Source organism: Brevibacterium ammoniilyticum, assembly GCF_038429965.1.
GTDB lineage: Bacteria > Actinomycetota > Actinomycetes > Actinomycetales > Brevibacteriaceae > Brevibacterium > Brevibacterium ammoniilyticum.
In genome coordinates this window covers 1-57,671 of record NZ_BAABNP010000006.1, presented here as the reverse complement: position 1 = coordinate 57,671, position 57,671 = coordinate 1, and the positions used below count along the sequence as shown (strand labels likewise).

Below are 57,671 nucleotides of genomic sequence, written 5' to 3'. Positions count from 1 at the left end.
CCCCCAGGATTTCGTCTTCCCCACCTACCGTGAGCACGGCCTCGCCTACACCCGCGGAGTCGAACCCGAAACCCTGCTCGGCATCTTCCGCGGCCAGAACCACGGCGGCTGGGATCCTCAGGACCACCGCTTCCACACGTACACGATCGTCATCGGCTCGCAGACGCTCCACGCCGCCGGCTACGCGATGGGTGTGGCGATGGACGGCGACGTCGGCACCGGCGACCTCGAGCGCGACACCGTGGCCATCGCGTGCTTCGGCGACGGCGCGACCTCGCAGGGCGACGTCTCCGAGGCGCTCACCTTCGCCGGCGCCTTCCACGCACCCGTCCTCTTCTTCTGCCAGAACAACCAGTGGGCGATCTCCGAGCCGACGAACGTCCAGACCCCGGCGCCGCTCTACCGTCGCGGTGAGGGCTTCGGTGTGCCCGGCATCCGCGTCGACGGCAACGACATCATCGCGATGTACGCCGTCGCCCGGGCCAGCCTCGACTCGGTGCGTGCGGGCAACGGCCCGATGCTCATCGAGGCCTACACGTACCGTCGCGGCGCGCACACCACAGCCGATGATCCGACGAAGTACCGTGACCGCGCCGAAGAGGAGATCTGGGCCGACCGCGATCCGATCACGCGTCTGCGCGCCTACCTCGAGAAGCACTCGGACACCGACGAGTCGTTCTTCGCGGAGGTCGACGCCGAAGCCGACACCCTGGCCGCGCGCATCCGCCACAACTGCATGACCATGGAAGATCCCGACGGCGTCGAGATGTTCGCCCATGTCACCTCCGAACCTCACCCTCTCGTCGATGAGGAACGTGCGGAATACCTCGCGTACCAGGCCTCATTCGCCGATGCAGGTGAGGCCTGATGGAGAAACTTCCGCTTTCCAAGGCGATCACAGCCGGTCTGCGCAAGGCCATGGAGGACGACCCGAAGGTCGTCCTCATTGGTGAGGACATCGGCAAGCTCGGCGGCGTCTTCCGCGTCACCGAGGGACTGCAGAAGGACTTCGGCCCGCAGCGTGTCATCGATGCGCCGCTGGCCGAGTCCGGCATCGTCGGCACCTCGATCGGCATGGCGATCCGCGGCTACCGGCCCGTCGTCGAGATCCAGTTCGACGCGTTCATCTTCCCCGCCTACGACCAGATCGTCACCCAGGTCGCGAAGCTCTACAACCGCACCCTGGGCAACGAGCGCATCCCGATGGTCATCCGCGTGCCCTACGGCGGCGGCATCGGCTCACCCGAGCATCACTCGGAGAGCCCGGAGACCGTCTTCGCCCATCATGCCGGTCTGCGGCTCATCAGTCCGTCGAACGCCAACGACGCGTACTGGATGATCCAGGACGCGATCAAGAGCGACGACCCGGTGATGTTCTTCGAACCCAAGCGCCGCTACTGGCAGCGCGGGGACGTCGACACCAGCCGCAGGGACCTGCCGATGCATGATGCGCGCGTCGTCTCCGAGGGCACCGACGTCACTCTCGTCGCCTACGGTCCGCTCATCCCGACCGCGCAGGACGTCGTCGCAGCGGCCGCCGAGGAGGGCAAGAGCGTCGAGCTCATCGACCTCCGCAGCCTCAACCCGATCGACTTCACGACGATCGAGAAGTCGGTGGCGAAGACGGGACGCCTCGTCGTCACGCATGAGGCCCCGACGTTCCTCGGACTCGGTTCGGAGATCGCCGCCCGCATCTCCGAACGCTGCTTCTTCAGCCTCGAGGCCCCGGTCATCCGCGTCGGCGGGTACCACACCCCGTACCCGGGTTCGCGGATGGAAGAGCACTACCTGCCCGACCTCGATCGCATCTTCGACGGTGTCGATCGGGCCCTGGCCTACTGACGTAAGGAGAGCAAGCATGGCAAACGAATTCCCTCTTCCCGACGTCGGCGAAGGCCTCACCGAGGCGGACATCGTGTCCTGGAAGGTCGCCCCCGGCGACGAGGTGACCGTCAACCAGATCCTCGTCGAGATCGAGACCGCGAAGTCCCTCGTCGAACTGCCCAGCCCGCAGGCCGGGACCGTCGGCGCCCTCCTCGTCGAGGAGGGTCAGACCGTCGAGGTCGGCACCCCGATCATCCGCTTCGGTGGTGCCGGTGACTCCGGCGCCGAGGCGGCCGAGACGATGCCTGCCCCCCATGCCGAAACGCAGGCGCCGGCTTCGGAGGGCGCCGATGCCGAAGGCGGAGCCACACTCGTCGGGTACGGCGCGAAGGCCGCCTCGTCGAAGCGCCGCCCCCGCAAGGGCGCGGCCGCGACTCCCGCTGCGGCGCCGGCTGCTGAGCCCGCTGCTGCTCAGGCTGCGGCACCGGCTGCACCGGCTCCGGCTCCGGCGGAGGCCACCTCGGCGAGTGCCGGCGGTACGGGTGCGAAGCCCCTGGCCAAGCCCCCGGTCCGCAAGCTCGCGAAGGACCTCGGCATCGACCTGGCCACGGTCACGGCGACCGGGTCGCGGGGCGAGGTCACTCGCGCCGACGTCCAGGCGGCAGCCGAGGGCACCGCGACGGCTGCGGTTCCTGCTGCCTCCGGGGCGACCGCCTCGGCGGGGGAGTCCGGGGAGCTCGAGGAGCGGATCCCGTTCAAGGGCGTGGTGAAGATGATGGCCAAGGCCATGGTCGACTCCGCGTTCACGATGCCCCACGTCACCGAGTTCCTCGACGTCGACGTCACCGAGACGATGGCGTTCGTCCGGCGGCTCAAGGCATCGAAGGTCCTCGGCGAGGACGTTCGCGTCTCCCCGCTGCTCATCGTCGCGAAGGCCGTCGCGTGGGCCGTGGCCCGCAACCCGCGGATCAACTCCTCGCTCGAGGGCGATGAGATCGTCGTGAAGAAGTACGTCAACCTCGGCATCGCCGCGGCGACCCCGCGTGGGCTCATCGTGCCCAACATCAAGAATGCGCACACGATGGGGCTGACGCAGCTCGCGCAGGGCATCCAGGACCTCACGGCCCTGGCCCGCTCGGGCAAGACCCCGCCGGCCGATCAGGCGGGTGGGACGATCACCGTCACGAACGTCGGCGTGTTCGGCGTCGATGCCGGTACGCCGATCATCAACCCTGGTGAGGCCGCCATCCTCGCGTTCGGGCAGGTGCGGAAGAAGCCGTGGGTCGTCGACGACGAGATCGTCCCGCGCGAGATCACGACCTTGTCGGTGAGCGCCGACCATCGGGTCGTCGACGGTGAGATCATCTCGAAGTTCCTCGCCGACGTCGGCCGTGGCCTCGAGGACCCGAGCGTCCTCCTCGCATGAGCCTGCGCTGAGCACGATCGACTGCTGAGGCCTGACCGCTTCGGCCCGACTGCGCGCCGGATGGGAGACCGTCCGGCGCGCAGTCGCGTTCGGGGCATCCCCATGCAGAACGGCTCGGCCGCCGCTCGCCGCACGACGGCCGCGCCGCGCCGTGCGCCGGCCGCGCCGCGCCGCGCGCCGGAACGGGCGCTCGAGCACAACGTCGCCTCAGCGGCTTGTCCTACACGTGCACGGGTAGGACGAGCGGCTTCGGGGGCGTTGTGTGAAGCCAGAGGTGGTGTGTGCGCTCAGAGGTGGTTTGTGCGGCTTGCGGGTAGCGTGTGCGCTCAGAGGTGGTTTGTGCGCCCGACGTGGTTCATACGCCTGAGGGGCGTTCGCGTGGTCTGCATTCGGACCGGCCGCCCCGCGCCCTACTTGTCGAGATAGGCGCTGTTCTTCTCGGAGTACTCGCCGTCCTTGACCAGCCGCTTGGCAAGGCAGTGGTCGCGATCGAGTCCCCACGCTCGGCACTGTTCGAGCGCAGGCTTGGAGTCCTTGTAGGGCGTATCGACGACGGTCACCCAGTAGTCGCCGGACTTGTACGCCTTCCAGTCACCGCTGTAGATGAGGATCGAGCCCGGGTACTTGACCTGGTTCGCCTTGAACTCGTCGAGGATGTCCTGCGCCGACCACGTCTTCCCATCGGCCTCGATGCCGACCTTCTTCGCACTCACCTGCGTCACCCACTGGCCTTCGAGAGCCGAGGCCTTCGACGCATCCGACTCGACGAAGCCGTCGAGTTCGTCTTCGGGAGAGGATGAGGGGCGGACGAGTTCGTCGCTCGGCGACGGTGCCTGGGAGGTCGCCTCGCCACCGACGTCGACGGGCACGGTGCCCGAATCGGGAGCCAGCCACCGGGCTCCGAAGAACGCGAGCAGCGCGAGGACCGTGAGGATCGCGAGGACGACGACCGTGACCTTGAGACCCGTGCGCTTCGGCCCGACCGCCGGTGCCTGACCCGACTCGGGCCCGCCCGGCCCGACACCGCTGGGACCCGTCCCGTAGCCCCCGCCGTATCCATAGCCCGAGGACCCATAGCCCGAGGCTGAGCTCGACCCGCCGACCGTACCGAAACCACCGGAATCGGTCGACCCAGACGGTCCGCCGCCTCGGCGAGGACCTGAACGACCACCCGAACGGGACCTGGAATCACGCGAGCCTTCGGCCTCGCGCGCGCCCGCGTGGAGGTGATCCTGGAACGGGGAGCTGCCGGCCGGGGCGAAGACGTTGGCCCGGCGGGTCTGCGAGACGGGGAAGTCGCCCGTGTGGCGTTCGATGTACTCGTAGTACGTCGAACGATCGAACTCGGCATCGGCCGGGTTCGCGTCACGATCCGATCCCTGCGGCCGAGCCTGAGCGCCCCGGCCGGATCGATCGGTCGGTTCCCAGTCGTCACTGGTCGCGGGACGGATGCGCGGCCTCGGTGGAACGTCGCTCATCTGCCCTCCAGAGTGCCGGATATGGTGGCAGTCATCTTCTTACCTTGGCACGAGTTCGGTGGGTCTTCAACACGGTTCGCACGCGCTGGCGAGCCTTACACCTGCAGTGATCGCCGGGGCGGCCCTTCCCTGAGAACGCCGCCGTCGACCCAGCGGGCTCGGCAGCAGCGGTCGGCCGATCCGCAGGGATCCCGCGCGATCCGCGCCGATCCGGGCGACACGCCTACCGGCAGGTAGTTGAAAGGCGGATCTCCCGCCGAGGCGGACCTGGTGCGGCCGTCTCCCCACCTGGGCCGGGGGCCGCGGAGGGTGTGAATTTGCCCAGAAGGCCCGACTCTCTCTAGACTGGATGTCTGTTGTGTCGTGACAGATCGGTCCTCGATCGATCGGCCGCGACCGACATGGTGCTCACCCACCGCTGCACTCCAGCTTCGGCCATCTCTCACAGGCTACGGCTTCAGCGCTGGTGAGACATCTCGCCCGAACGGGCATACCTGTTTCGGCGTACACAATTTCCATTGCGAACGCCGCGTGCACGGGTGCACAGCCGTCTCCGACCGGACCGCAGTCTGCGACCGAGAAGGCGCCTGCCCTGCACAGCAGCATCGCATGAATTTGTTGATGTCTTCCGACATCGGCGCAAGCGAACGAGCTTGTTTCGAGAGTCGGTAACTTGTGAACTGGAGGAGAGTCATGGCAGCAACCTGCCAAGTCACCGGGGCCGTTCCCGGTTTCGGACACAATGTGTCCCACTCGAAGCGCCGCACCAAGCGCCGCTTCAACCCGAACATTCAGACGAAGCGCTACTACGTGCCGTCGCTGCGCCGCAACGTCACCCTCAATGTGTCCGCCAAGGGCATCAAGGTCATCGACGTCCGCGGGATCGACGCCGTCGTCACCGAACTCATTGCCAAGGGAGTGAAGCTCTGATGGCGAAGACCCAAGACGTTCGTCCGATCATCAAGCTCAAGTCGACTGCCGGCACCGGGTACACCTACGTGACCCGCAAGAACCGCCGCAACAACCCGGACCGCATCGTGCTCAAGAAGTACGATCCCGTCATCCGCAAGCACGTCGATTTCCGAGAGGAGCGCTGAGCCCACATGGCTAAGAAGTCCAAGATCGCCCGCGACAAGCAGCGTCGCGTCATTGTCGAACGCTACGCCGAGCGCCGTGCGGCCCTCAAGCGTCAGCTCACCCACCCCGACAGCACGGACGAGCAGCGTGAAGAAGCACGCCTCGGCCTGCAGAAGCTTCCCCGCGATGCCTCGCCTGTGCGCGTGCGCAATCGTGACCAGGTCGACGGTCGCCCCCGCGGCTACCTGCGCAAGTTCGGACTCTCGCGTGTCCGCTTCCGCGAAATGGCGCATGACGGCGAGTTGCCCGGCATCACCAAGTCGAGCTGGTAATCTCTAGGGAGTTCGTTATCGGAAAACGGACCGGTAACTGACCGACTTGTCCTAAGGAGGACACTTTTATGGCTAAGAACCGCAGTGAGCTCGTTGCAGAAGTTGCCGAGAAGTCCGGCCTGACCCAGAAGCAGGTCTCGGATGTTCTCGACGGTGTCTTCGACGTCTTCTCCGATGTCGTCGGCAAGGGCGAGAAGCTCACCATCCCCGGCTGGCTCTCCGTCGAGCGCACCGAGCGTGCCGCTCGCAAGGGTCGCAACCCGCAGACCGGTGAAGAGATCGAGATCAAGGCCGGCTACTCCGTGAAGCTGTCCGCTGGTTCGAAGCTCAAGGCTGCCGCTGGCACCCCGAAGTGACCTTCGCGCTCAAGCGCGAGATGACCCGGACCGAATGGTCCGGGTCATCTGCTTTTCCGGGGTAATCTGCACCACCTCGGCGGGCACGAGTTCGCGCCCGGCGACCCCGGGACGATATTCTGAACCCATGCATGAATCGGCAGGCGGACATCTGTGACCTCTCACGACAACGAGCCGATCATCCGATTCACCGCTCGCGCAGCCATCCCGATCCTCGCCCTCCTCGGCTTCGGCGCCGGACTCGTCGCGATGCTCTACACGGGAGCCGCGGAACCGACGGTCATCAATGACCCCGGCGCGATCGTCCGCTTCGGACTGCCCGCCGCGAAGATGGTGTTCAACCTCGCGATGAGCCTCACCATCGGCGCTCTCCTCTTCGCCCTCCTCATCCTTCCTCGCACGCAGGGACGCGTGCGCACGAAGAAGGGCCAGAAGGCCCCGAAGGACGACGAGACGCCCTTCGACGCCCTGTGGGAGAAGTCGCTCAAGATCGCCGAGGCCGCCTCGGTGGCGTGGACCGTCTCGGCCGTGGCCGTGCTCCTCTTCACCTTCGTCTCCACGGTCGGCGCGCAGGCCTACCTCAACTTCTCCAACCAGCTCGGCGTCTTCCTCACCCAGATCGCCTTCGGCCAGTACTGGGCACTCATCGTCGTCCTCATCGCCGTCGCCTCGACCCTGTGCTTCGGGTCCCGCTCCTATCTCGGACTCGCCTTCGCCGCCCTGCTCTCGATCGGCGTGATGATCCCGCTCGCCCTCATGGGCCACTCCGCCTCGGCGACCGGTCACACGCAGGCCGTCAACAGCATCGGCCTCCACCTCTTCGGTGTCTGCCTGTGGCTCGGCGGGCTCACGGTCATCGCGCTGCTCGGTGCGAAGCTCGCGAAGTCCCCGGAGCTGTCGACGTTCATCTCCCGCTACTCCGCGATCGCCCTCTTCTCCTTCGTCGTCGTCGCCTACTCCGGTGTCGTCAACTCGATGCTGCGGGTGGAGAACCTCGACGACCTCATGACCCCCTACGGGCAGGTCATCATCGCGAAGTCGTTCGCGACGATCCTGCTCGGACTCATCGGCTTCTGGCATCGTCGGTTCGTCATCGCCCGCCTCGGTCGGGCCGCCTCGGCGACGGTCGAGTTCTGGCGCCTCATCCTCGTCGAATTCGTCATCTTCGGCGCGACCATGGGCCTGGCCGTGGCTCTGTCGCGCTCGCAGCCGCCCGTGTCCCAGGAACCCGTGGGCAATCCGACGCCCTCGGAGATCCTCACCGGCGAGCAGCTGCCGCCACCGCCGAACTTCTCCCGCTTCTTCTCCGAATGGTCCGTCGACCCCCTCTGGGTCGTCGTCTCCGTGGGCCTGACGATCGCCTACGTCGCAGGCTTCATCCACCTGCGCCGCCGCGGCGACACGTGGTCGGTCTTCCGCCTCGTCAGCTGGATCATCGGCATGATCGGGCTCCTCTACGTCACCTCCGGCGGCGTGCAGGTCTACGGCGAGGTCTCGTTCTCCGCGCACATGATCCAGCACATGATGCTCGTCATGGTCGTGCCGATCCCCATGGTCCTCGGCGCCCCCATCACCCTGCTCATGCGCGCGACCACGGCCCGCACCGACGGCTCCCGGGGCATCCGCGAATGGGTGCTGTGGCTCGTCCACACCCCGTACATGCGGTTCCTCGCCAACCCGATCGTCGCGAGCGTCAACTTCGCCGGTTCCCTCGTCGTCTTCTACTACGCGGGCCTGATGAAGTACGCCCTCGAATGGCACATCGGGCACGAGCTCATGCTCGTCCACTTCCTCGGCGCCGGCTACCTCTTCGCCCAGGCCCTCATCGGCATCGACCCCGGCGTCAAACGGTTCCCGTACCCGCTGCGCCTGCTCATGCTGCTCATCACGATGGCCTTCCACGCGTTCTTCGGCATCTCTCTGCTCAGCTCCGAGGTCCTCATCGAAGGCGACTGGTTCGGCAATATGGGCACCGACTGGGGCTACACGGCGATCGAGGACCAGCAGCGCGGTGGTGCGATCGCGTGGGGCATCGGCGAGATCCCGACCCTGTTCCTTGCGATCATGGTCGCCTTCCAGTGGTCGAAGTCCTCGGACCGCGAGGCGAAGCGCGTCGACCGTCGTGAGGCCCGCACCGGCGATGCTGAGCTGCGCGCGTACAACGACATGCTCTCGCAGATGGCCGAACGCGACGCCAACGCCGGCCCCCGCCGAGGCTGACGCCAGGATCCAGCCGCACCGCGGTCGACTCAAGCCCGCCACCGTCGGCCCCCGCCGAGGCTGAACTCCGGTCCCAGCGGCAGCGACCTGCCCGCGTCGGGGACACCGGATCCGGGCGACCGCCTCGGCGACCCACTCATCACGCACACATGATGTGCGCGAATGTGCACGCCGAATTCCCGAATTCTCACCCTGTTGCGCCCCAATCGCCGATGTGATGGCGCACACTGTTTCTTGAGCATCATTCACCGCAGCGGTGGATGTCGGCGCGGCTGGCCGCGGCAGAGACCTCATCGTCGAGGTCGCCGCCGCTGCCGGATCGCCGCCTTTGCCGCCACAGCAGAACGGTCTGCCCGCTCAATGGGGACGCGGATCGTGGAAACCAAGGAGAGTCATGAGTGCACAGAGCAATGCGGAGAGGAAGTCGATCCGAGCGCAGCTGCGCAAGGTCGTCGCCGCCTCGATGGCGGGCACCGTCGTCGAATGGTACGAGTTCTTCCTCTACGGGTCGGCGGCGACCCTGGTGTTCAACTTCATCCTGTTCCCGCCGTCGGACAACCCGCTGACGCCGATCCTGCTCGGCTTCGCCACCTACGCCGTCGGCTTCATCGCCCGCCCCATCGGCGGCATCGTCTTCGGCCACTACGGTGACAAGTTCGGGCGCAAGAAGCTCCTTCAGCTCTCGATCATCCTCGTCGGCGCGGCGACCTTCCTCATGGGCTGCCTGCCGACCTTCGACCAGATCGGCTACCTCGCCCCGATCCTCCTCGTCCTCCTGCGCATCGTCCAGGGCTTCGCGGTCGGCGGCGAATGGGGCGGCGCGGTCCTGCTGGTCGCCGAGCACTCACCGGACAAGGAACGCGGCTTCTGGTCCTCGTGGCCGCAGTCGGGTGTGCCGCTGGGCAACCTGCTCGCCACCGGTGTCCTCTTCGTCCTCACCTCGACCCTGTCCGAAGAGGCCTTCCTCTCGTGGGGCTGGAGGGTCGCGTTCTGGCTCTCGGCGGTCATCGTCCTCATCGGCTACTACATCCGCACCCGCGTCTCCGATGCCCCGATCTTCGAGAAGATCCAGGCCGAGGAGATCGAAGAGGGTGTCGACTACGGCGTCAAGGCCGTATTCAAGCGCTACCCGCGCGAGGTCTTCACCGCCATGGGCCTGCGGCTCGTGGAGAACATCCACTACTACCTCGTGGTGACGTTCTCGATCACCTACCTCGCGGTCGCCGTCGGCATCGAAGCCAGCGAGATCCTCGGCCTCCTGCTCGGGGCGCATGCGATCCACGCCCTGCTCGTGCCGATGATCGGCGCCCTCGGCGACCGGATCGGACGGAAGCCGCCGTACGCGATCGGCATCATCCTCACCGCCTCCTGGGGCTTCTTCGCCTTCCCGATGTACGACACCGGCAAGCCCGGGCTCATCTTCCTCGCCCTGCTGCTGGGCCTCGTCTTCCACGGGTTCATGTACGCCGGCCAACCGGCGATCATGGCCGAGATGTTCCCGACCCGCATGCGCAACTCGGGCGTCTCGACCGGCTACCAGGTCACCGCGATCGTCGCCGGCTCCTTCGCCCCGATCATCGCCACGGCCCTGCTCGACCAGTTCGGCTCCTCGGTGCCGATCGCGATCTACCTCGCCGTGGCCGCGCTCATCTCCCTCGTCGCGCTCATCTACACCCGCGAGACGAAGGGCATCGACCTCCACTCGCTCGACGCGAAGGACAAGGAGCGCCGCCTGGCCGGCAAGCGCTGAGATTCCTCGGACCGCTGCCTCGCCGAGGTGGGGCAGCGGTCCGCGTGCCACCTCGCCGAGGCGGGGCGGAGTCGGTCGCGACTGCCGCACCTCGGCGGGGAGCAGCACACCACACTCACACAAGGAGGACGGACCATGGTCGATCTCTCAGGCAAGCGCGCGCTCGTCACCGGTGGGGCCTCAGGGCTCGGCAAGGCGATGTGCGAGACCTTCGCCGCGGCGGGGGCGAGCGTCACCGTCGCCGACGTCGATGCGCAGGCGGCCGACGCCGTCGCGACGGCCGTCGGCGGTGAGGCGTGGGCCGTCAACCTCGCCGACACCTCGGCGCTCGACGGGATCGACCTCGACGTCGACATCCTCGTCAACAATGCCGGCATCCAGCGGATCTACCCGATCCCGGAGTTCCCGCTCGCCGACTGGCGGCTCATCATGACCCTCATGCTCGAGGCGCCGTTCGTGCTCACGAAGGCCGCGCTGCCGGGCATGTACGCGAAGGGCTGGGGGAGGATCATCAACCTCTCCTCGGTGCACGGTCTGCGCGCTTCCCCGAACAAATCGGCGTACGTCGCGGCCAAGCACGGGCTCATGGGGCTGACGAAGACGACGGCGCTCGAGGCGGGACCGTACGGGGTGACGTGCAATGCGATCAACCCCGGCTACGTGCTCACGCCCCTGGTCAAGGGGCAGATCGCGGATCAGGCGCGGACGAACGGGATCAGCGAGGACGAGGTGCTCGAGAAGGTCTTCCTCGGCCACTCGGCGGTGCCGAAGCTCGCCGAACCCGAGGACATCGCCCAGCTCGCACTCTTCCTCGCCAGTGATGCCGCCGCCGTCGTCACGGGGGCCGCGCACAGCGTCGACGGAGGCTGGACCGCAGCCTGAGCCGCTCAACAATGCTCCGCACGAGCAACCCTCCGGGCGCAGCGCAACCCTCCGGGCGTCGCTGCCTCCAGTCGAGCAACCTTCCGGGCGCTCAGCAACTCTGCGCCGGGTTGCCCAGCGACCGGAAGGTGGCTGAGAGTGAGCGCCCGCGCGGCCTAGAGCACTTCGAGGACGCTGCGGACGCCCGCATTGCGCAGCGCCTCGTGACGGACGGCAGCCCAGTAGGAGACGCGCTTGGAGAAGAGGTCCGGCAGCACCTGGACGAGACTCGGGTCGTCACGGGCGAGGAAGTCGGGCAGGATGCCGATGCCCACCCCGTTCGCCGTGGCCCGGGCATGTGCGTGCACCGAGTTCGAACGGAAGAACCCCTTGCCTGTGGGGATCTCCGATGAGGCCTCGTCGAGGTCGTCGACCTGGAGTGAGTTCTCGATGTAGTAGACGATGCGGTGTTCGGCGAGGTCGTCGAGGGTGACCGGCACCGGATGCGTGCGCAGATAGTCCTGCGAGGCGTAGAGCTGGAGCCGGTAGTCGCGGATGCGCTTGGCGACGCTGCGCGGGGAGTCCGGACGGCCGACGACGACCTCGATGTCGACACCCGACCGGTACTGGCGGGCTCGCTGTGTGGCCGTGATGAGTTCGATCTGCAGACCCGGGTGGCTCTTCTGCAGGTCCGTGAGCGCCGGGACCGCGTATTCGAGGGCGAAGGCCTGCGGGCAGGCGATGCGGATCGTGCCCGAGAGCGCCGAGGTCTCCGGGGCGTCGATGCGCCCGAGCGCCGACTCGATGTCCTCGGCGATCGGCAGCAGCTGTCGACCGGCCGTGCTCAGCTCCCAGCCGTCGGGGGAGGCGACGAGGACCCGCTGACCGTAGGCCTTCTCCAGGGCGGCGATGCGCCGTGACACCGTCGTGTGGTTGAGTCCGAGACTGTGCGCGGCCGCCGTGAACTTCCCCAGGCGCGCGACGGCGAGCAGCGTGAGCAGATCCTCGGGTGAGATCTGCCTGCCGGAACCGAGCGGTGCATGTGCGGCCATAGTCTGCTCATTCTATCTGCGTGCATGCACACTGCGGGTGCGGAAGAGGTGCCCGACCCGGCGGATCCCCGAGTGCCCGGCTGGCGTAATGTGAAGGGGAACACACGAGAACTCGATGCGAGGAGGCATACGATGGCGACGATCGGATGGATCGGCCTGGGCAATATGGGACGGCCGATGACAGCGAACCTGGTCAAGGCCGGACACACCGTCAAGGGATTCGATGTGGTCCCCGAGGCCGTGACCGCGGCAGCGGAGGCAGGTGTGACCCCGGTGGGTTCGATCGCCGAGGCGGTCACCGACGTCGACATCGTCTTCACGATGCTGCCCAAGGGCGAACACGCCCGCACCGTCTACCTCGCCCCCGACGGGGTGCTCGCGAGCGCCGATCCCTCGACCCTCCTCGTCGACTCCTCGACGATCGACTTCGACTCGGCTCGCGCCCTGCACGAAGAGGCGAAGGCCGCCGGGTTCCGCTTCGTCGACGGACCCGTCTCCGGCGGAGTCACCGGCGCCCAGGCCGGGACCCTGACGTTCATGCTCGGCGGCTCCGATGCCGATGTCGCCGAGGCGAAGGCCTTCATCGAGCCGATGGCCGGCAACATCTTCCACGCCGGCGGTGACGCCGCAGGTCAGGCCGCGAAGATCGTCAACAACATGATGCTCGCGATCAGCCTCGAAGGCGTCGTCGAAGGCGCCGTGCTCGCGCAGCGCTTCGGCCTCGACCCGAAGGCGTTCTACGACATCGCGAAGGTCTCCTCCGGCGATTCGTGGCCGCTGCGCACGTGGTACCCGGTGCCGGGCGTCACGGAGACCGCGGCCTCGAACAACGACTTCCGGCCCGGATTCGCCACGGCGCTCATGCACAAGGACGTCGGACTCGCGCTCGCCGGAGCCGAATCGCAGGGCGTCGACCTGCCCGCGGCCTCGCTCGTCTACGCGCAGCTGCAGAAGCTCGTCGACGAAGGGCTCGAGGGACTCGACACGACCGCGATCATCCGGAACATCGACCCCGAGGCCGCAGGCCTGCCCAAGGACGCCTGAGTCCCCAGCCGGCAGGCCAGGCGCCGCAGCCGGCAGCCCTGAGGATTCTGCGCCCCTTCGCGGGTGATCTCGACGCCGAGATCACCCGCGAAGGGGCGCACAGTCGTCTCATGATGGGCGCAGACCGGCACGCAGGCGTCGACCGACCTCATGCGAGACTGGAGACATGAGTTCGCCCGACGTTCTGACACCTGAAGAAGCCGCCGACATCCGCTCCCGCCTCGACGAGGTGGCAGGCCGCACCGCTGCCGCCGCCGAGGCGAGCGGCCGGTCCGCGGACGAGGTGAGCATCCTGCTCGCGACGAAGACGCAACCGGCGGAGAAGATCCGCGTGGCCATCGAGCACGGCTTCGACCTCATCGGGGAGAACAAGGTCCAGGAGCTCGTCGCGAAGGCCGAGGACCTCGCCGACCTGCCCCACGAGGCGCACCTCATCGGCCCCCTGCAGAAGAACAAGGTCAACCACACGCTCCGGCATGCCCAGTGCATCCAGTCCGTCGACAACCTCGAGCTTGCCGAGAAGATCGCCAACCGCCTCGACGTCCTCGACTCCACGATCGACGTCTTCGTCCAGGTCAACACGTCCCGCGAGGACTCGAAGTCCGGGGTCGCCCCGGAGGACGCCGAGGCGCTCGTCGAGTCCGTGCGCCGTCTTGATCGCCTGCGCCTGCGGGGTCTGATGACGATCGGCCTGCCCGGCAGCACGCCCGAGGAGATCCGCCCGAGCTACGCCGACCTCCGCGAACTCAGCGCCCGCCTCCGCGAATCCGGGGTGCTTCCGGAGGAGGCCACCGAGCTGTCGATGGGCATGAGCAGCGACTTCGAACTCGCGATCGCCGAAGGCGCGACGATGGTGCGCATCGGCTCGAGCGTCTTCGGCGCCCGCGATTACACGTGAGCCTGGTGCCCGCGACTGCACATAGACCGGCGACGGCGATGCGGCACCCGCTCCGCTCCGCCTGCGACCTCACCCCGTGCCCACTGCGTCCCAGGATGACAGCCGCCCTGCCGCCTCGGCGGGGGATCTGAGACGATGGGGAGATGAACGTCAGCCCGCAGAGCTCCCCGGCCACCGCTGAGGACACCGCACCCACCGCCGAGGACCCCACGGCGAAGAACACCCCTGACACGCCTCGCACACGGGAACCCAAGGTGCGCGCCCCCGAACTCCTCGGGCGCCGGTGGATGAACTCCGGCGGCAAGGAACTCAGCCTCGCCGACCTGCGCGGCAAGGTCGTCCTGCTCGACTTCTGGACGTTCTGCTGCATCAACTGCCTCCACGTCCTCGACGAACTGCGCCCGCTCGAGGAGAAGTACTCCGGCGAGCTTGTCATCATCGGCGTCCACTCGCCGAAGTTCGAGTTCGAACGCACCGTCGAGGCCGTCGACCAGGCCGTCGAACGCTACCAGGTCGAACACCTCGTCCTCGACGACCCCGACCTCATCACGTGGCAGGCCTACACGGCCCGCGCATGGCCGACCCTGGCCGTCATCGACCCCGAAGGCTACCTCGTCGCCACCCTCTCCGGTGAGGGCCACGGTGCCGGTCTCGGGGAGATCATCGAAGGCCTCATCGCCGAACACTCCGCGAAGGGCACTCTCCATTCCGGCGACGGCCCCTACGTGCCCCCGCCGGCCCCGGAGACCGAACTCTTCTACCCCGGCAAGGTCACGGTCCTGCCCTCGGGCAACCTCCTCGTCGCCGACTCCGGCCACCACAGCCTCGTCGAATACGATCCCGACGCCCAGACCGTGCTCCGCCGCATCGGCACCGGGGAGCGGGGCCTCACCGACGGCGACTTCGACACCGCCGAGTTCAGCGAGCCCGGCGGCATCACCGTCCTGCCCGACGACCTCGCCGCCCAGGTCGGCTACCACCTCGTCGTCGCCGACACCGTCAACCACGTCCTCCGCGGGATCAACCTGACGACGGAGACGGTGACGACGATCGCCGGCACCGGTGAGCAGCACATGGTCGGGGCGATCGACAACGTCCGCGGCACGCACGGCGCGCTCGGCCGCTATGACGGCCCCACCCTCGACGTCAAGCTCTCCTCCCCGTGGGACGTCCTCTTCGTCCCCTCCACCGCCGAGGTGGTCGTCGCGATGGCCGGCAACCACACCGTCTGGTCGTTCGACCCCGTCACCGGCAGCATCCGCCTGCTCTCGGGGACGATGAACGAAGGACTCGTCGACGGCGACGGAGAGACCGCGTGGTTCGCGCAGTCCTCGGGCCTCGACCTCCAGCCCGACGGCACGGTCATCGTCGCCGATTCGGAGACCTCGGCGATCCGCCGACTCGACCCGGCCACGGGTGAGGCGAGCACGCTCGTCGGCGTCGGCCTCTTCGACTTCGGGTTCCGGGACGGTCCGGCCGCCGAGGCGAGGCTCCAGCATCCGCTGGGCGTGCGCACCCTGCCCGACGGCACGCTCGCGATCGCCGATACGTACAACGGGGCGATCCGCCGCTTCGACCCGGTGACGAACGAGGTCTCGACCCTGGCTCGCGGTCTGCGCGAGCCCTCCGACATCCTCGTCGTCGGGGACGAGGGCGACGCCGCACTCCTCGTCGTCGAATCCGCTGCGCACTCGCTCACCCGGGTGACCCTGCCCAAGGATGCCCAGCGTGTCGACGAAGGCGCGCAGACCAGCCACCGTCCCTCGACCGAACTCGCCGCAGGGCCGGTGTCCATCAGCGTGAGCTTCACCGTCCCCGCCGGTCAGAAGCTCGATGACCGGTGGGGTGATCCGACGTACCTCCAGGTGTCGTCGACGCCGCCCGAGCTCATCGTCTCCGGGTCCGGCGGGGCAGAGGGGCTGAGTCGGGACATCGTCATCGACCCTGCATTCACCTCGGGCGTTCTCCACGTCACGGCCCGCGCGGCCGCGTGCGACGGCGAACCGGGCGGAGAGATCCCGCTCCACGCCGCGTGCCATCTCTACCAGCAGGACTGGGGGATCCCGCTCGACCTCACCGCGGCGGGCCCGTCGGCCCTCGACCTCGACCTCCGCGGCGCCTGAGCGAACAAATCGCACCAGACCCGACGGCCTCGTCACATAATCGAGACTTCGCCGAGGCGGCGCGGTTCGACGCGCACCTTCGAGGCCTTGACGACGACCGACCCGCCGAGGACGAACGAGAGCGTCTCGTCGAGGTTCTGCTCGTCGGCGGTGACGATGTCGCGGTAGCGGCCCTTGATCCGCACCTCGGCGGTCGCCGGAGTGAGCTCGAGGTCGCCGCCGGAGGCCGTGAGGCTGATCTTCGGTTCGCGCACGATCGACCATTCGACGTCGCCGAGGATCTCGTTGTCCGTCTCGTAGCCGAACACGCAGCCGGAGGGCATGAGCGTCTTCGACTTCACGCAGTTCTTCAGATGCTCGTCGACCTGCTTCGCGACGGCCTCCTGCAGCTTCGCGGTGGGCTCCGGCGAGAGCGTGACGGTGGGGGAGTCGCCGGGACCGGTCACCTCGGCGCGCTCCGACTTCGACTTGAGGAACGACGCGTCGAACCCGACGAGGTAGGTCGCGGGGAAGAGCACGGGGACCTCACCGGCGGCCACGCTGAAGCCGTTGACGGTGGCCGTCGAGGACCCCGAGACGTCGAGGTCGAGGGTGGGCCACGCCTTCTGCTCGATCGCCCACCGGTCGAAGAGGCCGGCGGCGGCAGGGAGCCTCACGAGGGTGAGGTCGATGCTGCGGGTCTGCGAGGACAGCACATAGGACAGCCGGACCGTTGCGCGGTCGCCCTCGGTCGACAGCGTCTCGGCGGAGGCCTCGCGGGGCAGGTCCGGGGACGCGGAGAGCACGTCCTGGTTGAGTGCGAGCGTCGATCCCGGGGTGGGGGAGGAGAGGTAGGAGAAGGCGCGTTCGGCGTTGCCCGCCTCGATCGCGGACATGTACGCCTCGACCGTGCGCGCCGGCGTGTAGACCGTGACGTTGAGCAGGGGCACCGAGGCGACGGTGAGGACGATGACGACGAGAGCCGAGATGAGGAGTGCGCGGGGCGGTCGCATGGCCTCTCCTGTTCGGCTCGGGGATGACTCGGCCGGGGGTCAGGGCGGCCGAGTGCCGAAACGGCGCACGCCGGTTCGGTTGGGATGACGAATCCAGTTTAGTGGACAGCGGGCCTGTCGGACTCACGCGTGCGCGCCGAGGCGGTCACAGTGTCGCGGTGTGCCGACCGCATTGTCCCGCCGAGGTGGTCGCAGTCGCGGCGTGGCGGCCGCAGTCGCGCAGTCGCGGCCGCGGTCACTCGACCGAGTACGCCCGCAGCGCAGAGGTGTCGACGTCGACGAAGACATGCGTGCCCACCTTGACGTTGCGTCGCAGCGCGGGCAGATCTTCGCCGAGGCCGGGGTGGAGGATGCCGTATCCCGTGCCGACCCCCGCACCGTCCGCCTCCGTATCCGCGGTGCTGTCGCCCCCGCCCCCGCCGAGATGCGCGAGATCGGCGAGGTCGACGTCGAGTGCCAGCCCCATCTCCGTGTCGACGGGGGAGAGCTTCGCCTGGATGGCCGATCCGCGGTCGCGCAGGCCCACGACGATCGCCTCGAACACCGCCGCCGAGGTGAAGGCGGGGTCGTGTTCGTCGAGTGAGACCACGGCGCTGCGCCAGGGCAGCGTGACGAAGACCTTGCCGTCGAATTCGGTGCGTGCCCGCACCGCGGAATGTCCGATCGACAGCCAGCCCTTGCGGGCGAGACCGGACCAGATGTTGACCCCGGTGAGTTCGGCGGGCAGCGACCCGCGGGGCTCGGTGACCACGGAGGCGAGAGAGCCGAAGGCGACGAGTTCGCCCTTCTCGACGTCGGCGACACCCGCCTCGGCGATGATGAAGTCCGTCAGGGTCGTCGAACTGAGGACGATGCCGCGGTCGTCGGCGGCGGCGAGGTCGGCGAGGCGGGCGCGCAGACCGGTGCGGACGTGACCGGGAACCCCGGCGAATGGGTCGATGAACGTCAGCCACTCCGACCCGGTCGCCCAGGCCGCGGCGAGGACGAGCTTGGCCCGCGTCGCCGCATCGAGGTCGCCGATGCGCTCACGCAGCACGGTGGGTTCGAGACCGAATCTGCTCAGCGCCGCCGCTGATGCCGCCTCCCCGGGATCGGCATCGGCGGCGCGCAGGTACGACCGCATCCATCTGCGCACACGCAGACGACCCGACCGGAAGCCGGTCGGGAACTGTGGGGGTGGAGCGACGCCGGGCTGGGCTGCCGCGGACAGCACCACCTCAGTGGTGCTGTCCGCGCTGCCCATGAGACCGAGAACCGTCCCAGCTCGAAGACGACCGAGGTCGATCGGGCGTCCGCCGAGGTGCAGCCCCGCCAGGGACAGTTCTCTGCTCAACGGATCGTCAGAACTCCGCGGGATCGTCGGCGGCCGCGTTGGCCCGGCGACGGGTGATGACCACGGCTGCCGCGCCGACGACGAGGAGGCCCGCGCCGAGCGCGAGTCCGGTCATCTCGGCACCGGTGCGCGGCAGGTCTCCCGACGCCGCGCTGCCGCCGTTGTCTCCGCTGCCGCTGCCGCTGCCCTCGCTGACGGAGGTGCCGTTGGTGACGACGGTGAAGCTGCCGCCCTGCGGCTTGTCGAAGCTCTCGGCCTGGACACGGACGTTGTACGTGCCGAGCACGGCCTTGACCTTGGCCTGGACGCCGAAGGTCGCCTTGCCTTCGGAGTCGGCGTCCTTGGTCATCGTGTAGCGGTCGACCTTGCCCTGTGCGTGCTCGACGACGATCGTGATCTTCTCGCCGGGCTGAGCGCCGGTGACGCCGAGCTTGACTCCCTTGTTGAGGAAGTCCTCCGAGCTGATCTCGGTCGGGTCGATGATGAGCGACTGCGCTGCCGCAGCAGGCTTCTTCTCATCCGTACCCGGGCTGACGGGAGCGGTGGTCTCGCCGGTCTTGGTCTCCGACGGAGTCGGAGCAGGCGTCGTCGACTCCGACGGGCTCTGCGTGGGCGTCTCGGACTCGGTCGGGGTCTCGGTCGCGGTCTCCGTCGGCTCCGGAGTCTGAGTCTCCTTGGGAGCGGTGGTCGGCTTCTGCGACTCGGTCGGGGAGGGCTTGGCCGTCTCGGTCGGCTTGGGCGCCGTGGTCGACGGTGCCGGTTCCTCGGTCTTCGTCTCCGTCGGGCTCGGCTTCGCGGTTTCGGTCGGCTTGGCCGTCTCCGTGGGCTTCGCAGTCTCCGACGGGGTGGGCGCCGTGGTCGACGGGGCCGGCGCGGTCGGGCGCTCGCACGTGGAGCCCTTGCCCGAATCGTCCTTGTCCGCGTCCTTCGCGACGACCTCGAAGGTCACCTTCGAGGAGTCCTTCTTCGTCTTGAGATCGGTGAGGAAGAGCGTGTAGGTCCCCAGCGGCACCTCTGCGTCCTGGGTCGTCGAGAAGTAGTAGGTGCCGTTGACCTGGCCCTTCTCATCGACGGTGAGCTGGGTGTCCGGGGTGTACGGCGTCCCGTCGGTGCCGACGACCGTCACGGTGGCCTTATCGTCGGGGGTGAACCCGGTGCCGGAGAAGCCGATGCCCTTCTTCTTGTCCGCGATGTCGTCCCGGCTGACCTGCGCCTCGGCCACGGTGGCCTGCGGGGTCTTCGCGTCAGGGACGGCGGAGTCGTTCTGGGGGTCGGCTTTCGACTGCGCGTCGTCATAGGCGCAGAGCGGGCCATTGGGCACCGTAGGAGACGAAGTCGCAGCCAGCGCGGGCGCGCCGGCGAGACCGGTCAATGCAACGGCTACTGCGGGGGCAAGCACAAGACGCGAGGTCTTCACAGTAATGCCTTTCGGTTGATGTCAACCCACGAAAGGCGATGGAACTCCCGGCATTCCTTGGCTGAGAAGAGGAAGGCACCATCGTGCGCGGGTTCGTACAGCACACCACTCTAGAGCATTCACTCAGGCGCATGTGGAGACACACGGAGCGAATTCAAGGAAATATCGCACAAATGTTATCAATTCGTGACCAAGTAACGGCGTGTCGTGCCGGATTCCGGCCCCGCCGAGGTGGGTGTCCGTGGGTATGACCGTACCGTGACTGCGCGGCGAGGGCCGATCCGACTACCATCGGAGGTGTGACTCTCCTTTCCGATCGCGACATCCGCGCCGAACTCGAATCCGGTCGCATCGCCCTCGACCCGTGCGACCTCTCGCTCATCCAGCCCGCGAGCGTCGACGTCTGCCTCGACCGCTACTTCCGGCTCTTCGACAACCACAAGTACGCGGTCATCGATCCGGCCCTCGAGCAGCCCGAGCTCACCCGCTTCGTCGAGGTCGATCCCGAGGAGCCCTTCGTCCTCCACCCCGGCGAGTTCGTCCTCGCCTCGACCCATGAGCTCGTCACCCTGCCCGACGATGTCGCCGCCCGGCTCGAGGGGAAGTCCTCACTCGGGCGCCTGGGACTGCTCACGCATTCGACGGCCGGGTTCATCGACCCCGGGTTCACCGGTCACGTCACCCTCGAACTCTCGAACGTCGCGACCCTGCCGATCACCCTGTGGCCGGGGATGAAGATCGGCCAGCTCTGCTTCTTCCGGCTCTCCTCCGCCGCCGACCACCCCTACGGCTCGGAGGCCACGGGCAGCCGGTATCAGGGCCAGCGCGGTCCGACGGCGTCGCGGTCGCATGCGAACTTCTACCGGAGGGCCATGTGATCACCCGGCGCGAGCTGAGGAGGCAGCGGGAAGAGGCGGAACGCGCCGCCTCCTCCGCAAGCGCCGAGAACGCCTTCGCTGACCTGCGCGCTCGCCATCTCCTCCTCCTCGACGAGGAGATCGAGGTCTCCGACGTCCTCGCCCTCGTCCACAACCGACTGCCCGATGTGCCCCCGCGCCTCAGTGCAGACGACCAGGTCCGCCTCTCCCGCCACTCCCGCCTCCACGCCGGCGTCGACCTCGACCCCGCCGCCGTCGCGGCCCTCGAGATCCCCGACTGGACGCGTCACGCCGTCGTCCTGGAAACCCCGCGGGACCGGGAGCCCGCGCCCCCGCCGGACTGGTTCGAAGACGCCGACGGCCTCCACGAAGCATTCCCCAAGGGCCTGCCCGACCGTGAGGAGGAACGGGCGCTCAGTCTCCTCATCGCGATCGCCTCACGCCTGCACCTGGCCGTGCGCCTCGCCGACGAGGTCGGCATGGGCACGCGCGTGCTCGTGCCCGACCCCGAGGCGAAGGTCGACCTCTACCTCTACTCGCCGTACTGGCTCGAACCCGAGGTCGCCCTCTCCCTCGTCCGCCGCCATGCCCCGCACGCCTTCCAGCAGGAGCTGCCGACGCCGGACACCGCGGTGCTCGCCCAGGCCAGCCTCGACGACCCGCTCTTCGACGCCACGGCACCGGTGATCCTCGACGGCTATTCGCTGCTCATCCCCCTCGGCGAACTCGACGAAGCCGCGGGGGGCATCGAGATCCGCGTGACCGAAGCCGAGTGGGTGCCCCCGATCGTCCGCGCCGCAGCCGAACTGCCGCAGATCGAATACCACGTGCACTGGATGGACACCGAGGAGATCCGCTTCCGGCCCGGGCACGACCGTCGCTTCCGGCGGATGCGCGCTCAGGTGGCCTCGCTCGTCGACGCCATCGGCGCCGAGCTGCTCGCCCGCAGCGACGGCATCGGCCTCGACGAGAACGGGTTCCTTGTCACCACGTCGCAGCTGCGCTCCTGACCTCCGAGGCTCTCCCGCCTCGGCGCGGTGGGTGAGCGCACCCGCTTCGACGCCCGCTGACACGGGGATCGCCGCCCCGCTCATCCGGTGCGCCGACGACGATGGCGCCCGGGTCCGTTGATTGGGAGAACCACCGCGTTCCATGCGAAAATGCTGTTGAGCAGATTTCACGCTTCAGTGATCGACAATGACGGAGGTGTCCGCCGGTGATAGTGATGACAGGAGCCTTCTTCGGGGCTGCTGTCATTGCCTACCCGCTCGTGCGGCTGCTCGGCCGCAACGCCTTCCTCCTCCTCTCCCTCGTCCCCCTTGCCGGACTCGTCTTCACGCTGAGCGCCACCTCGGCGCTCTTCGGACCCGACGGCGCCCCGCTCACCGAGTCGCTGGACTGGCTGCCCGCCCTCGACCTCGCCGGCGTCTTCCGCCTCGATGTCCTCTCCTGGGTGATGAGCCTGCTCGTCACCGGGGTCGGCACCCTCGTCTTCATCTACTGCGCCCGCTACTTCCCGGCCGACGAGCCGGGCCTGGCCCGCTTCGCCGCGGTGTTCATGGCCTTCGCCGGCATGATGTACGGACTCGTCATCGCCGACGAACTCCTCCTGCTGTTCGTGTTCTGGGAGGGCACGACGGTCTTCTCCTACCTCCTCATCGGACACAGCCAGTCGCGGCGCCGGTCCCGTCAGGCGGCTCTGCAGGCGCTCATCGTCACCACCGCCGGGGGCCTGGCGATGTTCGTCGGCATGGTCCTCCTCATCGTCGCCACCGGCACCGGACGGATCTCGGTGCTCGTCGAACGCGGCGAACTCGGCCTCGACTCCGGTCCCGTCATCGTCACCGCCGTCATCCTCATCCTCATCGGCGCGATCTCGAAGTCCGCTCTCCTGCCCTTCCACTTCTGGCTGCCCGGAGCGATGGCCGCCCCCACCCCGGTCAGTGCGTACCTGCACGCGGCGGCCATGGTCAAGGCCGGCATCTACCTCATCCTCCGCCTCGCCCCCGGCTACCACGATCTGCCCGGGTGGACGGAGATCCTGCTCACCGCCGGCCTGCTGACGATGTTCATCGGCGGCTGGCAGGCGCTGCGCCAGACCGACCTCAAGCTTCTCCTCGCCTTCGGCACGGTCTCCCAGCTCGGGTTCCTCACGGTCATGGCCTCGTTCGGCACCCCGGACATCACTCTGGCCGCGCTCACCCTGCTCATCGCCCACGCGCTGTTCAAGGCGTGCCTGTTCCTCTGCGTGGGCATCATCGACCACCGAGCGGGCACCCGCGACCTCACGAAGCTCTCCGGGGGCTGGCGGGCGTTCCCCGTCGTCGCCGTGTGCGCGACGATCGCGGCGGCGTCGATGGCGGGCCTGCCCCCGACTCTGGGCTTCGTCGCGAAGGAAGCGGTGTACTCGACGCTGCTCGAATCGGGCACGAAGGCGGGGATCATCGCCCTCGTGGGCATCATGATCGGCTCGGTCCTCACCGTCGCCTACTCCGCGCGCTTCGTGTGGGGAGCCTTCTCCTCGAAGCCCGGCGTCGACGACATCGCCCGCCGCGATGAGAACGTCACCCTCGTCATCTCCCCGGTCATCCTCACCGTCCTCACGCTCGCGCTGGGACCCGGTGTGGGCATCGTCGACACGTACTTCCAGGCGTGGACCCGGGTCCTGCCGGCCACCGATCCGGCCGACGGCGAGTACTACCTCGCCCTGTGGCACGGTCTCGAACCGGCACTCGGACTCTCGGCCGTGACGGTCGCCGCTGGCCTCGGCCTCTTTTTCGCCCGCGACACGGTCGCGAAGGTCCAGTCGACGCTGCCGTCGGGCATCGACTTCCACGACGTCTACCGGCATCTCATCAGCGGTATGGAGGCCCTGGCGCTGTGGGTCACCTCCCGCACCCAGCGCGGTTCGCTGCCCTTCTACCAGAGCGTCATCTACCTCGTCCTCGTCGCCGGTGTCGGCCTCGCAGTGATCTCCAACGACACGTGGAACATCCGCTTCAGACTCTTCGACTCACCGCTGGACTTCATCGTCGCGACCGTGCTCATCGTCGTCGCCATCGCCGCGACCCGGGCGAAGAAGCGCTTCACCGCCGTCGTCGTCACCGGCATCTCCGGCTACGCGATGGTCGCGTTCTTCGCCTTCATGGGAGCCCCCGACCTCGCCCTGACCCAGGTGCTCGTCGAAACGATCACGATCGTCGTCTTCGTCCTCGTCCTGCGCCGCCTGCCCGCCCGGATCGGCCAGAGCACCGGCCGGTTCACCCCCGCCTGGCGGGCGTTCATCGGCGCTGCCGTGGGGGTGACGATGATGATCGTCGTCCTCATCGCCGCGGGCGTGCGGATGACCGAACCCGCCTCGGTCGACTTCGCCCAGCTCGCCTACGAGATCGGCCACGGCCAGAACGTCGTCAACGTCACCCTCGTCGACATCCGCGTGTGGGACACCTTCGGTGAGATCTCCGTGCTCGTGGCCGCCGGGACCGGGGTGGCCGGTCTCATCTTCGTCCGCGGCCGCGAAGGCCACCTCTCCCGGTTCGCCGCAGGCAGCACGGGTGTCGGGCGGCGCGGTCAGCTGCGCTTCCAGCCGGTGCCCGACGAGGTCGGACGGCCCAGCGCCCCAGAGAGTCCCGTGCACGAGGGCCTCGAGGCCCGCCGCGTCTCATGGCTCATCGCCGGGCGCACCCTGGCCCCGCGCAATCGCTCGATCATCCTCGAGGTCACCGCCCGCCTCATCTTCCACGCGGTCCTCGTCTTCTCCGTCTACCTGCTCTTCACCGGGCACAACACCCCCGGCGGCGGGTTCGCCGGCGGTCTCGTCGCAGGTCTCGCGCTCGTCGTCCGCTATCTCGCCGGGGGGAAGTTCGAACTCGCCGAGGCGGCCCGGTTCACTCCCTCGGGCCTGCTCGGCACAGGTCTCATCCTCTCCGTGCTCACCGCGGTCGGCGGCTGGATCTGGGGCGATGCGGTCTTCCAGTCCTTCTTCGTCGAAGCGAACCTGCCGGTGCTCGGGGAGATCAAGTTCGGCACCCCGACGTTCTTCGACATCGGCGTCTACCTCATCGTCGTCGGCCTCATGCTCGACATCCTCCGGTCGTTGGGCGCCGAGGTGGACCTCCATCAGGAGCGCGACGAACTCATGCTCACCGATCGTCTCAACACCTCGCTCGGACTCGCCGAGAACTTCGGCGCCGAGGCCGAGCACGAGGCCGTGTCGAAGATCCTCAACCGCGTCAACCATCTCGAGGTCGACAACGGTGCGGAAGGGGGACGGCTGTGAGTCTGCCCTTCATCATGGTCCTTGCCATGGGCGTTCTCTTCGCGTGCGGCATCTACCTCATGCTCGAACGCTCGCTCACCCGCGTGCTGCTGGGCTTCATCCTGCTCGGCAACGCCGTCAACCTGCTCATCGTGCTCACCGCCGGTCGCGGCAGGCCGCCGCTGACCGACGGGAAGAACCTCTCGACCGAGGGCATGTCCGATCCGCTGCCGCAGGCGCTCGTGCTCACCGCGATCGTCATCACCTTCGCCGTCACGGCGTTCCTGCTCGCGATGATCTACCGTTCCTGGCGTCTGGTCAGGGCCGATTCGCTCCAGGATGACGCCGCTGACCTCCAGGTGGCGATCACGAAGATGATCGACTCCGAGGCGGAGGCGAGCACCGACTACGACGACACGGAGTTCGGCGACGAGGCGGAGAGTCCGATCCGCGGGGCGATCGACCTCGACGACGACGGCACGCCCGCCCAACGCGAGGCCGCGGCCGACAGGACCGAGGAGAAGCGCAGCAGCGACGAACGGGGCACCGAGGAGAAGGGGGAGCGGCCATGACCGACTTCCTCGCCGTCCTCATCCCGATGCCGGTCCTCCTGCCGCTCATCGGCGCGGGTCTCGCCCTCGTGCTGTCCAAGCACACGCGGTCGCAGAACCTCGTCTCCCTGCTCACGCTCACCGCGGTCATGGTCATCGCCTTCATCCTCCTCGTCGGCGTCGATCGGGAGGGGCCGCAGGTCGTGGCGATCGCCGGCTGGGAGGCCCCGGAGGGCATCGTCCTCGTCGCCGACCGGCTCTCGGCGCTCATGCTCGTCGTCTCCTCCCTCGTCACGCTCTGCGTGCTCATCTACGCGCTCAGCCAGGACGCGAACGACGACTCGAACGAGACGCCGATCTCGGTGTTCAACCCCAGCTACCTCATCCTCTGCGCAGGTGTCGCCAACGCCTTCCTCGCCGGGGACCTCTTCAACCTCTACGTCGGCTTCGAGATGCTCCTGCTCGCCTCGTACGTCCTGCTCACCCTGGGCGCGACGGCCGAGCGGATCCGGGCAGGCGTGACCTACGTCGTCGTCTCCCTGGTGTCCTCGATCATCTTCCTCACCGCGATCGGCGTCATCTACGCGGCCACGGGCACGGTGAACATGGCGCAGCTGGCCGAACGCCTCGACCAGCTGCCCCCGGACGTGCAGATGATCCTCCACGTCCTCCTGCTCATCGGATTCGGCATCAAAGCCGCGATCTTCCCCCTCTCGTTCTGGCTGCCCGACTCGTATCCGACGGCCCCCGCCCCGGTCACCGCGGTCTTCGCGGGGCTGCTGACGAAGGTGGGCATCTACGCGATCATCCGCACCGAGACCCTGCTCTTCGCCGACTCCTCGCTGCGCGTCCCCCTCCTCGTCGCGGCGGGTCTGACGATGATCGTCGGCATCCTCGGTGCCATCGCGCAGTCGGAGATCAAACGAATCGTCTCCTTCACCCTCGTCTCCCACATCGGCTATATGCTCTTCGGCGTCGCCCTGGGCACGGCGTTCGGGCTCGCCGCCGGCATCTACTACACGGTGCACCACATCATCGTCCAGACCGCTCTGTTCCTCGCGATCGGCCTCGTCGAGATGCGGGGCGGGTCGACCTCGACGCGGTCGCTGGGCGGTCTCATGGTGCTCTCCCCGGCGCTGACGATCGTCTTCTTCCTCCCCGCCCTCAACCTCTCCGGGATCCCGCCGTTCTCGGGCTTCATCGGCAAGGTCGCGCTCTTCGAGGCCGGTTTCGAGGACGCGAACTGGCTGGCCACGGTCCTCATCGTCGCCGGCACCGTGACGAGCCTGCTCACCCTCTACGTCATCGGCCGCACCTTCAACCTCGCGTTCTGGCGCGACCCCGCGGATGCGGAGGAGCCGAACGAGGAGCTCGTCGAGGAGTTCGCCGAACGCAAGCGCACCCTGCAGGCGGGGAAGACCTGGCGCTCGCGGATCGGCGTGCCGGGACCGATGTTCGCAGCCACCTCGGCGATCGTCGTCGTCTCCCTCCTCCTCACCGTCGCCGCCGGCCCCCTGTGGGACCTCTCGGAGCGGGCGGCGGAGAACCTGCAGAACCCGATCAACTACGTCACCGAGGTGCTCGGAGGTGAGGGTTCATGAGTCCGCGCAGGGCCGTGACGAAGGGCCGCCGGATCGTCCAGCAGCTCGTCCTCGTCTTCTTCCTCGTCCTCCTGTGGGTGATGCTCTGGGATTCGCTGACCGTGCTCAGCGTCGTCACCGGCATCATCCTCGCCTTCCTGGTCACCCGCATTTTCTACCTGCCGCCGGTCGTCCTCTCCGGCCGGTTCAACGTCCTCCACGCCTTCGTCTTCGCCGTGTGGTTCGCGTACTCCCTCGTCCTCGCCTCGGTCGATGTTGCGTGGTACGCGTTCCGGCCGAAGGCGGTGGGTGCGGGCTCGGTCATCGCGTGCGATCTGCGCACCCGCTCGGACCTCATGATGACGCTCGTCGCCGACACCGCGAGCCTCATCCCCGGATCGATCATCGTCGACAGCGACCGGGCGGGCGGGCGCCTCTACCTCCACGTCCTCGACTGCGACACGGAGGAGAAGATCCTCGCGGCCAAGCGGCAGGTCTACCACATCGAGGAACTCCTCATCAGGGCACTCGGCTCGACCCGTGACCTCGCAGCCCTCAAGGTCGACCCCGACCCCCTCGACCGCTCCGCGTCGTCCGAGCCCCAGGGAGGTCAGCGATGAGCGAGACGATCTACCAGACCATCGTCGTGGCCGCGGCCGTCCTCTTCGCCGCCTCGGTGTTTCTGGCCCTCTACCGGGTGATCCGGGGTCCGTCGATCCTCGACCGGATGATCGCCACCGACGTCATCCTCGCCTCCCTCATGTGCGGCCTCGGCGGGTACATGGCGCTGACCGGGCGCACCGACCTCCTGCCGGTCCTCATCGTCCTGGCGATGCTCGGCTTCGTCGGGTCCGTGAGCGTCTCCCGCTACGTCTCGAAGTCCGATTCGATGACCCCCGGCGCCGAGGTGGGGGCGCTGAGCGACTTCTCCGCCTCCGACTGGCATGTGAACCGGGACGACGATGCCGGCGGGTCCGGGTCGACGTGGCCCGACGACGTGGCCCGCGGCATCGCGAACGTCGCCGACGGCCCCGTCGAGGTGACCGTGCGCGATGAGCTCATCGTCCCGCTCGCCGCCGATGAGATGGGCGCCGACGCACGGGCCAACTCCCCCGACGCCTCGGGGGAGGGGTTCGGGGCGGGACCCGATCCGGGTCCTGAGGACTCCGATGACGGCCCGCGCACCGGCGCTGACGGTTCGCGCACCCGCGGCGATCACGACGGATCCGCCGGTGACGGTGCGAAGGGAGGCCACGATGGTCCTTGACATCATCTCCGCAGTCCTCGTCCTCGCAGGCGGGGTGCTCTCCCTGGCCGCGGCGGTCGGTCTGCTCCGCTTCGGCGACCTGCTCTCGCGCATGCATGCGAGTGCGAAGCCGCAGGTCCTCGGGCTCATCCTCGTCGCGATCGCGATCGCCATCCACTTCCCGACGTGGGCGACGGTGTCGACTCTGGCGATCATCATCTCCTTCCAGCTCGTCACGGTCCCGGTCGCCACGCACATGGTCGGTCGGGCCGGCTATCGCACCAAGCACCTGCGTCGATCTATGCTGTATCGAGACGAACTGGCCGAGGCAGTGGATCGGGCAGAAGCGCGGGAGGTCGCCAGGGAACGGCGACGCGAGTTCGGAACGGACGAGAATGACGGCTGACAATCAGCGAGAACACCAACCCCTGGTCCTCGTGGCCGATGACGAACCCGATGTGCTGAGCGCGGTGGTCCCGTTCCTGCAGCGCTCGGGTTTCCGTGTGCTCGCCGCCGGTGACGGGCTGCTCGCGCTCGACGAGATCCGCCGACACAGCCCCGACGTCTGCGTCCTCGACGTCCTCATGCCCGGCGCCGACGGCCGGCAGGTGCTGCGGGCGCTGCGGCAGGAGGAGAACTGGGTGCCCGTCCTCCTCCTCACCCAGGTGGGAGAGGCCGTGGAGCGGGCGATGGCGCTCGAGGAGGGTGCCGACGACTACCTCAACAAGCCCTTCGACCCGCACGAGCTCGTCGCCCGCATCCGCGCGGTGCTGCGCCGCACCCGCACCGAAGGACCGCCGCTGGCGACCGCTCCCGTCCTCGTCTCGAGCTTCGGGCTGCGCGTCGATCGCGTGGGCAGGCGCGCGTGGCTGGGCCAGCGCGAACTCGTCATCACGCCCAAGGGCTTCACCCTGCTCGAATACCTCATGGTCCACCAGGACGAACTCATCGACCGGGCCCGGCTGCTCGAGGTCCTCTGGGGCTTCGAAGAGGCCGTGGGCACCCGCGCCGTCGACTCCCGGGTCGCCGAACTGCGCCGGGTGCTCGGCGAGGATGCCGCCGAACCCCGCTGGATCGCGACCGTGCAGGGGCGCGGCTACCGGTTCGTGGGCGAGGTCCACGGCGAGGAAGGACTGCGACGGGTATGACGAACTTCCTGGTCATCGAGGTCCAGATCTGGCTGTTCCTCCTGCTCCTCTTCGTCGTCCTCGCGGGTATCGCCGCCGTGGTCTTCTTCGGCTGGCGGCGTCTGCGCAGGCGGGAGGCCGCTCTGCGCGAATCGATCGAGACGGCGGCGGCCGAGGATTCGATGGCCAAGCGCAATCGGATGCTCATCCGCCTCGACCACGAACTGAAGAATCCGCTCACCGCCCTGCGCACCTCGGCGGCGACGATCCGCGAGGTCGCGCGGCAGGGCGGGACGATCGCCGAGGTGGAGCCCTCAGCGAAGCAGGTCGACCTCTCCTCCCGGCGGGTGGCGCGTCTGCTCGCGGATCTGCGCAAGCTCGCCGACGTCGAGACCCGCATCATCGAATACTCGCGTGTCGATCTCGATCGGCTCATCCACCAGGCCGTCGAGGATGCCTCGACCGCGCCGGGCGCCGAGGACAGGATGATCGTGGCCACCGTCGCCCGGGCACCCTGGCGTCTGCCCGACGTCGCCGGTGAGGAGGATCTGCTTCTCACCGCGATCCTCAACCTGCTCGGCAACGCCCTCAAGTACTCCTCGCAGGCCGAAGTCGTCGAGCTGCGCGCGAACGAGCAGATCATCGACAACCACCGTTGGGTCGTCGTCGAGGTCGCCGACACCGGCAGCGGCATCCCGATCTCGGAGCAGGACCAGGTGTGGGACGAGCTCTCACGCGGCTCCCGGGTGCGCGCGGTCGCCGGCTCCGGCATGGGCCTGTCCCTCGTCCGCTCGATCGTCGCCCGGCACGGCGGTTCCGTGCAGCTCTTCAGCCAGGAGGGCGTGGGCACCTCGGTGCGCATGGTCCTGCCGGTCCTCGCCGATGCCGCCCCGGTCGGGGCACCCCCGCTCGCCGAGGGTGGGGATCGGGCCGCGGCAGGATCGCATCCCGTGCAGCCGGTCCAGAACCCGGATATGCGCCATGCTCCGGGCTTCCTGCCCCCGCGCCAGCCGAGCGAAGCCGAACTCCAGGGGCGGATCCTCGGCACTCCGAGGAGGACCTCGAAGCGTCGCCTCGAACGCGTCGACGGCACGCTCATCGACCGCTCGACCGGCGAGTCGGTGGGTGCTGGGGCTCCGAGCGAACGCGGTTTCCCCACCGACTCCGGCCAGCACTCGCAGTTCAAGCCCGTCCGTGGCCAGCGTCCTGACCAGCAGGGAGGGCCGGGCAGCCCCGAGCGTATGGCCCAGCCGAACTCCGGCCCGCAGGTGATGGGACAGCCGAACTCCGGTCCCCAGCCGATGGGCCGACCGGGTTCCGGCCCGCAGCCGTATGCCGGCAGCCAGCCCGGCGGTCAGCTCAACGGCTATGGGGGCAACCAGCCCGGCGGACAGCCGTTCGCCGGCGGCCCGGCCGCGGCACCCCAGCAGTACGGCGGTCAGCAGGGTCAGCAGTTCGGCGGTTCGCATCCGAACGCCCAGTCCGGCGCCCGACAGTCCGGCGCCCCGCAGCAGGGATCGCAGAATCCTGGCTGGTTCCCTCCGCTGGGCCCGGATCCCCGTCGACCAGAGGGCCACCAGCCGAACACCGGCCAGCCCGGCGGACAGCCGCACAACGGTCAGCCGGCCGACCCGAACACCGGCGGGCAGCGTGAGTACCCGAGCAGGCGCGATCTGCGGTCCCGAGGCGATTCGCGATGACGGACAGGTCGTGGCCTCGGGCGGTCGTCGCCGGCAGCGCGGCCGCGACGTTGCTGCTCAGCGGCTGTTCGGTGCTGCAGATCCGCACTGCCGAACGCGAGTCGGGTCCGATCCGCGTCGGCGTCGAACAGCAGGCGGGCGAGGACCCCACCGGCGAGCCGACGGAGCCGACGGTGCCCGAGGGCATGGAGACCAAGCTGCTCAACCTCGGCGCCGAATGCCCGGTCGACCTCAGCTTCGCGCTCGGGCCCGACTGGTTCGAAGGCAGCGGCTCCCCGGCGTTCGTCGTCTTCACCCGCGGTTCGTCGCTGACCGACAGCGACGCGATCATCGTCTCGTGCAGCGAAGCGTTCAACGAATCGCCTCAGGCCGTCGTCGACGGCAAGCGGCAGTACACGTTCTCCGAGCAGGGTTCGACCGTCACGGCCGAGCGCACTGGAAACATCGGCTCCGGGTACTACTGGACGTTCCAGGGAGTGCTGGGCAAGACCGAGATCTTCGCGATCAACCAGGAGCCGACCGTCATGTACGGAGCGCGGATCGGCTATCAGACCAACGGCCGCCTCGTCGACATCGGCATCGAGATGCGGGCCCTGCAGTCCGACGAAGCCGCCGCCGAGGATTTCAAGAAGATGCTGCCCACGCTCCAGATCGACGGCGAATCGATTCCCACCCCGACGTTCAAGTGACCTCCGGCCCCGGGTGACCCGCAGAGCCCTCGGGGAGGAGCCCGAGGCGGTGCGCCTCGAGGAGAGCCGCCTGCCTGTCGTGGACGCCGAGCTTCGCGTAGACGGCGCGGGCCTGCTTCTTCACGGTGTTCGGTGAGACGACGAGGGCATCGGCGACCTCGGCGAGGGTCTCGTGTTCGACCATGGCACCGAGCACCACCGCTTCGCGCGCGCTGAGCACGACGAGCTCACCGCGGTCGGGATAGGGCTGCCGGTGCGCATCGATGAGCGAGAGATCACGCTCGCCGAGGTCGTGGTCGACGAGGGCGAGAAGCGCACGGCAGACGTCCCGGGGAAGAGCGGTGTACGGCATGAGGGTGTTCGCCGAGGCCGCGAGGCTCACGGCACGGGCCATCGTCAGCCGGGCGGTGTCGATGTCGCCCATCTCGTGGGCGCTCGCGGCCTTGAGCAGCACGAGATCGATGCGATCGCGCAGCGACACCTCCGGATTCCATGCAAGGGTGGCCGCGGTGCTGCGCGCGCCCGGATAGTCCCCGCAGATGAAAGCGAGCCTGGTGCGCGGCACGCCGAGGGTCCGATGGTCGGGGTCGGCGTCGCCGAGGTGGCGCTGAGCCCGGTTGAGCTCCCCGAGCGCGAGGTAGAGATCGGCGATGCAGCGGTCGATGAGGCGGCGGTTACGGCTCCCGGCCCGAGATGTCTGCTGGTGGAGGAAGGCGACCCGGTTGACCTCGGTCAGGGCGACCATGGGGTCGTCGAAGAGGAGCGCGTGCTGGGTCCGCGCCCACGCGAGGATCGCCCATTCCTCCAGTTCGTCCGCCCCCGGGATGTCGAAGCACTCGAGCGCACCCGGGTCGAGGCCGTCGAGCCGGAGCAGCCCCTCGGCGATCCGTCCGGCGTGGATCCGCGGGCGGCGACGCCGGCGACCGGACTCGATGGTGCGGAGTTCGTCGAGACGTTTCGCAGCGGACCGCGCATACCCGGCGACGGCGTTGATGAGGGCGAGCTGCGCGGTCGCGGCGGACTCGATCGCCTCGGCGCGCACGGTATGAGCGGAATGAGCGGCGGCGGAGAGGTGACGGACCGCGTTCGGGGTGTCCTGCGCTGCGAAGGAGGCGAGGGCCCACTGCAGATCGAACCACGCGCGCGCGAGCAGTGAGTTCTCGCTGCTGCGCGGCTCGAGGTCGGCCGCGGAGAACTCGGAGGCGAGGCGCAGCGCCTCGACCACGTCACCGCGGTGCCGGGCCGCGATGATCTCCGCCGTGGTCTCGACGATGCCGGCAGCCGGGGACGCGGTCGTCATCGCCCATCCGGGTGGTCGACCGGTGCCGATGATAGTGCGCCCGCGCCGGCGGTCGAATCCTGCATCCAGGGTGGAGATCACGGAGGCGGCGAGTGCGAGTTCGGGGTGATCGGCGAGCCGGTGGTCGGGGATGTCGGAGTAGGCCTCGCGCGCATGCTCGGGGTGGCGGATCGTCACACTGAAGCCGCGCTCCCTCCAGATCTCCGCGAGGCGGTCCCAGTCGCCGGCGGCGCGGGCGTGGACGCCGGCGAGACCGCCGAACTCGTCGGTCTCCATGGGCAGTTGGGCTGCGAACCATTCCGCTGCCGTGGCATGGACGTGCTGGGCGAGTGCGGGATGATCGGCCTCGAGGAGGTCGGTGAGGAGGGTGGCCAGGAAGGTTGGGAACCGCCGGATCGCGCCGGCGGCCGCGTGCGCGGGCTCGAGGATCCCGTGTCGGGTGAGTCCGTCGATGAGTTCGGTGAGGGTGCGCCCGCCGAGGAGGTGGCCGGCGGGCCCGTCGCAGTCGAAGACGCGCACGAGGAGAGCCATCGAGACGTATCCGGTGGCCCCGATCATCATCGCCGAGACGAGGGCGTTTCGGTCGGTGATGAGCGGCAGGATGTTCGCCTGCAGATACTGCGTGGCGGCCTGCCTGCCGGAGCTGTCGTAGTGCGAGTCGGCGTGGTCGAGGGCCCAGCGGAGGAGGCCGAGCCACCCGCCCAACTCCCCATGCAGGCGGTGCGCGTGCTCATCGGTGATCTCGTGCCCCCAGCTGCCGGCGTAGGTCTGGACTTGACCGGCCGAGATGTTGAGGTGACGGCCGGAGAGCACGACCGTCTCGATGCCCGCGTCCTTGCTCAGCCGCGCCAGAGGATGGTCGATGCGGCTGCAGAGGAGGAGATGGAGGAGCGGATCGGCGGCGATGGAGGCGACGATGCGCTCCAGCACGCTGGGATCGCCGAGGTGGTGGGCGTTGTCGCCGACGACGATCCGCCGCCGGCCGCTCCCGCCCGTGTCTCGCAGCGCTGTGAGGATCGCGTCGGCATCGGCGGCGTCGACCCAGCGCACCTCATCGCCGTCGGCATGACGGTGGTGCGCCCACTGGGCCGCCAGTGTCGTCTTCCCGCAGCCGCACAGACCCTGGACGACGGTGACCGGGGCGAGGGCGTCGAGACGGTTGAGGAGGGCGGTGCGAGGCACTGCCCGGGCGCCGATCCGGGGGATCCCGGTCGGATTGTGCGGTGGATGCGCTGGTGGCACGAACTGCTCTTCCTGGGGTTCGTAGAACTTGACGATCCGGTCCCCACTCGCCCGGCCGCGGAACTCGGCTGGGCGGGTCGGAACCGGACTGTGACCGCGTCGAGGGGCCTACGGCAGCAGATTCGGCGATGGTGGGTGACGGCCCCCTGGGGATGGCCTCGGCACAGAGGAGGACCGCCACCGGTACTGGTTCAGGGTGTCAGTGCTGACTTCCTGATGGTATCCGCCGACGGCGGCTGGAGCCGGTGCGATGCTGGTCGAGAGGATGTCATGTGTTTTCCTGTTCGATGTTCCTGTCGGCATTGCGAATCGATGCGGAGCTGAGCGTGGACAGCCCATTCCACTGGCGCCCGCCGAGGTCTGTGCAGGGCCTCGGCGACCCTGTCCGGGGGGCTGCCCGACTCGGAGTCTAACCACCCGGGAGACTCGCAGACCCTGGTCGGGAGAGTCCCGGAGTTCGTTTGGTCCGCTGTTTGGTCCGTGGCGGGCGGAAACGTTTGCAGATCGATATCAACCGCCGACGAAAAGATCAGGATCGGCTCCCGGTGACCTGTCGATGCCTGTTCTCCCGCCGATTGCGGTCACGCAGTCGAGCACCGCCCGCACCCGGATGCGGACGGCGCTCAGTCCCGGCTCTCACCGGCCCGAAACAGGCTCACTTCGCGGAGTTCTTCAGCTCCGTCGGCCACTTCGCGCCGTTGGCCCAGTACGCGGAGATCTCCGTGAGGTCGCGGCCCTTCGTCTCCGGGGCGAAGCGGAAGACGAAGAGGAAGGCGAGCACGGCGAGGGCACCGAAGACGAGGAAGACGCCGGCGCCGCCGATGAGGTCGAGGAGGTCGGGGAAGAACTGGGCGACGATCGCGTTAGCGACGAGGTCGGAGGTGAGCATGAGTGAGGCGCCGAGGGCACGGTACTTCGCCGGGAACGTCTCGCCCGCATAGACCCACACGAGCGAGCCGAAGCCGAACGTGTATCCCATCGTGAACGCGATGATGCCGATGACGCCGAACACCGTGCCCCCGGCGGTGCTGCCGGCCTCCCCGCCGAGGCTGAAGACGAGGACGAGCACGAGCGTGGAGACGATCATGATGCCGATGCCCGTGAGCAGCACGGGTCGACGGCCGAGGCGGTCGACGATGAACATCGAGACGATGACGGCGACGAGCGCGAAGGTCTGGACGACCGCGGGCAGGCCGAGGAGGGCCCCGTAGCCGCTGAAGCCCATCGACTCGAAGATCGAGGGCGCGTAGTAGATCGTCGCGTTGATGCCGGTGATCTGGATGAAGAAGCCGAGTCCGATGACGAAGAGGGAGGCCTTGAGCAGGTGCCCGCGGAACATCTCGACGAGCCGACCGCTCTCCTGATTGAGCTCGGTGCGGATGAGTCCGAGATCCCGGTCGACGTCGCGGTCGGCATCGAGGGCACGGAGGGCGGCGGCCGCCTCGGCGTCGCGTCCCTTGAGCATGAGCCAGTGCGGCGTCTCACGGACCCGGAAGAGGAGGATGAGGACGATCGCGGCGGGAACCGCCGCCAGACCGAGCATGAGCCGCCACGATTCGATGAGCGCGAGCCCCCAGCACACGAGGTAGCCGGCGACGATGCCGATCACCGTCGTCACCTGGTAGGCGACGAGCAGGCCGCCGCGGACCTTCGTCGGGGAGGACTCGGCGATGAAGACCGGGACGACGGCCAGGGCGATGCCGATGGCCACGCCGAGGAAGAGGCGGGCGATGAGCAGGGAGACGTAGCCGGGGGCGAAGCCGGAGATGATCGAGAAGACGATGTAGCCGCAGGCGATGAGGAACATCGACTTCTTCCGGCCGATCGCGTTCGAGAGCGGACCGCCGATGATCGCACCGACGATCTGGCCGACGACGACGGCGGTGGCGAGTCCGCCGAGCTCGGCGTTGTTCAGGCCGAGGTCGCCTTCGATGAGCAGCAGCGCGCCGGCGATGTTCGAGATGTCGTAGCCGTAGGTGATGCCTAAGGCGACGGCTGCGAATGCGACGATGGTGACGAGTCGGGGCGACTGCCGCAGGTCGGTGAGGAATGCCACGTGACTGCTCCTTTGCGAGTGTTCTTGTCTCGAACCTTACACGAAAACTATCCACAAGTCTCGTAATGTGTCATGATAGTGATTGATTGAATCAGAAAACGATCAAGGGAGTGCGCAATGACCAGTGGTGGCGAGTACATGGCAGAGGAGCTGCGCGATCAGCCGGAGGCGTGGGAGCGCACCCTGTCGCTCACCGTTCCGGAGGCCGCGGTGCCGGCGCCCGGCGAACGGGTGGCGGTCATCGGATGCGGATCGTCGTGGTTCGCCTCGCAGATCTACGCGAACCTCCGCGAAGGCGCAGGCCAGGGGGAGACGGACGCGTTCACCGCGAGCGAATACCCCTACGACCGCACCTACGACCGCGTCGTCGCGATCTCCCGCTCGGGAACGACGACCGAGGTCGTCGACGCGCTCGAGCGCCTCGCCGGGTCGGTTCCGGTGACCGCGATCGTCGGGGGCGCCGAGAACCCGATCGCCGACCGGGCGAACGAGGTCATAGCACTCGACTACGCCGATGAGCGCTCCGTGGTCCAGACCCGCTTCTGCACCTCGACGATCGCGCTGCTGCGCACGTGGACCGGAGGTGCTGCGGCGGTGGGGAAGGCTGTGACCGACGCGCGGACCGTGCTCGAGGGGATCAGCGCGGACTTCACCGAGTTCGATACTGCGATCCTCGACGACGCCCTCATCGACGCCGAGCAGTACAGCTTCCTCGGCATGGGCTGGACGTGGGGCCTGGCCAATGAGGCGGCGCTCAAGCTGCGCGAATCCGCCCAGGCCTGGACCGAGTCGTACTCGTCGATGGAGTACCGGCACGGCCCCATCGCGATCGCCGCTCCCGGCCGGGTGACCTGGCAGTACGGTCAGGCGCCCGCGGGTCTGCGCGAGCAGGTCGAGGCCACCGGCGCCCGCTTCGTCGAATCCGACCGGGACCCGCTGGCCGAGCTCGTCCGCCTTCACGCACTCGCCCTGACCAAGGCCCGACGCCTCGGCGTCGATCCCGACCATCCGCGTTCGCTCACCCGTTCCGTCATTCTCGGCGCATGACCACGCGGGCCGAGATCCTCAGCGTCGCCGCCGGGCGGAGCCTGGGCCCCGGCCCGGTCGCGCTCGCCGTCGACGTCGGCGGCACGGGGATGAAGGCGGTGCTCTTCGACGAGGCCGGCCGCCTCGTCGAGGCGATGACGGCCCCGACCCCGGAGTGCGCGGACGCCGCCGCCGGCGAGGTCGTCGACGTCGTCGCGGAGTTCGGCGCCGAATTCGGCCGCACCCATCCCGATCATCCGATCGCCGAGGCGGCCGTCGTCCTCCCCGGCATCGTCGATGAGGCGACGGGCACGGGTGTGTTCTCCGCCAACCTCGGCTGGCGCAACGTCCCGTTCTCCCGCATCCTCACCGACCGCCTCGGGGTGGCCACGACGGTCTCCCATGACGTCCGCGCGGCAGGGCGGGCGGAGTTCGCGCTCGCCGAGGAGATGCCGGGCAACGCGGCCATGGTGACGATCGGGACGGGGATCGCCGCGGCGATCATGGTCGAAGGGCGGCTGGTCTCGGCCGGCGGGTTCGCCGGGGAGGTCGGCTTCTGCGAGGTCGCCGTCGACACCGCGGACGGTCTCTTCCGCGGTCCCATCGAGCACATCGCCTCGGCGGCCGCGATCGCCCGCCGGTATTCGGCGCGCAGCGGCACTGCCGTGGTCGGGTCGCTCGACGTGCTCGGGGCCATGCACTCAGGTGATGCGGTCGCCGCCGCGGTGTTCGCCGAGGCGGTCGATGCCCTCGGTGCGATGTGCGCGCAGCTCGTCGCCGTCGTCGCTCCCGAGGCGATCGTCTTCGGGGGAGGGCTGAGCAGCGCCGACGAGCTCCTCGACGGAGTGGACGAGGCCCTGCGCGCACGTCTGGACTTCCACCGTGCCCCACACATCCGGCGGGCGGAACTCGGCCCGGTCGCCGGTCTCATCGGCGCCGGCCTGCTCACCCGGAGGTCCCGGTGAGCTCAGACGGATCCGCGGCGACATCCACGGCGGCGACCACGCCGGTGGCCGGAGTCGCCGTGCTCACGCTCAGTCCCGCGCTCGACCTCACCCTGGAGGTGGGGGAACTCAGCCCCGGTCGCTCGCATCGGGCCGCTCCTGCCGCCGAGGTGCTCGGGGGCAAAGGGATGAATGTGGCCAGTGTGCTCGCCGCGCTCGGCGTCCCCGTCACGGCCTATGGTCCCGTGAACGAGGACCACTGGCCGGGTGCGTCCTCATCCGACGAGGGACCGTTGGCCGGACCTGGGGGCCCGGGAGGGCCTGGGGAGCCGGGGCCGGTCTGGGACCTCACCCCGACACCGTCGCCGCTGCGCCGCAGCATCGCCGTGATCGAGGGCTCGGGCCGGGCGACGCTCGTCAACGAATCCGCGCACCCGCACCCGCCAGAGGTGTGGGCGCAGCTGTTCACCACGGTCACCGACCGCCTGAACGATCCGGCCGTGCGCGTCCTCGTCGTCGCGGGATCGACCCCCGCCGACTGCCCACCCGGTCTCGTGCCCGAGCTCATCGACTCAGCCCATACGGCCGGGGTGACGGTCATCGTCGACACCTCCGGTCAGGCTCTCCTCGCCGCCGCGGCAGCAGGAGCCGACTGGGTCAAACCCAACGACGAGGAGCTCGCGGAGCTCTTCTCCGGCGACGCCGCAGCGACCGCTGCCCCGCCGGCGGCCACCACGGCGACGGACGCCACAGCGACCGCTGCCACGGCGACGGACGACCCGTCTCGCGCAGGTGTCCGCGCCGACGCCTCCCGTCTCATCGGCAGGGGGGCTCGCCACGTGCTTCTGTCCCGCGGGTCCGAGGGAATGGTCCTCCTCGACGAGACGGGTCCGCGCGGGCGGGCCCGTCTCGACGAGGCGCTCACGGGCAACCCGACCGGAGCCGGTGACGCCGTCGTCGCCGCCCTCGCCGCCTGCCTCGCCGGACGACCGGACCCCCGAGCCCGCCTCGGCGAGGACGAGGTCGTCGAGATCCTCACGAGAGCCGTCGCGGTCTCGGCCGCCGCCGTGCTCATGCCCCAGGCAGGACAGATCCACCCGGACTGGCGGGCCCTGCGCGAGCGTGTCCACGTCGACGACCACCTCGGCGACCACCCGCCGACCGACTCAGAGCGAACCGGAGACACACCATGACGAGAGCATCGACGACCGCCCTGCTCGCTGCGGCGGCGGAATCCGGCACCGCGGTGGGAGCGTTCAACGTCATCCACCTCGAGTCCGCGGAGGCCATCGCCGCCGGTGCCGAGGCGGCCGGCCTGCCGGTCATCATGCAGATCTCCGAGAACTGCGTGCGCTACCACGGGGCACTCGCCCCGATCGCGCTCGCGACCCGGGCCATCGCCGACGCGGCCGCAGTGCCGGTGGCCCTCCACCTCGACCACGCGACGGACACCGCCCTCGTCGACGAGGCGATCGGGCTCGGCTTCGACTCGATCATGTACGACGGCGCCCACCTCGACTACGACGCCAACTGCGCCACCACCGCCGAGGTGGTCCGCCGGGCCCACGACGCCGGCATCGCCGTCGAGGCCGAGCTCGGGGAGATCGGCGGCAAGGACGGCGCGCACGCCCCGGGGGTGCGCACCGACCCCGCCGAAGCCGTCGAGTTCGCGGCACTGACCGGGGTCGATGCGCTCGCCGTGGCTGTCGGGAGCACGCATGCGCGGCTCGAGCGCACGAGCGAACTCGACCTCACCCTCATCGCCCGCCTCGCCGAGGTGGTCCCGGTCCCACTTGTCCTCCACGGCTCCTCCGGGGTGGCCGACGACGAGCTCGTCCGCGGTGTCGCCGCCGGCATGCGCAAGGTCAACGTCTCGACCCACCTCAACGCCGTCTTCACCGCGGCGGTGCGCAAGGCCCTGACCGCGAACCCCGTACTCGTCGACTCCCGGAAGTACCTCGCCCCCGCCAGGGAGGCCTTCGCCGCCGAGGCGGCGCGCCTGCTCACCCTGCTCGCGGGAGAGGACCGGGAATGAGCACCCCCGCTTGCCAAAACCGCGGACGAGGCCCGAAAGTGGCTCTATGAGTCCGCGTGAAGACCGTCTCGACCGCATCCTCGCGCGCCTCGACCGCGACAGCACCGTCGGCGTCGAGGCGCTGAGCGAGGAGCTCGGCGTGTCCCTGGCGACCGTCCGCCGCGACCTCGACGTGCTCGAGGGCAGGCGGCTGCTCGAACGCACCCACGGCGGGGCGAGCAGGCGCAACGTCGACTACGACCTGTCCCTGCGGTACAAGGAGGCGGCCGCCACCGAGGCGAAGGCCGCGATCGCCCGGGTGGCGATCGACCGGATCGCGCCGGGGTCGACGGTCGGACTGTCCGGCGGGACGACGACGTTCATGGTCGCCGATGCCCTCAGCCAGCGCGACGACCTCCTCCACGACCTCACGATCGTCACCAACGCCGTCGACATCGCCAACAAGCTCGCCGTCCATCCCGGCATCAAGGTCATCGTCTGCGGCGGGGTGATCAACACATCGAGCTTCGAGCTCGTCGGTTCGTTCGTCGACGCGGTGCTGCGCGGCATCTGGCTCGACCTCGCCTTCATCGGCGTCCACGCGTTCTCGGCGAGCGCCGGAGGGACGACGGCGAACGAGGACGAGGCCTACGTCAACCGGCTCATGGCGCAGCGTGCGGAGAGGGCCGTCGTCGTCGCGGACTCCTCGAAGTACGGTCGCCGGTCCTTCGCCTCGGTGGGCGGGACCGAGGTGTTCGGGGAGATCATCACCGACGACAGCCTCGGCGAGGAGGCCCTGAGCGAGCTCACGGCTGCCGGGTTCACCGTCGACCTCGCCCCCACGGACCTCTCCGGGGCCGGAGGGCAGCGGCGATGAGCACCGAGGCCGCACCGGAGCGGGTCGACGCCGTCGTCCACGACGCCGTCATCCTCGACAGCGACCCGGCGACGTACTCGACCGACTTCGCCGACACGTGGCTCGCGGTCACCGACGGCACCGTCGTCGGCCGCGGGCGCGGCCAGCACTGGCAGCGGTTCGTGCGCCCCGACACCGAGGTCGTCGACGCCGGCGGCTCCTTCCTGGCGCCTGCGTTCGTCGACATCCACACCCACGGCGCCGGTGGTCGCAACGTCGAGGACGGGCCCGACCACCTCGGCGAGATCCTCGCAGTCCACCGCGCGCACGGAACCCGGGCGCTCGTCCTCTCCTTCGTCTCGGACACGATCGACGGGCTGAGTGCGGCCCTGCGCACGGGCGCGCGGGCCGCCCACGACCACCGGTGCGTCCTCGGGCTCCACGCGGAAGGACCCTTCCTCTCCCCGGAGTTCAAGGGCGCCCATTCTCCCGAGGTGCTCACTTCTCCCATGCCCGAGGCCGTCGACCGTCTCCTCGACGCCGCCGATGGTCAGCTCGTCCAGGTGACCCTCGCCCCGGAGCTGCCGGGTGCCCTCGAGGCGATCGAACGCTTCACCTCGGCGGGCGTGCGCGTGGCGGTCGGGCACACGGCGGCCGGCTACGACGAGGCGGCGCGGGCCTTCGATGCGGGCGCGAGCATCCTCACCCACGTCTTCAACGGGATGTCCGGCATCCACCACCGGGGTCCCGGCCCGATCCTCGCCGCCGTCGACGCCCCGCACGTCACGCTCGAACTCATCAACGACGGCATCCACGTCCACGCCCCGGCGGCGCGGATGATCGCCGATCTCGCGCCGGGCCGGGTCGCCCTCATCACCGATGCGATGGCGGCGACGGGCATGGGCGACGGGGACTACGTGCTCGGTGCGCTGCCTGTGCGCGTCGAGGACGGTGTGGCGCGGGTGCGCCGCGAGGACGGCAGCGTCGGGTCGATCGCGGGTTCGACCCTGACGATGGACGAGGCCGTGCGTCGGGCCGTCGCCGAGGTGGGCATGAGTCCGGTCGCGGCCGTGCAGGCGGCGAGCCTCGTGCCGCTGCGGGCGCTCGGACTCCTCGAACCCGAGGTCCACTCTCTGCTGCGTGTCGGTGAGCGGGCCGACTGCGTGCTCCTCGATGCGTCGATGCGCGTGGAGAGGGTGTGGATCGGCGACTGAGAACCGGTCGCCGTTGCCGCTTCGGGGGCCTGTCATGGGAAGATGGGCCCATGGATGCACTGCTCCTCATTGACACGGACGACACCGGTTTCACCTCCCAGGAGGCGATCGAGACCCTCGGTGGGATCGTCGGGCGCACCCGCGCAGTGGGCGGGGTCCTCATCTTCGCGTCGACGAAGGAGGAGCTGGCCGATCGGGAGGATGCGGAGATCAGCGTCTACGGACCCGACGAGGAGGACCTCGTGCTCCGCTCGGACAACCCCGACATCTTCGAAGGCGTCGAGGACCTGGCGGCGGGACTGCACGACATGGCCGTCGACCGCATCGTCATCGCCGGACTCGACGACGACCCGGGAGCGGTGTGGGCATCGGCCATGGCGGGACTCGTGTGCAACTTCGACGTCATCGTCCTCTCCGACTCCGTCATCGATGCCGATGGCGTACCGGTGGCCTGGATGGCCGCCGCCGAAGAGGCCGGTGCCATGGTCAAGCGCACCGCGGACACCTGGCTGCGCATGTGACCCGATGCCGGAATTCGTCAGTGCAGGTTGCCGAATGGGATCGTTCTCCGTGACGGGATCGCCCGTCTGCTGATCGGCAACGACAACTGCCGAGTAGCATTTCCCCTAATCGGCAACAGTTGTTGTCAGAGAGGTTTTGGGCGCCCATTAGCGACTGGCGTAGTGGCTGGCGGCTCGGATAGGCTTGGACTCACCCACGGGTGCCGTTTCCCCGGCGGAGACGGCGCGCGGCTCACTTACCCCTCGAGCAGATTCCCTACCCGGAGACACGGAATGACATCCCCCATCACCCCGCCTCGACGCGCGTTCCGCAGCGGCTCCCAGCCGCAATCGCGGTTCCTCGGCAGTGGTGATCCTTCAGGCGGCTGAGATCGCAGTCGTCGCGACGACGTCCGACTCATCCCACCTGAGAACGGAGGGGCAGGAGCACACGCTGCTCCTGCCCCTTTCGTTTCGTCTCTGAACGTTCACCGCAGGCGGGTAGACGTCGCCGCGGCCGGGACGAGTCCGAGGCGGTTCGCCTCGGATGGGCGTCGGGACTTCCTCTTTCAGAAGACTTCAACGCCAATCTCTGACTGTATTCGTAGTCGATGGAATCAGCACGGGCCGGATCGGGTGGACTGATAAATTACCCGCATGATATCGTCGGCCACTGACCGAATGCGCAGTTTTTCCTGCTGACAATGCGTACTACGGCATCCCTCGAGTTAATCCCCAACCTGGAGTAGTGAGATAGTGTCATTGTTGTCGCCTTTTCCAAGCAAACTTCGCAACGCTCTCGGCAGCAGATCGCGTTCGACGTCGGCCATCTTCGCCGGCGTCGCAGCGCTGATCCTCGCCATGGGGATCACCGTTCCGTCGGCGACTTCAGCGTCGGCAGCAGAGGTGGACGCAGTCACGGACGTTGCGACTGCCCCGGATCCCGGCAACGGCAGGGAATCAGTCGGCTCCCTTTCCTGGCTCATCGCAGTTGAGGGTGTAGTCGGGGTCTGAATCCGCCGGCCTCGAGTAGAGATCGGGCGATGTAGTGGGTGAGGTTTGAACGTCCTGCGATTCGTAGACATGATTCCCTGTCGTGCCTTCCTGGTAACGACTGTCTACGAGAAGTGTCACACCCCAATCGGACCGGCGACTGCGGGCCACGTTCACCCGGCGGGAGCACATCGACACCGAGAAGATCGCCGAAGTCCTCATCCGCGTCGCCCTGCGCGAGGCCGGCACCGCAAGCCCGGTCCGTCAGGCCGGAGACCAGCTCCGGGCGCTGCTGGGCAGCGAACGGTAGAATCCCTGTTGTACGTCCACCACCAGGGCGCTACCGGCTTACCCCATTTGTTGCCCGAACCCGTCGCGGTTCGGCAGGCCTTCCCATCTGTGTCGTGACCGCCAGTCGGCGCCCGCACCCAACCCCGCCTGCTGGGGCTGGGTGAGAGCCCGAAAGGCAGTCACAACCCATGACACTCATCGACCTCCCCACCGGCCTCGACCTCGCAGGCCTCCGCAACCTCGCCGCCGGGCCGAAACCCTCTCCCGAAGCGACGGCCCTTCCCGATGGGAAAGTACCCGCGATCTCGTACCTGCGGGTCTCCACCAAAGACCAGGCCACCCGCAACGGCCTCGAAGAAGGCCTCTCCATCCCCGCGCAACGCGACGCCGCGCAACGCAAAGCCGACCAGCTGAACGCCGTCATCGTCGCGGAGTTCATCGAGCCCGGTGAGTCCGGCAAGACCGCACACCGCAAAGCGCTCCAGGAGATGCTGGACTACCTCGCCGAACACCCCGTCCGGTACTGCATCATCAACAAGGTCGACCGGATCGCGAGGAACCGCCTCGACGACGCGATCATCCACGCCACCCTCCGCCAGGCCGGCGTCACGCTCGTGTCCGTCATGGAGAACATCGACGAGACCCCCTCGGGGATGCTGATGCACGGCATCATGGCCTCCATCGCCGAGTTCTACTCCCTGAACCTCGCCCAAGAAGTCACCAAGGGGCTCGTACAGAAAGCCACGATCGGCGGCACCCCGCACCGCGCACCCATCGGCTACCTCAACATCCGCACCGTCGACGCGGGCGGCCGCGAGGTCCGCGAAGTGCGCATCGACCCCGACCGAGCAGAGCACATCCGGTTCGCGTTCACCTCCTACGCCACCGGCGACTGCTCCCTCTCCAGGCTCGCCCGCGAACTGGAGACCCGCGGCCTCACCACCCGGCCCACGCCGTCATTCCCTGCGAAGCCGGTCACCACCACGGCACTGCACAAGATCCTCACGAACCCCTACTACCAGGGCATCGTCACCTTCCGGGACGTCACCTACCCCGGCACGCACGACCCGCTCGTGACCCCGGAAACGTTCGAGCAAGTGCAGACGATACTCCAGCAGAACCACATCGTCGGCGACAAGCCACAGAAGCACGACCACTACCTCAAAGGCTCGATCTACTGCACATTCGGGAAGAAACTCATGTTCGAACGGCCCCGCAACCACCAAGGCGTCACCTACGACTACTTCACCTGCACCGGACGCCGGCTGGGGCGCAACAACTGCCAGCGCACCGCCAGCCTCACCCACCGGGTCGAGCAAGCCATCGAGACCGGCTACCAAGGCATCTCCCTCAGCCCTGACGAAGCAGCACAGATCCAGGACGTGCTCGGACACGTGTTCGACGCCCTCGCCGAGACCACCAGCGACGAACAGAAACTCCTCGCCGGGCAGAAGGCCAAGCTCGAAGCCGAACAGGTCAAGCTCCTCCAAGCCCACTACGCAGACGCGATCCCGCTCGACCTGCTCAAAACCGAGCAAGACCGCATCCGCGCAAACCTGCAAGCGATCACCGGCCAACTCGACACCCTGGAGACGACCTACGACAAAGCCAAGGTCGGACTCGACGCGATCCTCGGCCTCCTCACCGACATCGGCGACGTCTACGCCAAGGCCGAACCCTCAGAGCGACGGATGCTCAACCGGGCACTGTTCGACCGCATCACCATCGACGACGAAGACCAAGCCACCCTCGAACCAACCGAGACCATCCAGACGATCCTCACCACAAACCCCAGGCCACACAACGAAAGAACCTTGCCCCGCAATCAAGCGGGGCAAGGTTCGAACGTTCAACTTTACGTGGAGGTAAGGGGACTCGAACCCCTAACCCTCTGCTTGCAAAGCAGATGCGCTACCAATTGCGCCATACCCCCAGGTGGGTTATCACCCTACACCGAGTCGGTGTGCTTTGACCATTCGGCCTGGGCACGCTGATTGCTGTGCCGCCACCGGAAGAACACTCCCAACCCCACGAGCGTGAGACCGGAGAGAATCCACTTCTTCATGATCCTCCTCGAAAGGAAGTGGGCCTACCTGGACTTGAACCAGGGACCTCTTCGTTATCAGCGAAGCGCTCTAACCGCCTGAGCTATAGGCCCTTTCGGGGTGAACCCGAAGTAAAAATATACCGAACCGGTCATCCCCTGCACAAATCCGCGCGCCGTGACACGCCTCACAGCGTGCCGGCGCGCGGATCCTCGACCGTCGAAACGACCGGTCTCAGTCGTCGGTGAGGGTGAGGTGGAAGCCGCCGGCGATGAGCGAACCGATGTTGTAGATGAAGGCCGCCAGGGTCGACAGGGCCGTCATGAGCACGATGTTGATCACCGCGATGATGAAGCCCGCGGCGACGACGCGACCGAAGCCGAAGATGCCGATGATGCGCTCAGCGGACTCCGCGCCGGCGAGCTCGGTCATCGTCGCCTCGAGGCCGCTCATGACGCCCGTGGCCTGGAGGACGACCCAGAGGACGATGAAGGCGACGATCGTGGCGATGCCGATGGCCACGGACATGAGGAACGACATCTTCATGACCGACCAGGGGTCGACCGCGGCGACGGTGAGGCGAACGGTCCGGGGACCCTTCTTCTTCTTTCCCTTGCCGTTGTCGACGATGTTCTTCACGCCCATCTTCACACCGCCGGAGCTCGCCCGGACGGTGTTCGAGACGCTGCCCATCACCGAGGTGGCCGGACCGCTGCCGGTCCCCGTTGATCCCTGCCCGGCAGAGGAGGACCCGGCAGAGCCAGATCCCGCCGAGGTGGCGGTCGTCGACGGTCCCGACCCGGTCGAGGGCGCCCGGTTGGGCTTGGGCGAGGCCTTGGGCGCAGGAGGGGTGACGACCTTGGCCTTCTCGGTCGCCGGAGCCGACCCCGACGCGGCATTCGCCGAGGTGTCAGTACCCTTGCTCGGAGCCGGTGCGGAACCGGAAGAGGTGTCGTTCTTCGCAGAGCCTGCGGTCAGGCGGGTCGATCCGCTCGACGTCCTGATGATCTTGCCAGGCCCTGGCTGCTTGTTCTCGCTCACTCTTCCACATCCTCGCTGGCGGTCTCGGTCGCTGCGACCTCAGGCGCTGCAGCCTGCGGTGCCTCGACCTCGGTCTCGACTGCCTCGGCTTCGTCTTCGTCTTCCACTGCGGTCTCGGGTCCACGGGTTACTGCGATGATACGGTCATTCTTGCCCGGCTTCGCGAACACCACACCCATGGTGTTGCGTCCCTTCGCAGGAACCTCGTCGATGTTCGACCGCACAACCTTACCGCGCTCCATGACGACGAGGACCTCCTCACCGTCTTCGACGATGAGTCCGCCCACCAAGTCTCCGCGCTGTTCGGTGATCTTCGCAACTCGGATTCCGAGGCCGCCGCGGCCCTGGACGCGGTACTCGTCGACGGGGGTCCGCTTGGCGTAGCCGCCTTCGGTGACGACGAAGACATAGGTGCCCGGCTGGACGACGTCCATCGTCAGCAGCTCGTCGTCGTCCTTGAACTTCATGCCCGTGACACCCCCGGTGACACGGCCGAGCGGACGGATCGAGTCGTCATCGGCAGCGAAGCGGATCGACATGCCCTTGCGGGAGATGAGGAGGAGATGGTCCTCGGATCCGACGATCCGAGCCGAGACGAGTTCGTCGGGTTCGCCCTTGTACTCGCGGAGGTTGATGGCGATGACGCCGCCGGTGCGGTTGGAGTCGTATTCGCTCAGACGGGTCTTCTTCACGACCCCCGACTTCGTGGCGAGGATGAGGAACTCCGCCTCGTCGTAGTCGCGGATCGAGAGCACCTTCGCGATCGTCTCGCCTGGCTGAAGTGCCAGGAGATTCGCAACGTGCTGTCCCTTCGCGTCCCGGGAACCCTCAGGGATCTCATAGGCCTTCGCGCGGTAGACGCGACCGGTGTTGGTGAAGAAGAGCAGCCAGTTGTGCGTCGAGGTGACGAAGAACTGCTCGACGACGTCGTCGCCGCGCAGCTGCGCACCCTTGATGCCCTTTCCGCCCCGGTGCTGGGCACGGTAGAGCGTGGACTGGGTGCGCTTCGCGTAGCCGCCGCGGGTGATCGTGACGACGACCTCCTCCTCGGGGATGAGGTCCTCCATCGACACGTCCCCGTCGAAGCCGGCGAGGATCTTCGTGCGCCGGTCGTCGCCGAACCGCTCGACGACCTCGTCGAGCTCCTCGGAGACGATCTCACGCTGACGCGAGGGCGTTTCGAGGATGTGGTTGTACTCGGCGATCAGGGCTTCGATCTTCTCGGCCTCCTCCTGGATCTTCAACCGCTCGAGGGCCGCGAGGCGGCGCAGCTGGAGGTCGAGGATCGCATTCGCCTGGGTCTCGTCGACCTCGAGGAGCTCCATGAGCCCGGCGCGGGCCTCGTCCGAGGACGGCGAGCGGCGGATGAGGGCGATGACCTCGTCGAGGGCGTCGAGGGCCTTGAGGTAGCCGCGGAGGATGTGGGCGCGCTCCTCGGCCTTGCGCAGCCGGAACTTCGTCCGGCGCACGATGACCTCGATCTGGTGCTTGACCCACAGGCGCAGGAACGAGTCGAGCGAGAGGGTGCGCGGCACGTTGTCGACGAGCGCGAGCATGTTCGCGGAGAAGTTCTCCTGCAGCGAGGTGTGCTTGTAGAGGTTGTTGAGCACGACCTTGGCCACGGCGTCGCGCTTGAGCACGATGACCAGGCGCTGACCGGTGCGTCCCGAGGATTCGTCGCGGAGGTCGGCGATGCCGGCGACCTTGCCGTCCTTGACGTACGAGGCGATCTTCGCGGCCAGGGTGTCCGGGTTGACCATGTAGGGCAGCTCGGTGACGACGAGGCAGGTGCGTCCCTGGATCTCCTCGACCTCGACGACGGCGCGCTGCGTGATCGAACCGCGGCCCGTGCGGTAGGCGTCCTCGATGCCCTTGTGCCCGAGGATCGTGGCACCGAGCGGGAAGTCGGGGCCCTTGACGATGGTGAGGAGGGCTTCGAGTGCCTCCTCCTTCGTCGCCTCGGGGTGGGAGAGCAGCCACTGCGCTCCGGCGGCGAGTTCGCGGAGGTTGTGCGGCGGGATGTTCGTCGCCATGCCCACCGCGATGCCCGCGGAGCCGTTGGCGAGCAGGTTGGGGAACCGGGAGGGCAGCACGACGGGTTCGAGGCTGCGGCCGTCGTAGTTGGGCTGGAAGTCGACGGTGTCCTCGTCGATGTCGCGGACCATCTCCATGGCCAGCGGCGCGAGCTTGCACTCGGTGTACCTCGGTGCCGCCGCGCCGTCGTCGCCGGGCGAACCGAAGTTGCCCTGTCCGGCGATGAGCGGGTAGCGCATCGTCCACGGCTGGACGAGGCGGACGAGGGCGTCGTAGATCGCCGAGTCGCCGTGCGGGTGGTACTGACCCATGACGTCGCCGACGACGCGGGCGCACTTGGAGAAGTTGCGGTCGGGGCGGTAGCCGCCGTCGTACATCGCGTAGAGGACGCGGCGGTGGACGGGCTTGAGGCCGTCGCTGACGTCGGGCAGTGCGCGCCCGACGATGACGCTCATCGCGTAGTCGAGGTACGACCTCTGCATCTCGAGGTTGAGATCGACCTGCTCGACGCGGTTGATCTCGGTGGGGGTGTCGAATTCGTCAGCCAATGTGGGCTCTTCCCTTGTGTTCGAACCGTTCTTCCGGCGTCAGGCGGCGACGCGAACGGCGGCGGGTGGAATGCGGATGGCAGCTCCCTCGCCGAGGTGGTCCCACCTCGGCGAGGTCGTGCTCAGATGTCGAGGAAGCGGACGTCCTTCGCGTTCTCCTGGATGAAGCGGCGGCGCGAGTCGACGTCGTCGCCCATGAGGACGGTGAAGATCTCGTCGGCGACGATCGCATCGTCGAGGGTGACCTGCTTGAGCAGGCGGGTGTCGGGATCCATCGTCGTCTCCCACAGCTCCTCGTAGTTCATCTCGCCGAGGCCCTTGTACCGCTGGATCGCCTGATCCTTGGGCAGCCGCTTGCCTTCGGCCTTGCCGGTGGCCAGCAGCGCATCCCGCTCCCGGTCGGTGTAGGCGAACTGGTAGGGCGCGTTCGACCACTTGATCTTGTACAGCGGCGGCATCGCGAGGTAGACGTAGCCGTGCTCGATGAGCGGCTTCATGTACCGGAATATGAGCGTGAGCAGCAGCGTGGTGATGTGCTGGCCGTCGACGTCGGCGTCGGCCATGAGGATGATCTTGTGGTACCGCAGCTTCTCGAGGTCGAACTCCTCTCCGATGCCGGTGCCGAAGGCGGTGATCATCGCCTGGACCTCGTTGTTGCCCAGCGCCCGATCGAGGCGGGCCTTCTCGACGTTGAGGATCTTTCCGCGCAGCGGCAGGATCGCCTGCGTGAAGGGGTTGCGACCCTGGACGGCGGAACCGCCGGCCGAGTCGCCCTCGACGATGAAGACCTCGGAGATGTCCGGGTCCTTCGACTGGCAGTCCTTGAGCTTGCCGGGCATGCCGGAGGTCTCGAGCAGTCCCTTGCGGCGGGTCGCCTCACGGGCCTTGCGGGCGGCCAGCCTGGCCTGCGAGGCCTGCAGCGCCTTGCGCACGACGTCCTTCGCCTGCGCCGGGTTCGACTCGAACCAGTGGCCGAGCTCGTCGCGGACGACGCGCTGGACGAAGCCCTTGACCTCGGAGTTGCCGAGCTTCGTCTTCGTCTGACCCTCGAACTGGGGGTCGCCGACCTTGACGGAGATCACCGCGGTCAGGCCTTCGCGGATGTCGTCGCCGCTGAGGTTGGGATCCTTCTCCCGCAGCAGCTTCTGCTCCCGCGCATAGGCGTTGACGAGCGAGGTCAGCGCGGTGCGGAAGCCCTCTTCGTGCGTGCCGCCCTCATGCGTGTTGATGACGTTGGCGTAGGTGTGGACCGATTCGCTGTACGCCGTCGTCCACTGCATCGCGATCTCGAGTGAGAGGGTCTGTTCGGACTCCTCGGCCTCGAAGACGATGATGTCGGGGTTGATGAGGTCGACCTTCTTCGCCGAGTTGAGGTACTGGACGTAGTCGAGGAGGCCGTGCTCGTAGCGGTACGTCGCCTCGCGCGGCTTCGCGTCGACCTCTTCGTCCTCGTCGATCTGGACGTTGTCGTCGTCGACCTGCGTGTGGCGTTCGTCGATGAGTCGGATCTTCAGGCCCTTGTTGAGGAAGGCCATCTGCTGGAAGCGGGCGCGCAGGTACTCGTATGAGAAGTCCGTGGTCTCGAAGATCTCCGCGTCCGGCCAGAACGTCACGATCGTCCCGGTCTCCTCCGTCGGCTCACCGCGGGTCAGCTCACCGGTGGGCACACCGCGGCGGAAGTCCATCGTCCAGTGGTAGCCGTCGCGCAGGACCTCGACGTCGAGGCGCTCGGACAGCGCGTTGACGACGGTCGAACCGACGCCGTGGAGGCCGCCGGCGACCGCGTAGCCGCCGCCGCCGAACTTGCCGCCGGCGTGGAGGATCGTGAGGATGACCTCGACGGTGGGCTTGTGCTCGGTGGGGTGCATCGCGACGGGCATGCCGCGGCCGTTGTCGGCCACGCGCACGCCGCCGTCGGCGAGGATCGTCACGTCGATGTCGTCGGCGTAGCCGGCCATCGCCTCGTCGACGGAGTTGTCGACGATCTCCTGGACGAGGTGGTGGAGGCCGCGCTCCGAGGTCGACCCGATGTACATGCCTGGGCGTTTGCGGACTGCCTCGAGACCCTCAAGTACCGTGATATCCCCGGCATCGTAATGGGACTGTTCCTCGATCGTCATGTGACTCCTCGTGCAAATGAACGCTATCAGCTGTCCATTCTACCGCGCGCACGCCCGAAATGCCCGCAAGCGGCTCAGAAACGTCCATTCCCGCTTTTACCATGCGGGTCACGTACCCCCGGACACGATCGGTCCCGGCTGTCGCGCCTGGAGGCCTTCTGGGGATTTTCGGATCTCCGTCCCGAAATCGGCGCCGCCGTGTGCCGGATCAGGCGCCGACACTCACCCGAAGGTGTCCCGCGGACCCCGGCCGCGGACGCTGCGCGGACCCTTCTTGAAGCTGCGTCCCCGCGGCCCGCGGATCTCGAGTTCCGTGATCGTCTGCGAGCCGAGACCCGCCTCGAGTGCCTTGAGGATCGTCGGACGCAGCACCCGCAGCTGCGTGGCCCACGTCGTCGAGTCCGCGGCGATGACGAGCAGCGGCGGGGAGAAGTCGACGGGTGTGCAGTGTCGGGCGACCTGGTGGCCGACGAGGTCGGGCCACCGCCCGAGCACTTTGCCGATGTCGATCGACGACGACCATCCCTGCGTGGCGATGAACCCGCCGAGGACCGAGGAGATCGACGTGGGATCCCTCCGATCCTTGCCCGCCGAGGTGTAGGTGACCTCGGCGCGGATGCGCGAGCGGCGGCGACCGGTGAAGAACCGCGCCTCGGTGACCTCCATCCGCCGCACCCGGTCGAGGGCTTCGAGGGCGGCGACCGGGGTCGCGGCGTCGCGTTCGATCCCGCTCATCGGTGACCCCGGCTCATCATGCCGCCCCTGCGGCGAGCAGTCTCGCCTGGTCGATCCGGGCGCCCCCGAGGCCCGCCGGCAGATCGGCGTCGACGGCGGCGGTGACGAGGACCTGCTCGGCGTCCGTGATCCGCGAGGCGAGCCGGCTGCGGCGCCCGGAGTCGAGTTCGGCGAAGACGTCGTCGAGGACGAGGATGGGCTGTTCGGCGCTCGACCCCGCATCCGCGCTGAGCAGATCCCAGCCGGCCAGCTGCATCGCCAGCGCCAGCGACCATGTCTCCCCGTGCGAGGCGTAGCCCTTGGCCGGGTGCGATCCGATCATCAGCGCGATGTCGTCGCGGCCCGGCCCGTGGAGGGTCAGCCCCCGATCGATCTCGGTCGCGCGGCGGCGTTCGAGGGCGGCGAGCAGGAGTTCGCGGCACTCGGCGGCCGAGGATGCCTGCGAGTAGTCGATGCGCGAATCGTAGGTCGCACTCACTCCCTGCCGCTCGAGGCGGGCGTCGGCGGCGATGTAGGCGAAGTTCTCCTTGAGCGGGTCGACGATGTCGGCGAGCACCCGCTGCCGGCCGAAGACGAGTTCGGAGGCGGCATCGGCATAGGCCATGTTCCAGATGTCGAGGGTGGCCTCGAGCCCGGGGTCGCGTTCCTCCCGGAGTCGCTTGAGCAGCGCGTTGCGCTGTTTGAGCGCACGGTCGAAGTCTTGGATCACCGAGGCGAAGCGCGGGTTGCGGGCGACGACGAGCGTGTCGATCCAGGCCCGCCGCTCCGCCGGCTCCCCGCGGACGAGGCTGAGATCCTCAGGGGCGAAGACGACGGCGGAGACGAGTCCGAGGATCTCCCGGATCCGCACCGGAGAGCGGTTGACCCGAGCCCGGTTGGCGCCCTTGGACTGGATCGTCACCTCGACGGCCGCATGCCGCTTGCCGCGGTTGACCAGGGCCGAGACGGTCGCGGCACCCGCGGTTTCACGCACGAGCGGAGCGTCGAAGGCCACCCGATGCGAACGCAGATGCGCGAGATACCCGACGGCCTCGACGACGTTGGTCTTCCCGGTGCCGTTGTCGGCCACGAACGTCGTGACCCCGGGCTCGAATTCCAGGTCGAGCACGGGGTACGAGCGGAAGTCACGCAGCGAGAGTCGGGATATCCACATTCAGATGCGGGTGGGCATGAGCAGGTAGCGATACGACTCGTCGGCCGAGGAGTCGAGGTCCTTCTGACCGGAGATGATGACGGGCTTCATCGGCTGGGTGAAGGAGAAGTTCACATACGGGCTCTCGATGGCCGCGAGGCCCTCGGCGATGTAGTGCGGGTTGAATCCGACGGTGATGGGCTCGCCCTGGAGGACGGCTTCGACGGCCTCGGAGGCCTGCGCGTCGTCGCCGGTGCCGGCGTGGAGCGTGAGCATCCCATCGCTGACTTCGAACCGCAGCGGAGTGTTGCGCTCGGCGACGAGGGAGACGCGGCGGACGGCTTCGCGCAGCACCGCGGTCTCGACGATTGCGTGGATCGGCACGGAGTCGGGGAAGAGCGAACGGACCTTCGGGTACTCGCCCTCAACGAGCAGCGAGGTCGTCACCCGTCCCGCCGAGGTGAACGAGATGAGATCCTTGCCCGCATCGGTGCTCAGGCCGATCGTGACATCCCCACCGAGGGACTTCGAGACATCTCCCAGGGTGCGACCGCGCAGCAGGGCGACGGCGGAGACATCGGGGCGTCCGGGGTTCCAGGTGAATTCGCGGACGGCGAGGCGGTAGCGGTCGGTGGCCAGCAGCGTGACCTTCTCGCCTTCGATCTCGACGCGCACACTGGTCAGGATCGGCAGGGTGTCGTCCTTCGAGGTCGCGATCGTGACCTGGGAGACGGCGTTCTGGAACTCACCGGCCGAGACGGTGCCGGAGTCCTCGGGCACCTGCGGCAGTGAGGGGTATTCGGCCACCGGCATCGTCATGAGCGAGAAACGCGAGGAACCGCAGGTGACGTCGACCTTCGAACCGATCTGCTCGAGCGTGACCTCCTGGTTGGGCAGGGCCTTGGAGATGTCGGCGAGGAGACGGCCGGAGACGAGCACCGTGCCGGGAGAGACCACCTCGGCGGAGATCTCCACACGGGAAGAGACCTCGTAGTCGAAGACGGCGAGGCGGACCGTTCCGCCGGTCTCGGCGGTGATGAGGATTCCGGTGAGGACGGGAGCAGAGGGGCGATTGGGGAGGGTCTTGGTCGCCCAGGTCACGGCGTCGGCGAGGACGTCGCGGTTGACTTTGACCTTGAGAGGGGTTGCTTCGTCGTTCACTTTACTCCTTCGGGATATCACCCGACGTGCATTCGGCTTCGGCGTGACGGTGCTCGGAAAACTGTACACAGCCTATCCGATTCCGCGATACCCGAGGATGGGCGGAGGAGCGGGGAGGACACGCGGAGGAACCGAGCGAATCTCGGATCCGAGAACCGGTTTCCGGGGCGTGTTCGAATCTCGAACCGATCGTTCGCTCAGCAGCGCGGAGCTCGTCCGGTCATCGTCAGCAGGCGATGGCGGTCGCCCTCTTCCCTCTTGAGATTGATTCAGCAGAAGTATCAGCACCTGTGGATCCTGTGGACAGAGGAGACCCGTGCCGCGCAGCATCTGGGATCGCGACCTCCGGGAGGGTGTGGACCGCATGTGCATCGGCGCCAGGGCGTCTGGGAGAGCTTGGGTAAGCACAGGCGTGTAGTTCACATCCGTCCACGCAGCCAGAGGCCGTCGTCCCCAGGGTTATCCCCACTGTGGTCAGTCTGTCCCCAGAGTTATCCACAGGTGTGCATAGCGTCTTCTATAGGCGGTGCTGCTGTTTGATGCGGTTTGTGAGTTCGGTGACCTGGGTGTAGACGGCCCGTCGTTCGGCCATCTGCGTTCGAATCTTCTTGTTCGCGTGCATGACGGTCGTGTGATCGCGCCCACCGAAGGCCTGACCGATCTTCGGCAGGGAGAGATCGGTGAGCTCACGGCAGAGGTACATCGCGATCTGCCGGGCTGTCGTCAGCGTCCGCGATCGGGAGGTCCCGCACAGGTCGTCGAGGGTGAGGCTGAAGTACGCGGCGGTCTGTCCCATGATGTCGGCCGCCGTGATCGCCGGGGTGTCGTCCTGGGTGATGAAGTCCTTGAGGACGGTCTCGGCCAGAGACACGTCGACCTGCTGGTCGTTGAGGTTCGCGAAGGCCGTGACGCGGATGAGTGCGCCCTCGAGCTCCCGGATGTTCGAGGACACACGTGAGGCGATGTACTCGAGGACGTCGTCGGGGACGTCGAGGTGCTCGCCGGCGGCCTTGCGGCGCAGAATCGCGAAGCGCGTCTCCATGTCCGGAGGCTGGACGTCGGTGAGCAGACCCCATTCGAACCGGGACCGCAACCGTTCCTCGAAGCCCTTGAGCATCTTCGGCGGCTGGTCGGAGGTGATGACGACCTGCTTGGCCTCATTGTGCAGGGCGTTGAATGTGTGGAAGAACTCCTCGACCGTGGCGTCCTTGCCCTGGAGGAACTGGATGTCGTCGATCATGAGGATGTCGACTTCGCGGTAGCGGCGCTGGAACGCCGGACGCAGCGCGTTCGAGGTCCGGGACGAACCGATCGTGTTGATGAAGTCGTTGACGAACTCTTCGCTCGAGACGTACTTGACGCGGATCTCGGGGAAGAGCTGTGTGGCATAGAAGCCGATCGCGTGGAGCAGGTGGGTCTTGCCCAGTCCCGAATCGCCGTAGATGAAGAGCGGGTTGTACGCCTTCGCCGGAGCTTCGGCGACGGCGAAGGCCGCAGCGTGGGCGAAGCGGTTCGAGGCGCCGATGACGAAGGTGTCGAACGTGTACTTGGGGTTGAGCTGGGCGACGCCGGGAACGTCGACGGGCGGGGTGGGGGTCTCGGTCGCCTCGGCGATCTCGACCTCGACGCGGGAGACCGGCTGCTGCGGACCTGCCGCGGTGCGGTTCTCCACAGGCTCCGGCGCCGGCGTCGGAGCCGGAGTCACGACCTCGGGGGGTGCCGTCTGCGGGATCCCGGCCGGCTCGGGACTCGGCGTCGGCACGGATGCGGGAACCGCCTCGGTGGGATGGTCGGTTCCGGTCTCGTCGATGAGCTCCTCGAAGCGGATGGGCACGTCGAGTTCGGGATCGACGACGAAGCCGAAGGTCACATCGAACCCGATGACACGAGAGAACTCCCTGGTCAGATGGTCGAGAAGGCGGGTCTCGATGGTCCGGCGGGAGTGCTCGTCACGGACGGCGAGGAGGACGAGGGCATTGTCGACGAGCGCCTTGGGAACGGCGAGGTAGAGGAAGCTCTTCTGGTGCCGGGACAGATCGGCGTCCTGATCCAGGGTCGAGACCACCGTTCGCCATTGGCCGATGAGCTCGTTCTTGGAATTCGACACCGTCGGTCCTCTCGCTTGTCATTCGTCGTAGTCGCATGCTCCACACCTGTGCATGACTTCCACACAGTTTTCCACAGTTTGTGGAGGAGTGACGAGTCAG

46 protein-coding genes, 2 tRNA genes and 1 pseudogene (1 of these 49 running past the window's edge) are annotated in these 57,671 nt (G+C 68.1%); 32 read left to right on the top strand and 17 right to left on the bottom strand.

The annotated features are described in order from the left end of the window. The 3 genes in view from pdhA to AAHA49_RS08575 are tightly spaced (at most 16 nt apart) and all read left to right on the top strand, a layout consistent with a single transcriptional unit that may run on beyond the window. Nucleotides 1–868: the 3' portion of a pyruvate dehydrogenase (acetyl-transferring) E1 component subunit alpha gene (pdhA, locus tag AAHA49_RS08585; RefSeq protein WP_339391371.1), read on the top strand. Its footprint begins 227 nt before the window's first position; 868 of the gene's 1,095 nt are visible here — the last part of the coding sequence; the start codon falls outside the window, past its left edge; its stop codon occupies nt 866–868. Next, the gene (locus AAHA49_RS08580) at nt 868–1,842 is read left to right on the top strand and encodes an alpha-ketoacid dehydrogenase subunit beta (protein WP_339391370.1); all 975 of its coding nucleotides are present in this window, start codon (nt 868–870) and stop codon (nt 1,840–1,842) included. Before pdhA ends, AAHA49_RS08580 begins: the two co-directional genes overlap by 1 nt. Before the next feature lie 16 nt (nt 1,843–1,858). Beyond that, the gene (locus AAHA49_RS08575; protein WP_342037955.1) at nt 1,859–3,250 is read left to right on the top strand and encodes a dihydrolipoamide acetyltransferase family protein; all 1,392 of its coding nucleotides are present in this window, start codon (nt 1,859–1,861) and stop codon (nt 3,248–3,250) included. A gap of 410 nt (nt 3,251–3,660) precedes the next feature. Here AAHA49_RS08575 and AAHA49_RS08570 read toward each other — a convergent pair whose 3' ends face one another. After that, nucleotides 3,661–4,728 carry a protein kinase gene (locus AAHA49_RS08570; RefSeq protein ID WP_342037954.1) on the bottom strand — a complete coding sequence of 356 codons (1,068 nt, stop codon included), beginning with the start codon at nt 4,726–4,728 and terminating at the stop codon, nt 3,661–3,663. 693 nt (nt 4,729–5,421) lie between these two features. Between AAHA49_RS08570 and rpmB the strand changes: the two genes are divergently transcribed. From rpmB to AAHA49_RS08535, 7 genes are all read left to right on the top strand, one after another. Then, nucleotides 5,422–5,658, top strand: a complete 237-nt coding sequence (gene rpmB / locus AAHA49_RS08565) for a 50S ribosomal protein L28 (protein WP_339391367.1) — start codon at nt 5,422–5,424, stop codon at nt 5,656–5,658. Next, entirely contained in the window at nt 5,658–5,825 is a 168-nt protein-coding gene (gene rpmG / locus AAHA49_RS08560) for a 50S ribosomal protein L33 (RefSeq protein WP_009376595.1), read from the top strand. Before rpmB ends, rpmG begins: the two co-directional genes overlap by 1 nt. Before the next feature lie 6 nt (nt 5,826–5,831). Then, a complete protein-coding gene (gene rpsN / locus AAHA49_RS08555; protein WP_009376593.1) occupies nt 5,832–6,137 on the top strand; it encodes a 30S ribosomal protein S14 in 306 nt (101 codons plus the stop codon). Nucleotides 6,138–6,205: 68 nt separating this feature from the next. Then, complete coding sequence (locus tag AAHA49_RS08550) at nt 6,206–6,493, top strand: HU family DNA-binding protein (RefSeq protein WP_009376591.1); 288 nt, start codon at nt 6,206–6,208, stop codon at nt 6,491–6,493. Between the two features lie 153 nt (nt 6,494–6,646). Next, entirely contained in the window at nt 6,647–8,713 is a 2,067-nt protein-coding gene (locus AAHA49_RS08545) for a bifunctional copper resistance protein CopD/cytochrome c oxidase assembly protein (protein WP_339391366.1), read from the top strand. A 394-nt stretch (nt 8,714–9,107) separates the two neighbouring features. Beyond that, nucleotides 9,108–10,463, top strand: coding sequence for an MFS transporter (locus AAHA49_RS08540; RefSeq protein WP_339391365.1), 1,356 nt, complete (start codon nt 9,108–9,110; stop codon nt 10,461–10,463). A gap of 135 nt (nt 10,464–10,598) precedes the next feature. Next, nucleotides 10,599–11,345 carry a 3-hydroxybutyrate dehydrogenase gene (locus AAHA49_RS08535; RefSeq protein ID WP_339391364.1) on the top strand — a complete coding sequence of 249 codons (747 nt, stop codon included), beginning with the start codon at nt 10,599–10,601 and terminating at the stop codon, nt 11,343–11,345. Nucleotides 11,346–11,500: 155 nt separating this feature from the next. On the opposite strand, the gene AAHA49_RS08530 is transcribed toward AAHA49_RS08535, so the two are convergent. After that, nucleotides 11,501–12,376 carry a LysR family transcriptional regulator gene (locus AAHA49_RS08530; RefSeq protein WP_339391363.1) on the bottom strand — a complete coding sequence of 292 codons (876 nt, stop codon included), beginning with the start codon at nt 12,374–12,376 and terminating at the stop codon, nt 11,501–11,503. A gap of 132 nt (nt 12,377–12,508) precedes the next feature. On the opposite strand from AAHA49_RS08530, the gene mmsB reads away from it, so the two are divergent. From mmsB to AAHA49_RS08515, 3 genes are all read left to right on the top strand, one after another. Next, nucleotides 12,509–13,420, top strand: coding sequence for a 3-hydroxyisobutyrate dehydrogenase (gene mmsB / locus AAHA49_RS08525; RefSeq protein WP_339391362.1), 912 nt, complete (start codon nt 12,509–12,511; stop codon nt 13,418–13,420). Between the two features lie 166 nt (nt 13,421–13,586). Continuing rightward, entirely contained in the window at nt 13,587–14,318 is a 732-nt protein-coding gene (locus tag AAHA49_RS08520; protein WP_339391361.1) for a YggS family pyridoxal phosphate-dependent enzyme, read from the top strand. Nucleotides 14,319–14,461: 143 nt separating this feature from the next. Further along, nucleotides 14,462–16,441 (top strand): NHL domain-containing thioredoxin family protein, encoded by a 1,980-nt coding sequence (locus AAHA49_RS08515; protein WP_342037953.1) that lies wholly within the window; start codon nt 14,462–14,464, stop codon nt 16,439–16,441. Nucleotides 16,442–16,473: 32 nt separating this feature from the next. On the opposite strand, the gene AAHA49_RS08510 is transcribed toward AAHA49_RS08515, so the two are convergent. The 3 genes from AAHA49_RS08510 to AAHA49_RS08500 form a co-directional block, all read right to left on the bottom strand. Beyond that, nucleotides 16,474–17,433, bottom strand: a complete 960-nt coding sequence (locus AAHA49_RS08510) for a hypothetical protein (RefSeq protein ID WP_342037952.1) — start codon at nt 17,431–17,433, stop codon at nt 16,474–16,476. A 235-nt stretch (nt 17,434–17,668) separates the two neighbouring features. Beyond that, entirely contained in the window at nt 17,669–18,766 is a 1,098-nt protein-coding gene (locus tag AAHA49_RS08505; protein WP_342037951.1) for an ABC transporter, read from the bottom strand. A gap of 7 nt (nt 18,767–18,773) precedes the next feature. Beyond that, nucleotides 18,774–20,087: an LPXTG cell wall anchor domain-containing protein gene (locus AAHA49_RS08500; protein ID WP_342037950.1), complete on the bottom strand. Its 1,314-nt coding sequence runs from the start codon at nt 20,085–20,087 to the stop codon at nt 18,774–18,776. A 395-nt stretch (nt 20,088–20,482) separates the two neighbouring features. Here AAHA49_RS08500 and dcd point away from each other — a divergent pair, with 395 nt between their 5' ends. From dcd to AAHA49_RS08445, 11 genes are all read left to right on the top strand, one after another. Further along, nucleotides 20,483–21,061: a dCTP deaminase gene (gene dcd / locus AAHA49_RS08495; protein WP_339391356.1), complete on the top strand. Its 579-nt coding sequence runs from the start codon at nt 20,483–20,485 to the stop codon at nt 21,059–21,061. Further along, a complete protein-coding gene (locus AAHA49_RS08490) occupies nt 21,058–22,071 on the top strand; it encodes a hypothetical protein (protein ID WP_342037949.1) in 1,014 nt (337 codons plus the stop codon). The genes dcd and AAHA49_RS08490 overlap by 4 nt, the downstream gene beginning before the upstream one ends. A 215-nt stretch (nt 22,072–22,286) precedes the next feature. Further along, nucleotides 22,287–25,340 carry a Na+/H+ antiporter subunit A gene (locus tag AAHA49_RS08485; protein WP_342037948.1) on the top strand — a complete coding sequence of 1,018 codons (3,054 nt, stop codon included), beginning with the start codon at nt 22,287–22,289 and terminating at the stop codon, nt 25,338–25,340. Beyond that, nucleotides 25,337–25,891: a Na(+)/H(+) antiporter subunit C gene (locus tag AAHA49_RS08480; protein ID WP_342037947.1), complete on the top strand. Its 555-nt coding sequence runs from the start codon at nt 25,337–25,339 to the stop codon at nt 25,889–25,891. The genes AAHA49_RS08485 and AAHA49_RS08480 overlap by 4 nt, the downstream gene beginning before the upstream one ends. Continuing rightward, on the top strand, nt 25,888–27,471 hold the full coding sequence (locus tag AAHA49_RS08475) for a Na+/H+ antiporter subunit D (RefSeq protein WP_342037946.1): 1,584 nt from the start codon (nt 25,888–25,890) through the stop codon (nt 27,469–27,471). Before AAHA49_RS08480 ends, AAHA49_RS08475 begins: the two co-directional genes overlap by 4 nt. After that, entirely contained in the window at nt 27,468–28,070 is a 603-nt protein-coding gene (locus AAHA49_RS08470) for a Na+/H+ antiporter subunit E (protein ID WP_342037945.1), read from the top strand. Before AAHA49_RS08475 ends, AAHA49_RS08470 begins: the two co-directional genes overlap by 4 nt. Continuing rightward, the gene (locus AAHA49_RS08465; protein ID WP_342037944.1) at nt 28,067–28,717 is read left to right on the top strand and encodes an MrpF/PhaF family protein; all 651 of its coding nucleotides are present in this window, start codon (nt 28,067–28,069) and stop codon (nt 28,715–28,717) included. Before AAHA49_RS08470 ends, AAHA49_RS08465 begins: the two co-directional genes overlap by 4 nt. Then, complete coding sequence (gene mnhG, locus AAHA49_RS08460; RefSeq protein ID WP_339391349.1) at nt 28,707–29,102, top strand: monovalent cation/H(+) antiporter subunit G; 396 nt, start codon at nt 28,707–28,709, stop codon at nt 29,100–29,102. Before AAHA49_RS08465 ends, mnhG begins: the two co-directional genes overlap by 11 nt. Further along, the gene (locus AAHA49_RS08455) at nt 29,092–29,844 is read left to right on the top strand and encodes a response regulator transcription factor (RefSeq protein ID WP_342037943.1); all 753 of its coding nucleotides are present in this window, start codon (nt 29,092–29,094) and stop codon (nt 29,842–29,844) included. The genes mnhG and AAHA49_RS08455 overlap by 11 nt, the downstream gene beginning before the upstream one ends. Further along, a complete protein-coding gene (locus tag AAHA49_RS08450; protein WP_342037942.1) occupies nt 29,841–31,523 on the top strand; it encodes an ATP-binding protein in 1,683 nt (560 codons plus the stop codon). The genes AAHA49_RS08455 and AAHA49_RS08450 overlap by 4 nt, the downstream gene beginning before the upstream one ends. Beyond that, on the top strand, nt 31,520–32,212 hold the full coding sequence (locus AAHA49_RS08445; protein ID WP_342037941.1) for a hypothetical protein: 693 nt from the start codon (nt 31,520–31,522) through the stop codon (nt 32,210–32,212). The genes AAHA49_RS08450 and AAHA49_RS08445 overlap by 4 nt, the downstream gene beginning before the upstream one ends. On the opposite strand, the gene AAHA49_RS08440 is transcribed toward AAHA49_RS08445, so the two are convergent. Continuing rightward, the gene (locus AAHA49_RS08440) at nt 32,205–34,754 is read right to left on the bottom strand and encodes a helix-turn-helix transcriptional regulator (RefSeq protein WP_342037940.1); all 2,550 of its coding nucleotides are present in this window, start codon (nt 34,752–34,754) and stop codon (nt 32,205–32,207) included. The genes AAHA49_RS08445 and AAHA49_RS08440 overlap by 8 nt on opposite strands. Before the next feature lie 655 nt (nt 34,755–35,409). Next, nucleotides 35,410–36,810: a sugar porter family MFS transporter gene (locus AAHA49_RS08435; protein ID WP_342037939.1), complete on the bottom strand. Its 1,401-nt coding sequence runs from the start codon at nt 36,808–36,810 to the stop codon at nt 35,410–35,412. 117 nt (nt 36,811–36,927) lie between these two features. Between AAHA49_RS08435 and AAHA49_RS08430 the strand changes: the two genes are divergently transcribed. From AAHA49_RS08430 to AAHA49_RS17845, 8 genes and pseudogenes are all read left to right on the top strand, one after another. Then, nucleotides 36,928–37,857 (top strand): SIS domain-containing protein, encoded by a 930-nt coding sequence (locus tag AAHA49_RS08430; protein WP_342037938.1) that lies wholly within the window; start codon nt 36,928–36,930, stop codon nt 37,855–37,857. Then, complete coding sequence (locus AAHA49_RS08425; RefSeq protein WP_342037937.1) at nt 37,854–38,801, top strand: ROK family protein; 948 nt, start codon at nt 37,854–37,856, stop codon at nt 38,799–38,801. Before AAHA49_RS08430 ends, AAHA49_RS08425 begins: the two co-directional genes overlap by 4 nt. Further along, the gene (locus AAHA49_RS08420; protein WP_342037936.1) at nt 38,798–39,973 is read left to right on the top strand and encodes a PfkB family carbohydrate kinase; all 1,176 of its coding nucleotides are present in this window, start codon (nt 38,798–38,800) and stop codon (nt 39,971–39,973) included. Before AAHA49_RS08425 ends, AAHA49_RS08420 begins: the two co-directional genes overlap by 4 nt. After that, nucleotides 39,970–40,815, top strand: coding sequence for a class II fructose-bisphosphate aldolase (locus AAHA49_RS08415; protein ID WP_342037935.1), 846 nt, complete (start codon nt 39,970–39,972; stop codon nt 40,813–40,815). Before AAHA49_RS08420 ends, AAHA49_RS08415 begins: the two co-directional genes overlap by 4 nt. A 46-nt stretch (nt 40,816–40,861) precedes the next feature. Next, nucleotides 40,862–41,671 (top strand): DeoR/GlpR family DNA-binding transcription regulator, encoded by an 810-nt coding sequence (locus AAHA49_RS08410; RefSeq protein WP_342037934.1) that lies wholly within the window; start codon nt 40,862–40,864, stop codon nt 41,669–41,671. Next, entirely contained in the window at nt 41,668–42,864 is a 1,197-nt protein-coding gene (locus AAHA49_RS08405; protein ID WP_342037933.1) for an N-acetylglucosamine-6-phosphate deacetylase, read from the top strand. Before AAHA49_RS08410 ends, AAHA49_RS08405 begins: the two co-directional genes overlap by 4 nt. A 50-nt stretch (nt 42,865–42,914) precedes the next feature. Then, on the top strand, nt 42,915–43,385 hold the full coding sequence (locus AAHA49_RS08400) for a hypothetical protein (RefSeq protein WP_342037932.1): 471 nt from the start codon (nt 42,915–42,917) through the stop codon (nt 43,383–43,385). Between the two features lie 1,451 nt (nt 43,386–44,836). Further along, a pseudogene (locus AAHA49_RS17845) lies at nt 44,837–45,709 on the top strand (recombinase family protein); the annotation flags it as partial. Here AAHA49_RS17845 and AAHA49_RS08390 read toward each other — a convergent pair. The 10 genes from AAHA49_RS08390 to dnaA all read right to left on the bottom strand — a co-directional run bounded on the left by AAHA49_RS08390 (nt 45,605) and on the right by dnaA (nt 57,571). Next, entirely contained in the window at nt 45,605–46,186 is a 582-nt protein-coding gene (locus tag AAHA49_RS08390) for a hypothetical protein (protein WP_342037930.1), read from the bottom strand. The pseudogene AAHA49_RS17845 and the gene AAHA49_RS08390 overlap by 105 nt on opposite strands. A gap of 322 nt (nt 46,187–46,508) precedes the next feature. Beyond that, nucleotides 46,509–46,581, bottom strand: a tRNA-Ala gene (locus tag AAHA49_RS08385). Nucleotides 46,582–46,732: 151 nt separating this feature from the next. Next, nucleotides 46,733–46,806, bottom strand: a tRNA-Ile gene (locus AAHA49_RS08380). Nucleotides 46,807–46,927: 121 nt separating this feature from the next. After that, entirely contained in the window at nt 46,928–47,734 is an 807-nt protein-coding gene (locus AAHA49_RS08375) for a DUF3566 domain-containing protein (protein ID WP_342037929.1), read from the bottom strand. Beyond that, a complete protein-coding gene (gene gyrA, locus AAHA49_RS08370; protein WP_342037928.1) occupies nt 47,731–50,316 on the bottom strand; it encodes a DNA gyrase subunit A in 2,586 nt (861 codons plus the stop codon). Before gyrA ends, AAHA49_RS08375 begins: the two co-directional genes overlap by 4 nt. A gap of 122 nt (nt 50,317–50,438) precedes the next feature. Then, complete coding sequence (gene gyrB / locus AAHA49_RS08365) at nt 50,439–52,436, bottom strand: DNA topoisomerase (ATP-hydrolyzing) subunit B (RefSeq protein WP_342037927.1); 1,998 nt, start codon at nt 52,434–52,436, stop codon at nt 50,439–50,441. A 222-nt stretch (nt 52,437–52,658) separates the two neighbouring features. Next, nucleotides 52,659–53,171 (bottom strand): DciA family protein, encoded by a 513-nt coding sequence (locus AAHA49_RS08360; RefSeq protein WP_339391066.1) that lies wholly within the window; start codon nt 53,169–53,171, stop codon nt 52,659–52,661. Nucleotides 53,172–53,187: 16 nt separating this feature from the next. Beyond that, nucleotides 53,188–54,324 (bottom strand): DNA replication/repair protein RecF, encoded by a 1,137-nt coding sequence (recF, locus tag AAHA49_RS08355; protein WP_342037926.1) that lies wholly within the window; start codon nt 54,322–54,324, stop codon nt 53,188–53,190. After that, the gene (dnaN, locus tag AAHA49_RS08350) at nt 54,325–55,464 is read right to left on the bottom strand and encodes a DNA polymerase III subunit beta (RefSeq protein WP_342037925.1); all 1,140 of its coding nucleotides are present in this window, start codon (nt 55,462–55,464) and stop codon (nt 54,325–54,327) included. Nucleotides 55,465–55,981: 517 nt separating this feature from the next. Further along, a complete protein-coding gene (gene dnaA, locus AAHA49_RS08345) occupies nt 55,982–57,571 on the bottom strand; it encodes a chromosomal replication initiator protein DnaA (protein ID WP_342037924.1) in 1,590 nt (529 codons plus the stop codon). Nucleotides 57,572–57,671: the final 100 nt, after the last annotated feature.

What these genes read in the sequence shown, in the direction of transcription:
- AAHA49_RS08580 (WP_339391370.1), top strand. Translation starts at nt 868, where the DNA reads ATGGAGAAACTTCCGCTTTCCAAGGCGATCACAGCCGGTCTGCGCAAG.
- AAHA49_RS08575 (WP_342037955.1), top strand. Translation starts at nt 1,859, where the DNA reads ATGGCAAACGAATTCCCTCTTCCCGACGTCGGCGAAGGCCTCACCGAG.
- AAHA49_RS08570 (WP_342037954.1), bottom strand. Translation starts at nt 4,728, where the DNA reads ATGAGCGACGTTCCACCGAGGCCGCGCATCCGTCCCGCGACCAGTGAC.
- rpmB (WP_339391367.1), top strand. Translation starts at nt 5,422, where the DNA reads ATGGCAGCAACCTGCCAAGTCACCGGGGCCGTTCCCGGTTTCGGACAC.
- rpmG (WP_009376595.1), top strand. Translation starts at nt 5,658, where the DNA reads ATGGCGAAGACCCAAGACGTTCGTCCGATCATCAAGCTCAAGTCGACT.
- rpsN (WP_009376593.1), top strand. Translation starts at nt 5,832, where the DNA reads ATGGCTAAGAAGTCCAAGATCGCCCGCGACAAGCAGCGTCGCGTCATT.
- AAHA49_RS08550 (WP_009376591.1), top strand. Translation starts at nt 6,206, where the DNA reads ATGGCTAAGAACCGCAGTGAGCTCGTTGCAGAAGTTGCCGAGAAGTCC.
- AAHA49_RS08540 (WP_339391365.1), top strand. Translation starts at nt 9,108, where the DNA reads ATGAGTGCACAGAGCAATGCGGAGAGGAAGTCGATCCGAGCGCAGCTG.
- AAHA49_RS08535 (WP_339391364.1), top strand. Translation starts at nt 10,599, where the DNA reads ATGGTCGATCTCTCAGGCAAGCGCGCGCTCGTCACCGGTGGGGCCTCA.
- AAHA49_RS08530 (WP_339391363.1), bottom strand. Translation starts at nt 12,376, where the DNA reads ATGGCCGCACATGCACCGCTCGGTTCCGGCAGGCAGATCTCACCCGAG.
- mmsB (WP_339391362.1), top strand. Translation starts at nt 12,509, where the DNA reads ATGGCGACGATCGGATGGATCGGCCTGGGCAATATGGGACGGCCGATG.
- AAHA49_RS08520 (WP_339391361.1), top strand. Translation starts at nt 13,587, where the DNA reads ATGAGTTCGCCCGACGTTCTGACACCTGAAGAAGCCGCCGACATCCGC.
- AAHA49_RS08515 (WP_342037953.1), top strand. Translation starts at nt 14,462, where the DNA reads ATGAACGTCAGCCCGCAGAGCTCCCCGGCCACCGCTGAGGACACCGCA.
- AAHA49_RS08510 (WP_342037952.1), bottom strand. Translation starts at nt 17,433, where the DNA reads ATGCGACCGCCCCGCGCACTCCTCATCTCGGCTCTCGTCGTCATCGTC.
- AAHA49_RS08485 (WP_342037948.1), top strand. Translation starts at nt 22,287, where the DNA reads ATGACAGGAGCCTTCTTCGGGGCTGCTGTCATTGCCTACCCGCTCGTG.
- AAHA49_RS08475 (WP_342037946.1), top strand. Translation starts at nt 25,888, where the DNA reads ATGACCGACTTCCTCGCCGTCCTCATCCCGATGCCGGTCCTCCTGCCG.
- AAHA49_RS08470 (WP_342037945.1), top strand. Translation starts at nt 27,468, where the DNA reads ATGAGTCCGCGCAGGGCCGTGACGAAGGGCCGCCGGATCGTCCAGCAG.
- AAHA49_RS08465 (WP_342037944.1), top strand. Translation starts at nt 28,067, where the DNA reads ATGAGCGAGACGATCTACCAGACCATCGTCGTGGCCGCGGCCGTCCTC.
- mnhG (WP_339391349.1), top strand. Translation starts at nt 28,707, where the DNA reads ATGGTCCTTGACATCATCTCCGCAGTCCTCGTCCTCGCAGGCGGGGTG.
- AAHA49_RS08455 (WP_342037943.1), top strand. Translation starts at nt 29,092, where the DNA reads ATGACGGCTGACAATCAGCGAGAACACCAACCCCTGGTCCTCGTGGCC.
- AAHA49_RS08450 (WP_342037942.1), top strand. Translation starts at nt 29,841, where the DNA reads ATGACGAACTTCCTGGTCATCGAGGTCCAGATCTGGCTGTTCCTCCTG.
- AAHA49_RS08445 (WP_342037941.1), top strand. Translation starts at nt 31,520, where the DNA reads ATGACGGACAGGTCGTGGCCTCGGGCGGTCGTCGCCGGCAGCGCGGCC.
- AAHA49_RS08430 (WP_342037938.1), top strand. Translation starts at nt 36,928, where the DNA reads ATGACCAGTGGTGGCGAGTACATGGCAGAGGAGCTGCGCGATCAGCCG.
- AAHA49_RS08425 (WP_342037937.1), top strand. Translation starts at nt 37,854, where the DNA reads ATGACCACGCGGGCCGAGATCCTCAGCGTCGCCGCCGGGCGGAGCCTG.
- AAHA49_RS08415 (WP_342037935.1), top strand. Translation starts at nt 39,970, where the DNA reads ATGACGAGAGCATCGACGACCGCCCTGCTCGCTGCGGCGGCGGAATCC.
- AAHA49_RS08410 (WP_342037934.1), top strand. Translation starts at nt 40,862, where the DNA reads ATGAGTCCGCGTGAAGACCGTCTCGACCGCATCCTCGCGCGCCTCGAC.
- AAHA49_RS08405 (WP_342037933.1), top strand. Translation starts at nt 41,668, where the DNA reads ATGAGCACCGAGGCCGCACCGGAGCGGGTCGACGCCGTCGTCCACGAC.
- AAHA49_RS08400 (WP_342037932.1), top strand. Translation starts at nt 42,915, where the DNA reads ATGGATGCACTGCTCCTCATTGACACGGACGACACCGGTTTCACCTCC.
- gyrB (WP_342037927.1), bottom strand. Translation starts at nt 52,436, where the DNA reads ATGACGATCGAGGAACAGTCCCATTACGATGCCGGGGATATCACGGTA.
- AAHA49_RS08360 (WP_339391066.1), bottom strand. Translation starts at nt 53,171, where the DNA reads ATGAGCGGGATCGAACGCGACGCCGCGACCCCGGTCGCCGCCCTCGAA.
- recF (WP_342037926.1), bottom strand. Translation starts at nt 54,324, where the DNA reads ATGTGGATATCCCGACTCTCGCTGCGTGACTTCCGCTCGTACCCCGTG.